The following is a 57,671-nucleotide window of genomic DNA, read 5'->3' as shown; positions in this document are numbered from 1 at the left end:
TCTTCACTTCCAGCGTCTTGGTTTCCTTCACCTTGCCCGCGCCGTGGCAGTGGCCGCACGGGTCGGGGATATAGGTGCCGGTGCCATGGCACTTCGGGCAGGTTTGCTGAATGCTGAAAAAGCCTTGCGACATCCGCACCGAACCCGAACCGCTACAGGTCGGGCAGGTTTCCGGCTTGGTGCCGGGCTTTGCGCCCGAGCCGTGACAGATTTCGCACGAGACCCAGCTCGGCACGCGAATCTGCGTGTCGTAGCCGTGAGCAGCCTGCTCCAGCGTGATTTCCATGCTGTAGCGCAGATCGGCGCCGCGATACACCTGCGGGCCGGCCCGGCCGCCCCCACGCGCGGCGCCACCGGCCGCCTGACCGAAGATGTCGCCGAAAATATCGCCGAACGCATCGGCGAAGCCGCCGAAGCCTTGCGCACCGCCTGCGCCCATGTTCGGATCGACGCCCGCGTGGCCGTACTGATCGTATGCGGCACGCTTTTGCGAGTCCGACAGCATTTCATAGGCTTCCTTCACCTCTTTGAAATGCTCTTCCGCATCCTTGTTGCCCGGATTGCGGTCGGGGTGATGCTTCATCGCGAGCTTGCGATAAGCCTTCTTGATTTCGTCGTCGCTCGCGTTCTTTGCGACGCCCAGAACCTCGTAGTAATCCCGTTTCGCCATATCGGTTCAACGCCACTCGCGCAATGCAACGCGGTGGCTCCTCTTGAATGCTGGAGTCTCACGACTCGTCCGGCCGCTGTTTTCACCCGCTTCGACACGGCACAAAACAACGCCCTCCATAAAACAAATGTGCCCGGAGAGCCCCAAAAGGCTCGCCAGGCGTGATAACCGCTCTTGCACGTCGGTCGTCCGGGTGGACGCAGCCTTGTGCAGCCGGGCCGCGCACATTGCTGTGCGCGGCTTTACGGTCGAAATGCGACCTGGCTTTAGTCCTTCTTCACTTCCTTGAACTCGGCGTCGACCACATCGTCCTGCTGCTGGCTCGCGCCACCAGCCGATGCACCCGCACCCGCCGCGCCTGCTGCCGCGGCTTCCGCACCTTGCGCAGCCTGCATGTCGGCGTACATCTTTTCGCCCATTTTCTGCGAGGCGGTTGCCACCACTTCGATCTTGGCTTCGATCGCGGCCTTGTCGCTCGAACTGCTCTTGAGCGTTTCTTCGAGGTCCTTCAGTGCGGCTTCGATCTTTTCCTTCTCGCCCGCTTCCAGCTTGTCGCCGTATTCGGTGAGCGCCTTCTTCGTGCTGTGGACCAGCGCGTCGCCCTGGTTGCGGGCATCGGCCAGCTCACGCAGCTTGTGATCTTCTTCCGCGTTCGCTTCGGCGTCCTTCACCATCTTCTCGATTTCGGCTTCGGACAGACCCGAGTTCGCCTTGATCGTGATGCGGTTTTCCTTGCCGGTCGCCTTGTCCTTCGCGCCGACGTGCAGAATGCCGTTCGCGTCGATGTCGAAGCTCACTTCGATCTGCGGCGTGCCGCGCGGTGACGGCGGAATGCCTTCGAGGTTGAACTCGCCGAGCAGCTTGTTGCCCGCTGCCATTTCGCGTTCGCCCTGGAACACCTTGATCGTCACGGCGCTCTGATTGTCATCAGCCGTCGAGTAGACCTGAGCGTGCTTGGTCGGAATCGTGGTGTTCTTGTTGATCATCTTCGTCATCACGCCGCCGAGCGTTTCAATGCCGAGCGACAGCGGGGTCACGTCGAGCAGCAGAACGTCCTTGCGGTCGCCCGACAGAACCTGGCCTTGAATCGCGGCGCCCACGGCCACGGCTTCGTCCGGGTTCACGTCACGGCGCGGATCCTTGCCGAAGAACTCCTTGACCTTTTCCTGCACCTTCGGCATACGGGTCATACCGCCGACCAGAATCACGTCGTCGATTTCGCCGACCTTCACGCCTGCGTCCTTGATGGCCACGCGGCACGGTTCGATCGTGCGTTCGATCAGCTCTTCAACCAGCGCTTCCAGCTTCGCACGCGTAATTTTCAGGTTCAAGTGCTTCGGACCCGATGCGTCGGCGGTGATGTACGGCAAGTTGATTTCGGTCTGCTGGCTCGACGACAGTTCGATCTTCGCCTTCTCAGCCGATTCCTTCAGGCGTTGCAGCGCGAGCACGTCTTTCGACAGATCGACGCCTTGCTCTTTCTTGAACTCGCCGATGATGTAATCGATGATGCGCTGGTCGAAGTCTTCGCCGCCGAGGAACGTATCGCCATTCGTGGACAGCACTTCGAACTGCATTTCACCGTCGACGTCAGCGATTTCGATGATCGACACGTCGAACGTACCGCCGCCCAGGTCATACACCGCGATCTTGCGGTCGCCCTTTTCGGCCTTGTCCAGACCGAATGCCAGCGCGGCTGCGGTCGGTTCGTTGATGATCCGCTTCACTTCCAGACCGGCGATGCGGCCTGCGTCCTTGGTTGCCTGACGCTGGCTGTCGTTGAAGTACGCGGGAACCGTAATCACGGCTTCGGTGACCGGCTCGCCGAGGTAGTCTTCAGCGGTCTTCTTCATCTTGCGCAGCACTTCCGCGGAGATTTGCGGCGGCGCCAGCTTCTGATCGCGCACTTCGACCCACGCGTCGCCGTTGTCGGCCTTCATGATCTTGTACGGCATCAGGCCGATGTCTTTCTGCACTTCTTTTTCTTCGAAGCGGCGGCCGATCAGGCGCTTGACCGCGTACAGCGTGTTCTTCGGGTTCGTGACCGACTGACGCTTCGCAGGCGCGCCGACCAGAATCTCGCCGTCTTCCATGTAAGCGATGATCGACGGCGTGGTGCGCGCACCTTCCGAGTTCTCGATCACCTTGACCGAATTGCCTTCCATGATCGCCACGCACGAGTTGGTCGTGCCGAGGTCGATGCCGATGATTTTGCCCATTTTTTCTAATCTCCTAACTTTGATCGCTGCGGGAATCGCCCTGTTTGCCCATCTGGCGGTCGGGCGATCCGCTCTCAATTCATACCTGCACTCAACATAAGTGCGTCCACATCGTTTTCAAGACCTCTTCTACGATGCGGTCTTTATTTTTTTTCAATCGGTCGAACTTTTGCCCGAATTCGTTCCATCAACTTGCCCGCTGCCTGCGGGAACGGCGGCCCGGATCGTTTCCCGGGCCGCCGCGACCGCTGCCTCGAATTGCCTGGCGTGTGCCGACCGGTTGCCCGGCCTGGCCGCTCACCGCGGTAAAAGAAAAACCACGTGGACACGCCATGAAGCATGGAGCGCCTGCCCAGCTCGCGATGCTCGTGGACCTTGCTGCAAAACCATTTGAGGCCGAGCGCGCGGATCGCGCCCGGCTGCGCCAGCATCGCTTTCCTGGCGATCTCGCAATTGAAACCGTCGAGACTCCAGAAAAACACCACGGCCAGTCACCCCGGCCTCGGCGGTCGCGCCGACGGGAATGCCGGTCATCGCGGCCGATGCCAGATAGAACGGCTTGCGATGCCTCGCGCCGCTTTACTTCGGCGCCGCAACCGTCACAAGTGCGGGACGCAGCACGCGATCGGCGATTACGAAGCCTTTTTGCAGCACGGCGACGACGGTGTTCGGCTCCTGATCGGCCGGCACCATCGAAATGGCCTGATGGCGATGCGGGTCGAACTTCTCGCCAACCGGATTCAAGGCGACGACGCGGCCCTTCTCCAGCGCACCGGTCAACTGGCGCAGCGTCAGTTCGACGCCCTCGCGCACCTTCTGCAGGTCATCGGACGAGTGAGCGACGGCCGCTTCGAGGCTGTCGACCACCGGCAGCAGATGCTCCGCGAAACTTTCGATCGCAAACTTATGCGCCTTGGCGACGTCTTCCTGCGCACGACGGCGCACGTTCTCGGTTTCGGCCTTCGCACGCAGGAAACTCTCCTGCAACTCGGTGATTTTCGCCTGTGCTTCGGCCAGCGCAGCCTGCTCGGCGCTTGCCGGCGCATCCGCTGCGGCGTTCACAGCCGGATCCTGGGGCGCTGCGGCCTCGGCGGCCTGGCGCGCGGTTTCGTCGGCGGGCGTGGGGTTCTGGCTCGTCGGGTTCTCTTGCGTGTTTTCCATGTCGCTGAAAGTCGTTAAAAAGTAAAAACCAACGGTAGCGCGTGCGCGTAAAAATATCGCGATTTGTGCGTTGCAAAATCGCGACAGGCGGCTCGTCTCACCACCGCATATCAAAAGGCCAGATGGGGCCGGAAGGCTCCCTTTCAAGCGGATTTGCGCGTTCTTTTCGCACCACCGGCGAGTGGTGGAAACGCACCGTAACAACCATTAATGCGACGCAATCAGATTGAGATTGAGTGCGGCCAACAAGTGGCCTATGCTCCAATAAACGATCGGAAAAGACACGTTAACCCTAATCTGACGTTAGCCTTACCGAATTTGCAATTTCAACCTGATTCGCCGTTCTAGTAACCGAATCGTCCTTGGGGGAGTACCGTGAAACTGACCTTGGCAATCGGGGTGGTCGCACTGGTACTGGTTGCGGGCACCACGACCATCTGCATGTCCGGAGCGGTCAACGACCACACGACCGAATATGGCGGCGTGCACCAACTGTTCAATTCCCACCTGAAAATTTGTCGATAATGCGCCGATCGCGCTTGGTCGGCCGGCCGTGCATTTCGGCGGCGGGTTCGCGGTACGTCTTGCGCCGCTCCTGCTCGACCTGCCGCTTCACCTTGCTCTGCGCGGTCTCGGCGTAGAGCGTCTGGGCGACGCTCGCGGGTCCACGCACGTCGCAGACGCCCAGCACTTCCACCTGCCACACGATCCGCTCGATCTCGATCTCGACCAGGTCGCCGACCCGCACGTCCTTGGCCGGCTTGACGCTGGCCCCGCCGATGCGCACATGCCCTTTGTCGACCGCGCCGGCCGCGAGCGAACGCGTCTTGAAAAAGCGTGCGGCCCACAGCCACTTGTCGATACGCAGCTTCGCGCCCGCTTCGGTGGAAATCCTGTAGTTCATGAACCTGCCTCTGTGGCGTGCGGCACCGGCACCGCCTGCACCGGCCAGCCTTGGAGATTCTGCGCGACGATCTCCCCTAGCGCCGCAATCCACGGTTGCGACGCGTTCACGCAGGCGATCCGGTGAAACTCCTTGCCGCCCGCATGCAGGAACTCGTCACGCACTTCCATGCCGATTTCCTCAATCGTTTCAAGGCAGTCGGCCGTAAAGCCCGGGCAGAACACGTCGGCGCGCCGCACACCCGCCGCGCCCAGTTCCTTCAGCGTAGGCGCCGTGTACGGTTGTAGCCATTCGGCCTTGCCGAAGCGCGACTGGAAGGTAATGCGGCATTCCACGGGCGTCAGCCCGAGCGCCTGCGTCAACAGCGCGCCGGTTTGCTGGCATTGCTCGTGGTACGGATCGCCCAGGTCCAGCGTGCGCTTGGGCACACCGTGAAAGCTCAGCACCAGCTTGTCGCCCGCCGTGAAGTCCGGCCGGCCGTGCTGATGCCAATAGTGATGCACCTGGGCGGCCAGCGCGGCAATATACGCGGGATGATCCGCATATTGGCGCAGCGTGCGGATTTCCGGCTGATTGCGCATACGCTTGAGGGCCGAAAACGCGTCGTCGAACGCCGTGGCCGTGGTCGACGACGAGTATTGCGGATACATGGGCACGAGCAGCACCCGCTCGGCGCCGGCCAGCTTCAACTGGTTCAGCATGGCCGGAATGCCCGGTGTGCCGTAGCGCATCGCGTAGTCGACCAGCACCGTGTAGTCGTTCAATTGCAGCAGATGGCGCAGACCTTCCACCTGCTTTTCCGTGTAGACGCGCAACGGCGAGCCTTCGGGCATCCATACCGCCGCATACTTCCTGGCGGAGCTGCGCCCGCGAAACGGCAAAATCAGCAAACGCAAAATGATCTGCCACAGCAGCGCCGGAATTTCGACCACCCGTGGATCGGACAGGAATTGCGCGAGATAACGGCGCACCGCGTGCGGCGTCGGCGCGTCGGGCGTGCCGAGATTGATCAGCAGCACGGCGACACGATGTGAGGTGGCGTTCTGTGAAGGCCGCTCGAGGTCGAAGCGCATAGGCAGCGGAAGTCACCGCTTTACGCGGAGAGTCGATTCAATGGAGATTCATTATAGCGGCGCGGTCCGTGGCCTGGTTCGCCGGACGCCCCTGGCCATTCGGCCGATAGGCAAGTCGCGCGCGCTCACGCATCATTCTCAGCACGGCTCGCCGCAGCGGGAATAGCAAGCCGTTACTGCTGGCTCAGAGTGAGCGAAAGCAGACGAGCGGTGATGTCGACAATCGGAATCACGCGGTTGTAAGCCATGCGGGTCGGCCCGATCACGCCGAGCGTGCCGACGATCTTGCCGTTCACCTCGTACGGCGCGGTGACGACGCTCATCTCTTCGATCGGCACCAGATTCGACTCGCCGCCGATGAAAATCTGCACCCCCGCCGCATGACTCGATACGTCGAGCAATTGAAGGAGACTGGTCTTTTGGTCGAAAACATCGAACAGCCTGCGCAGACGCGCCATGTCCGACGAGAGGTCGGCGACTTCGAGCAGATTGCGCTCGCCGGAAATAAGCACCGTCTCGCCGGTGTCGGATTCGTCTGTGCTCGCCGTGACGGCCGCATGCATCAGCGTGGTCATGTCGCCACGCAGCTCGTCGATTTCTTCGCGCAGGCGGCGGCGCACGTCGTCGAACGAAAGGCCCGCGAAGTGGGCGTTGATGTAATTGGAGGCTTCAACCAGCTGCGACGGCGAGAAGTCGCGCTGGGTCGCCATGATGCGGTTCTGCACGTCGCCTTCGGGCGTCACGATGATCAGCAGGATGCGTTTGTCCGACAAACGCATGAACTCGATCTGCTTGAACACGTGGCTGCGCCGCGGCGTGAGTACCACCCCGGCGAACTGCGACAGGTTAGACAGCACGCTGGCCGCCGCCGCGACGATCTTTTGCGGCTCGCCCGCCTGCAGCGTAGTCTTGACGGTGCGCATCACCGCCTCTTCGTCTGCGGCGGACTCCACCGTCAGCATCGTATCGACGAACAGACGGTAGCCGCGCGGCGTAGGAATGCGGCCCGCGGAAGTATGCGGACTGATCACGAGCCCCAGGTCCTCGAGATCGGACATCACGTTGCGGATCGTTGCCGGGCTCAGTTCGAGGCCCGAGTAACGAGACAGCGTGCGCGAGCCGACCGGCTGACCTTCGGCGATGTAGCGCTCGATCAGCGTTTTGAGGAGGGTTTGTGCGCGAGGATCTAGCATGAGGAAAAATTTTAGCTTAATGCCGGGACTACCGCGAGCGCTAACGGCGCCTGCCCGCGACGAATACGCCACTGCTTGCCGGGGCGCCGTCCGGCCGGCGCTCTGGCGCGACGCTGCACATCGCTCCGATCCCCTCTTGCGCCGACATTCGCAAGCTCCTTGCGGCCAGCGTCGGCGCAAGTTGATCGGCAGCCCGCCCTCACACTTTAATCGGCGCGCATGTCATCAAGGCTTCACCATTCTAACGATAATCGCGGCATGCGCCGGCGCCCCGCCATGCCGGCCCGCCACCGGGTCTGTCTGCGGTTCTTTTCAGGCCCCACCTATGGTGTAATGCCGGCATGCAAGTGACCAGCCAGTTCAAGACCGTCGCGCTCGTCGGGCGCAACAATACGCCAGGTATCGGCGAGCCGCTGACCGCGCTCGCCTCGTGCATCGCGAAACGCGGCTTCGAAGTCGTGTTCGAGGCCGACACCGCCGCGGAAATCGGCATCACCGACTATCCGGCGCTGCGTCCCGCCGAGATCGGCGCGCGCGCCGACGTCGCCGTGGTGCTGGGCGGCGACGGCACGATGCTCGGCATCGGCCGTCAGCTTGCGCCGTACCGCACGCCGCTCATCGGCATCAATCATGGGCGGCTCGGTTTCATCACGGACATCCCGATCTCCGACATGCGCGAGATCGTGCCGCAAATGCTGTCCGGCAATTTCGAGCGCGAAGAACGCCTGCTGCTCGAAGCGCGCATCATGCGCGACGGCAATCCGATCTATCACGCGCTGGCCTTCAACGACGTGGTGGTCAACCGCAGCGGCTTTTCGGGGATGGCGGAACTGCACGTCTCGGTCGACGGGCGCTTCATGTACAACCAGCGATCGGACGGCCTGATCGTCGCCACGCCGACCGGCTCGACCGCTTACGCGCTGTCGTCGCAGGGCCCCATTCTGCATCCGCAATTGCAGGGCATCGTGCTCGTGCCGATCGCGCCGCACGCGCTGTCGAACCGGCCGATCGTGCTGCCGGACGACTCGAAGGTGAGCATCCAGATCGTCTCCGGGCGTGAAGTGAACGTCAATTTCGACATGCAGTCGTTCACCTCGCTGGAGTTGAGCGACACGATCGAGGTGCGCCGCTCGCGTCATACGGTGCCGATGCTGCATCCGGTCGGCTACAGCCACTACGCCACGCTGCGCAAGAAGCTGCACTGGAACGAATACCCGTCGCACGAAGAAGATCCCAAGCCCTGAGCGGCGCAGTCACGCCGGAACGCCAAGGCCCAAGCTACCGCCGCTGCCGAAACCTGAATTTCAAGCTCATCAGACGACCTCCATGCTTCGCCACCTCTCGATACGCGACTTCGTCATCGTCGCCGCGCTCGACCTCGAATTCGACAGCGGGTTTACTGTTTTCTCGGGCGAAACCGGCGCCGGCAAGTCGATCCTGATCGACGCGCTGGCACTCGCGCTCGGCGCGCGCGCCGACGCGAGCGTCGTACGCACCGGCGAGAGCCGTGCCGACATCACCGCGGAGTTCGAGACCCATGCGCAGGTCGAGCAATGGCTCGACGAGCAGGCGCTCGGCGCCACCGCCGACAGCGACGAGCATGGCGGTACCGTGATGCTGCGGCGGGTAGTGGACGCCAACGGCCGCTCGCGCGCGTTCATCAACGGCACGGCCGCCACACTCGCACAGTTGCGCGAGGTGGGCGAGATGCTGGTGGACATTCACGGCCAGCACGCGCACCAGTTGCTGATGCGCCCCGACGCGCAACGCGAACTGTTCGATACCCACGCGGGTCTGTCCGACACCGCCGCCACCGTCACACGCGCGTGGCGCACGTGGCGCGAGAAGGTTCAGGCGGTCGAGCACGCGCAGACCCGCGACCGCGAGTTGCAACTGGAGCGCGAGCGCCTCGCCTGGCAACTCACCGAACTGGACAAGCTCGCGCCGCAACCGGGCGAATGGGAAGAGGTCAACGCCGAGCACCATCGTTTGTCCCATTCGGCCAATCTGATCGACGGCGTGCAAGGCGCGCTCGGCGCCCTGTCCGAGTCGGACGAGGCGATGATCACCCACCTCGCGTCGATCGTGTCGAAGGTGCGCAACCTGGCCGAGATCGATCCTGCGCTGAACGACGTCCTCGCCGCGCTCGAACCCGCCGAAATCCAGTTGCAGGAAGCGGCGTACTCGCTGAGTCATTACGCGCAAAAGCTCGAACTCGATCCGGACCGCCTCGCGCAAGTCGAAAAGCGCCTCGATGCGCTGCACTCGGCCGCGCGCAAGTTCCGCCTGCAGCCACAGACGCTCCCCGACGAACATCAGGCGCGGCGCGCGCAACTGGACGCGCTCGACGCCGCCGCGGATCTCGACAGCCTGCACGCCGCAGAGGCGAAGGCCAGGGAAGCGTACCTGGCCGAGGCGAAGAAACTCTCGAAGGCGCGTGCGAAAGCCGGCACCGCGTTGGGCGCGGCGGTCACCACCGGCATGCAGGAACTGTCGATGAAAGGCGGCAGCTTCGAAGTCGCGCTAGTGCCGCTGCCCGAGGGCGGCGCGCATGGTTTGGAGCAGGTCGAGTTCCGCGTCGCGGGTCACGCCGGCGTGCCGTTGCGACCGCTCGCCAAGGTCGCCTCGGGCGGCGAACTGGCACGTATCAGCCTCGCGCTCGCGGTCATCGCCAGCGCCGCCAGCCCGACACCCACGCTGATCTTCGACGAAGTGGATACCGGCATCGGCGGCGGCGTCGCCGAAGTGGTGGGGCGGCTGTTGCATCAGCTCGGGCAAGCACGCCAGGTGCTGTGCGTGACCCACTTGCCGCAAGTCGCCGCGCGCGGCGACCACCATTTCCAGGTGGCGAAAGCCGGCAACGGCAAGGGCGGCACGGTGAGCAGCGTCATCTCGCTCGACAAGACGAGCCGCGTCGAGGAAGTCGCGCGGATGCTCGGCGGGCTGGAAATCACCGCAACCACGCGCAAGCACGCGAAGGAAATGCTGGCCGCCTGAAACCGCGCGGCCGGGAGGCGCTCACCTCGGCCGCCGACCAGTACTTCGACGCCTCGTGAGCAAGGCGGGCATCGATTACGCCCGCCGCCCCACTCTCACGTCACGCAGCACACCCTCTCACCCGAACACCCGCTTCCACAACGCCAGCACCGCTGCGCGCTCGGTGCCGACCAGCGCCGGATCGACGCGCGCCTTCTCCATCCCGTCGAGCCGCAGCTTGTGCTGCAACTTGCGATACGTGCGATACGCCGCGCCGACCGTCTCGGCCTCTTCCTCGCTCATCAGGCCGAAGCGCGACACTTCGCGCAGCAACGCGATGTTGCCGGTATTGCGGATCAGTTCGGGATCGCGGGCCGCGTGCAGCAGCACCCAGTACTGCACGGTGAATTCGATATCGACCATCCCGCCACGGTCGTGCTTCAGATCGAACAGCGCCGGCGTGTGGTTCGGATGCCCCGCCCCAACGCGCTCGCGCATCTCGACGATCTCCTTCGCGAGCGGCGCCGCGTCGCGCGGCGTGGTCAACACCTGCTCGCGGATCGCCTCGAACTTCGCGCCGATCCCGGCATCGCCCGCGCAGTAGCGCGCCCGGCTCAGCGCCTGATGCTCCCAGACCCACGCGGTGTTGGCCGCGTCGCCTTCGCGCAACTGATAGCGGCGGAACGCGTCGAGGTCGGTGACGAGCAGGCCCGACTCGCCGTTCGGCCGCAAGCGCAGGTCGACATCGAACAACGTGCCGGCGCCGGTCGCGGTGGTCAGCCAGGTGATCAGGCGGCGGGTGTAGGTGGCGTAGACGTCGGCTGCGGCGTCGTCGGGATCGTCGTACAGGAAGATCACGTCGAGGTCGGACGCGTAACCCAACTCCTTGCCGCCCAGCTTGCCGTAGGCAATCACCGCGAAACGCGGCACCTCGCGGTGGCGCTTCGACAACTGTTTCCAGACCGCTTCGAGCGTGACGTCGAGCACGGCGTCGGCGAGTTCGGACAACCGGTCGCTCACGTGCTCGACGCTCAGCTTGCCGGCGAGATCGATCAGCAGAATGCGGAACACCTCGGCCTGGTGCGCGTGGCGCAGCAGATCCATCTGCTGCTCCACGCCGTCGGCGGCGGCCAGCCGCAAGCGCAGCGTGCGCTTGAATTCGGGCCAGTCGAACGGACTGTTGATCGCTTCGTCGTCGAGCAGTTCGTCGAGCAGTTGCGGATGGCGGATCAGATAACCGGCTGCCCAGCGCGAGCCGCCCAGCACCGACAGCACCTGGTGCAGCGCCTGCGGATACTCGGTCAACAGCGCGAGGTAAGCGCCGCGCCGGCTCACCGCTTCGAGCAGATCGAACAGGCGCGCGACCGTGTCGCCGCGCCGCTCGGGTGGCTCGAGCGTACGCGCGGCTTCCAGCGCTCGCTGCGCGACGATGTCGAAACGTTGCCGGCTGCGCTCGGCGAGCCCCGCGTAACGCGACGACTGCCACACCGCGCGCAAGCGCGCGAGCAGCTCGCCCGGCTCGGCCACACCGAGTTCGATGAGACGCGCGCGCAATGCTTCGTCGGCGCTGTCGTCGGCGAGCGCGCTGCTCCACACCCATGCGGCAGCGCCGTCTTCAGGCGCGCCGCAGCCGTCGCGGCCGCTCACCTTGTCGGCGAAAATCTGGTCGAACTGCTGTTCGACGAATTCGCGATGCGCATCGAGCTTCGCCATGAGTGCCGCGTAGTCGTCGCAACCCATCGTGCGCGCGAGCGCCGCGCGCTCTTCCGGGTCGACCGGCATCGCGTGGGTTTGCGCATCGTTGCGGTATTGCAGACGGTGCTCGAGTTCGCGCAGGAACCGGTAAGCGACTGACAGCTTCTCGCACACCGACGTATCCAGCAGCCCATGCGCGGCCGCGTGCCGCAACACGGCGAGCGTCGGCCGCACGCGAAAGCCCGCGTCCTGGCCGCCGCGAATCAGCTGGAACACCTGCGCGCTGAATTCGATTTCGCGGATGCCGCCGCGCCCGAGCTTGATGTCGTCGGCCTTGTCGGGCCGCATCGACGCGCGGCGCTGCGCCTCCTGGCGAATCTGCAGATGCAGCGCGCGAATCGCGCTGATCACGCCGAAATCGAGATAGCGGCGGTAGACGAACGGCGTGACGATCGCGTCGAGCTGCTTCTGCAGCCGCTGCGCCGCGTCGCTCGCGCCTTCCGATACGAGCCGGCCCTTGATCCACGCATAGCGCTCCCACTCGCGGCCCTGCACGTAGAAATACTCTTCGAGCATGCCGATGCTGCACACGAGCGGCCCGGAGTCGCCGTTCGGCCGCAGGCGCATGTCGACCCGGAACACGTAGCCGTCGGCGGTGACTTCGGCGAGCGCGCCAATCAGACGCTTGCCGAGGCGCGTGAAGAAGTCCTGCGTCGCGATCGGCGAACGCTGGCCGCCCGCCGTCTCACCGTCCTCTTCATAGACGAAGATCAGGTCGATGTCCGACGACACGTTCAACTCGCGTCCCCCCAGCTTGCCCATGCCCACCACGCCGAGCGCGAGCCGCTCGCCCTGCGGGCCGCGCGGTTCGCCATAGAGCGTTTCCAGCTCGGCGGACAGCACCGCAAGCGCGCGCTGGATCGTCGTTTCCGCCAGATCCGTCATCGCCCCAGTGACTTCGGCGATGTCCGCCTTACCCGTCAGATCGCGCTCCATCACCGCGCAAAACACCTCGGTACGCAGTTGGCGCAAGGCCCGTTTGAGTGCATCCTCGTTCAGCGGCGCGCCAGCTGCGCCGGCCGCTTCGGCGCACAACGCGTCGAGACGCGCGTCGATGCGTTCGCGGGTCAGCCGCGCGCTCGCCAGCGCCGCCACGTGCGCGACGAGTGCCGGACGGGCCGCCGCGGCACGCGCGGCATAGTGTGAATAGCTGGAACTCAGGAGTGTGGCGTCAGTCATCAAAGGTCTGGCTCGCTCGTTGCTTGGATAGCGTGGTTCAATCCGCTGTAACACCTCGGTCCGGCGCGCCGATGCAGGCCTTGAGGCGGCGCGCAGACAGGGTTTGCCGGAAGTCCGCTGACCCTTTGCCGTGTGTTACATTTCGTCGTTAATTCGCAAAACTACCATATCGCCCACCCGCCGCAGCATGTCCGAGCGAAACGAATCCGCCGAGCAGCACGAACCCGGGCAGGTCGGACCTGTGAGCGGACACGACCACATCGTGCTGCGTCGGACTTTGCGCGTCGTCCTCGTCATCGCGCTGGTCCTCTACTTCATCGCCACGGCCCTGTTTCTCGGCTTGCGCTACGTCGTGCTGCCGCGTATCGACTCGTTCCGCCCGCGCATCGAAGCGGTCGTTTCCGAGAAGCTGCGCACGCAGTTCACCATCGGCAAGCTGGCGCCGCATTGGAGCGGTTTTCAGCCGGGCGTCGACGTGACCAATCTCGTGATCCGCGATCACGAAGGCAAACCCGCGCTGACGATTCCGCACGCCACCGCCACGCTGTCGTGGCGATCGCTCTGGCAGTTTCATCCGGCGCTCTCCAGCCTGATCGTCGATCAACCCGACGTGCTGGTCTCGCGCAATGCCGACGGCGTGCTGTCGGTCGCGGGCGTGCCGGTGCCGACCCGTCATAGCGGCAACGACACGCTCTCCACCTGGCTGCTGCGCCAGCAGGCGATCGTGCTGCGCGGCGGCGTGCTGCGCTGGCGCGATGCGCAACACACCGCGCCGGAACTCGCGCTGCGCGACATCCGCATCGCGATTCTGAACGACGGCTACGGCCATCGGCTCGCGCTGCAGGCGCCCGCGGACGGCCAGGTGCTGCACGGCCCGATCGACTTCCGCACGCATTTCAGGCACGCGCCGCTCAGCGCGATGGGCAAGCCGATCAACTGGACCGGGCAGGTGTACATGTCGACGGGCCCGGTCGATCTGCCGACGCTCGCGCGCTACATCGATTTCCCGATCGAGACGTTCGCCGGCCGCATCGACAACGCGATCTGGGCCGACTTCTCCGAGGGCCGCATGAAGACGGCGAGCGGCAAGCTGACCGGCGCCGACGTCGCGCTGCGGGTGCGTCCGACGCAGCCCAAGCTGCTGCTGCCGGTCGCTCATTTCTCGTGGCGCCTCGACGTCGCCCAGCAGGGCGACTACCGGCTGCAACTCACCGACCTGCGCGCCGAGCTCGGTCAGCCGCCGCTCGACGACGGCACGCCGCTCACCCGCACGCTCCAGTTCGCGGCGCTCGACGGCCGCTACCGGACGGCGTCGCAGCAGCACGGGCAACTCGTGAGCGTCGCCGGCGACCGCGTCGACCTGGGCATCCTCGCGGAATTCAGCCGCGCGCTGCCGCTGCCGCAGCGTCTGCTGAACAACCTGGTGCGCTTCAATCCGCGCGGCCTGATGGCCAACTACGTGATCGAAGTCGAGCGCGGCAAGCCGGAGACGGGCGAAGTGGGCGGCGATCGGCACGCGACCGGTGCGGAGCCGATCGAGCGTTATCGCTTCAAGGGCGATCTGCAGGGCATCAGCGTGGCCGCCCAGGAACCGCCGCCGGGACTCACCGCGCGCAATCACCCGCGCGCGGGCATACCCGGCATCGAAAATCTGTGGGGCAGCGTCGACGCCGACGAAAACCACGGCACCGCGCGTCTCGACACGTCCAACGTGGCCATCACGCTGCCGGGCGTGTTCGACGATCCGCGCCTGAAGCTCGACCGTCTGCATGGCCGCGCCGACTGGACCATCACGCCGAAGGCGCCCGGCGAGAACCGCCCGGGATTCGCAGTGAAGGTGGCCGATTTCGCTGTCTCGAACGCAGACGTCGCGGCCACCGCGAGCGCCAGCTACAGCAACCCCGGTCACGGCCGCGGCTCGCTCGATCTGAAGGCCGACTTCCAGCGCGCCCAGGTGACGCGCATCACCCGCTATCTGCCGACCAGCATCAGCGAAAAGCTGCGCATCTATCTGGGCCACGGGCTGCAGGCGGGCATCTCGCAGGGCGCGACGATCGAAGTGCACGGCGACCTGACCAAGTTCCCGTACTCGCGGGATCCCGACGCCGGCATCTTCCATATCGTCGCGCCTTTCAAGGGCGGCAAGTTCGATCCTTCGCCCTACCCGCCGCGCAATATGCGCAACGGCACGCCGAACGTGTGGCCGCCGCTCGACGGCATCGACGGCGTGTTCGAACTCAAGCAGAACGTGATGCGCTTCGACATCGCCCGCGGGCGGTACAGGCGCGTTGCGCTGACCGGCGTCAACGGCAAGATCGACGACCTCGGCAACCGTGGCTCGAATCTCGTCATCCAGGGTAATGGGCGCGGGCCGCTCGCCGACATGCTCGACTACGTGAACGGCAGCTCGCTCGGCATCATGGCGCGGCACCAGACCGAAAAGATTCGCGCCGAAGGGCCCGCGTCGCTCGCACTCAAGCTGACGGTGCCGCGCACGCCGAAACCGCATATCGGCGTGGAAGGCGCGGTCGGCTTCCTGAACAACCGGCTGAGCGTGCCGCACGTACCGCCGTTGTCGCAACTGAACGGCCGGGTGCGTTTCACCGAGCGGACGGCCCAGGTCGACCGGCTCTCCGCACAGTTCCTCGGCGGCGATGTGCATGCCAACGGCGGGCTGCGGCAGAACGGCATGTACGCGCTGGCGCTCGACGGCCATATCGCCGTCGACGCGGCGCGCGGCCTCGATCTGCATGGTCCGGCCGCGCAGGTGCTGACGCGCCTGAGCGGCACGGCACCCTACGCGCTGAACGTGCGCGGCGCCAAGGGCAGCTTGCCGGAAGTGACCGCGAACTCCGATCTGACCGGGCTCGCGCTCGACTTCCCGGCGCCGTTCGACAAGCCGGCCGGCGCGCCGATGCCGCTGCACTTCGCCGTCAACCCGTCCGCGGCGCCGGGCGAAGCCGGTCTGGAACGCGCCGACCTGACCTTCGGCCCGATCGCCGCCGCGTATCTGCTGCGCTATCAACCGAAAGCGATGCCGACGGTCGTGCGCGGCGCGATCGGCGTGAACAAGCCCGCCGATCTGCCGTCCGAAGGCGTGGTTGCCGCCGTCGACCTGCCGGCGTTCGACGCCGACGCGTGGCGCGCGCTCGTCACGCAGATGCGCACCCAGAGCACCGCTTCGAACTCCCCGCCGGGGAACCCGCCCATTGCGCCCACTGCGCCCGCCCCTGTGGCGGCCACACCGCCCGCTGCGCCGAATCCGGCCGCCACGCAATTCCTGCCGAACCGCTTCGCGCTGCACATCGATACCCTGACGCTGCTCAAGCGCCACTGGGACGACGTGATCGTCGGCGCGTCGCATGCGGACGGCAAATGGCAGGCGAACATCGCGTCGAACCAGGTCTCCGGCCACGTGTCGTGGCTGCCGGGCGCCACTCGCGGATCGCCGGGCGCCCTGCAGGCGCGCTTTGCGCGCGTCGTGATTCCGTCGGTCGAGGACAAGGACCTGCTCGGCCCGGCGATGTCGGCGCCCGCGCAGAACATGCCGTCGATCGATCTGGTGGTCAACGAGCTGATCGTGCGCGAGCGCAACGTCGGCCGGCTCGAAGTCGACGCGCACAACTTCGAGGAAGACGGCGTGCCGGTCTGGCAGCTCGACAAGCTCGACATCACGAATCCCGCCGCCACGCTGACCGCCACCGCGAATTGGCGCACTTCGACGGAACTGGGCGCCGCCGCCGACGAAACCACGCCGCGCCGCACCGTGTTCGATTTCAAGCTCGACATCAAGGACGCCGGTGCGCTGATCGAGCGCTTCGGCCTGCCGCGCACCATCAAGGGCGGCACGGGCTCGCTGTCGGGCAAGCTGGCATGGCTCGGCGCCCCGGCCGTGATCGACTTTCCGACGCTCAACGGCAATCTGGCGGCAGACCTGCACCACGGCCAGATCCTCAAGATCGACCCGGGCGTCGCCACGCTGCTGGGCGTGCTCAGCCTGCAAAGCCTCGCGCGTATCGCGACGCTGGATTTCCGCGACGTGATCGGCGAAGGGCTGCCGTTTTCCAGCGTCACCGCTACCGCGCAGATTCACAACGGCATCGGCCGAACGGACAACTTCAGGATGGTGACCGCGCCGGCGCGCGTCGACATGACGGGCACAGTCGATCTCGCGCAGAAGTCCCAGGACATGCATCTCCACGTCACGCCGACCGTGAGCATGGGCGCCGGGGTGATCGCCGCGGCGGTCATTAATCCGTTCTTCGGGCTGGGCGCGCTAGTGGCCGATCTGGCGCTTACCCACTCGGTCTCGCACGTGTTCGCGCGCGAGTACGCGATCACCGGTTCGTGGTCGAAACCGCACGTCGAGCGGGTGACGGGCGATCGCGGTAATATGGACGTTCCGGCTTCGACCGTTGAAGCGCACTGAGTTTTATCCGGCCTCCGGTTGCTTTTATGGCCGGCCGAGCGCCCAGTGCCGCGGCGGCGGCCCCAGCCAGCCCTGAACGACGTAAGCGGCGCAGCAGTTCGCGCCGCCGCCTTGCCGGGAGTTTTTCGAAACGCTCATGAGCGAAACACACGTCTTTCCCCCCTCGTCCACCGCGGCGTCCAGCGGTTCCCCGCCAAGCACCTTCCGGATCTCCGCGCTGCAGATGGTGAGCACGCCGGATCGCGAACGCAATCTGGCCGAAGCGCAGCGCCTGATCGCCGAAGCCGCCGCCGACGGCGCGCAACTCGTGCTGCTGCCCGAATACTTCTGCTTCATGGGCTTCAAGGACACGGACAAACTGGCCGTGCGCGAGCCCTACAAGGACGGCCCGATCCAGCGTTTTCTCGCCGATGCCGCCTGCCGCCACCAGATCTGGCTGATCGGCGGTACGCTGCCGATTACCGCGCCGGAAGCATCGCGCGTACTGAACACCACGCTGGTGTTCGACCCGCAAGGCAACGAAGCCGCGCGCTATGACAAGATTCATCTGTTCAACTTCGAGAAGGGCGAAGAATCGTTCGACGAGGCGCGCACCATCTGCCCCGGCGACGAGGTCCGCAGCTTCGAGGCGCCGTTCGGCCGCGTGGGCCTGTCGGTCTGCTACGATCTGCGCTTTCCGGAGCTGTACCGGCGCATGGGCGATTGCGCGCTGATCGTGGTGCCGTCCGCCTTCACCTACACCACCGGCCGCGCGCATTGGGAAACGCTGCTGCGCGCCCGGGCGGTCGAAAACCAGTGTTACGTGCTGGCCGCGGCGCAAGGCGGTAAACATGAGAACGGCCGCCGTACCTGGGGCCACAGCATGCTGATCGACCCATGGGGCGACATCGTCGCAGTGCGCGACGAAGGGGCCGGCGTGGTCGCCGGCAATCTCGAGCGTGCTCGCATCGACGAAGTGCGACAGAGTTTGCCCGCCTGGCGTCATCGCGTGCTCAGCTGAAACGACATTGAAACTGCGGCGCCGGTCACGCATATAGTGGCTCCGGCGCTAACCGACTCCTATCGAGCAGAACATACTTCGCATGAACATCATCGAACCCGGTATCCGTAATCTCGCCACCGCCAAGGACATCCTCCTGACGCCCTACGGTCTCGACGAATCCCTGCTCACCCGCACGCTCGCCGAAATCTTCACGCACAAGATCGACTACGCGGATCTGTACTTCCAGTACACGCGCAGCGAAGCGTGGAGTCTCGAAGAAGGCATCGTGAAATCGGGCAGCTTCAGCATCGACCAGGGCGTCGGCGTGCGCGCCGTGTCGGGCGACCGCACCGCTTTCGCTTATTCGGACGATCTGTCGCCCGAAGCGATTCGTCAGGCGGCGCTCGCCACCCGTTCGATTGCCAAGGCGGGCGGCGGCAAGCAGAAGATCAAGGCAGCCACGTCGCTCACCGGCATCGCCGGGCGCGATCTGTACCTGCCGTCCGACCCGCTCCATTCGCTCGACGCGACCGCCAAGGTCAAGCTGCTCGAGCGCATCGAACAGATGGCGCGTGGCCGCGATCCGCGCATCCAGCAGGTGATGGCGGGCCTCGCCGGCGAATACGACGTGGTGCTGGTCGCGCGCAGCGACGGCGGCTTCGCGGCTGACATTCGCCCGCTCGTGCGCGTGTCGGTCACGGTGATCGCCGAGCAGAACGGCCGCCGCGAAATCGGCAGCGGCGGCGGCGGCGGCCGTTTCGATTACGGCTATTTCACCGACGAAGTGCTGACGCGCTATGTCGACGACGCGGTGCATGCGGCGCTCGTCAACCTCGACGCGCGTCCTGCGCCGGCCGGCGCGATGACCGTCGTGCTCGGACCGGGCTGGCCCGGCGTGCTGCTGCACGAAGCGATCGGCCACGGCCTCGAAGGCGACTTCAACCGCAAGGGTTCGTCGGCATTTGCAGGACGTATCGGCGAACAGGTTGCCGCCAAGGGCGTGACCGTGGTCGACGACGGCACGCTGCCGAACCGCCGCGGCTCGCTCAATATCGACGACGAAGGCAACCCGACCCAGTGCACGACGCTGATCGAGGACGGTATCCTGAAGGGCTACATCCAGGACACGCTGAACGCGCGTCTGATGAAGATGCCGGTCACCGGCAACGCGCGCCGCGAGTCGTACGCGGCGCTGCCGATGCCGCGCATGACCAACACGTACATGCTCAACGGCGACAAGGACCCGCAGGAAATTCTCGCGTCGGTGAAGAACGGCTTGTACGCGGTGAACTTCGGCGGTGGCCAGGTCGACATCACGAACGGCAAGTTTGTGTTCTCGGCCTCCGAGGCGTACATGATCGAAAACGGCAAGATCACGTACCCGGTCAAGGGCGCGACGCTGATCGGCAGCGGTCCGGAATCGCTGAAGTACGTCAGCATGATCGGCAACGACATGAAGCTCGATTCGGGCGTCGGCGTGTGCGGCAAGGAAGGCCAGAGCGTGCCGGTGGGCGTCGGCCAGCCGACGCTGCGCATCGACCGGATGACGGTGGGCGGCACGGCCTGACTCCCCAGCAAACGCATACTTCGTGCATGCAACGCGCGAAGTATGCGGGTTTTCCGCATTTTTATACCCTTATGCTTGTCATCCGAGCTTGAGCGGGTTATAAAGTCACTCACTCTTTTTGACCAGCGACCTCATTTCGCCATGTCCGCCAAGTTTTACTTTTACTTTTTTTGGTATCTCAGACCGCTGGCGGATCGAGAGGGGTGTTAGTGCACGCAGGACACCGAGAATTCCCGAAAAACCGCCAGCTAAGTCTGGCGGTTTTTTTTCGCCTCACAGATCTGCAACCGCAGTTCAAACCGCATCTAGAACTTTGTCGTTGAACATTTTTTGATTGTCGTCCGCTCTGGCATCGCTGCCTCATCACAGCCTTCGTTGCCCGCGCGAACACGCTACGAACCGATTCAGGAGAACAACATGCCCCCGCACAACACCGACGATGTCCGCATTCGCGAATTGAAAGAACTCACGCCGCCCGCTCACCTGATCCGCGAATTCGCCTGCGACGAAACGGTGTCCGACGTGATCTACAACTCGCGCAACGCGATGCACCGGATTCTGCATGGCATGGAAGACCGGCTGATCGTGATCATCGGGCCGTGTTCGATTCACGATCCGAAGGCGGCGATGGAATACGCCGGGCGCCTGATCGAGCAGCGCAAGCGCTTCGCCGGCGAACTCGAAATCGTGATGCGCGTGTACTTCGAAAAGCCGCGCACGACGGTCGGCTGGAAGGGTCTCATCAACGACCCGCACATGGACAACAGCTTCAAGATCAACGACGGCCTGCGCGCCGCGCGCGAACTGCTGTTGCGCATCAACGAACTGGGCCTGCCGGCCGGCACCGAATACCTCGACATGATCAGCCCGCAATACATCGCCGATCTGATCTCGTGGGGGGCGATCGGCGCACGCACCACCGAGTCGCAGGTGCATCGCGAACTGGCGTCGGGACTGTCGTGCCCGGTCGGCTTCAAGAACGGCACGGACGGCAACGTCAAGATCGCGGTCGACGCGATCAAGGCCGCGTCGCAGCCGCACCATTTCCTGTCGGTCACCAAGGGCGGTCACTCGGCGATCGTGTCGACGGCCGGCAATGAGGACTGCCACATCATCCTGCGCGGCGGCAAGACGCCGAATTACGACGCGGACAGCGTCAACGCCGCTTGCGCGGACATCGGCAAGGCCGGTCTCGCGGCGCGCCTGATGATCGATGCGAGCCACGCGAATAGCTCGAAGAAGCACGAGAACCAGATTCCGGTGTGCGCGGATATCGGCCGCCAGATTGCTTCGGGCGACGAACGGATTGTCGGCGTGATGGTGGAGTCGCACCTGGTGGCAGGCCGCCAGGATTTGCAGGAAGGCTGCGCGCTGACGTACGGCCAGAGCATCACCGATGCGTGCATCGGCTGGGACGAAAGCGTCACTGTACTCGAAGGTCTCGCCGAGGCGGTCAAGCAACGGCGCGTCGCGCGCGGCAGCGGCAACTAAAGCGCTGCCACGCTGCTTCAGGCAGATTCGTAGAAAGCCCGGCTCGTCGAGCCGGGCTTTTTTTTGGCCGAACGGCCGAATGGTGCTTCATATACCGCCTCTGTACCGTAACAGCTCATCGCCGGGTCGCGGACGACTTGACCGGGTGGAGCATTGAGTATAAAATTTTGTACATGAAAGGCGACTATGGAGCAGGAAAAAGAAATTCGCTGGTTAGGGTCCAGCTATCGCGATTTACTCGCCTTTCCCGAAGAACCACGTCGTCGCGCGGGATTTCAGCTCGGCAAGATCCAGGCGGGGCTCGACCCTGACGACTGGAAGCCGTTCGACTCGATCGGCGCCGGAACTCGCGAAATCCGCATCAGGGATCCTGACGGCATTTTTCGCGTGATGTATGTGACCAAGTACGTCGAAGCGCTGTATGTGCTGCATTGCTTCCAGAAGAAAACGCAGAAGCTGGAGCCGCATGACAGGAAGATTGCCGAAACGCGTTACCGCGCCATCATCAACAATAGGAAAACTTAGCAAATGACGATCGACACGAAAATTCGTCACGTGACCCGGCCCGGTGCGAATCTGTTCCTCGAACTGGGCTTTTCCGCCGACGAGGCGAAGCGCCTGCATGCCGCATCGCAAAAACAGATCAACGACACACGGTTGCTGAAAGAGCAATTGATGACCGAGCTCTCCAGCTGGATCGAACAACACCATCTGAAGCAGGCCGAGGCCGCCGAGATTCTCATGGTGTCGCGTCCGCGCGTCTCCGACGTGGTCAACAAGAAAACCGCCAAGTTCACCATCGACACGCTAGTCGAAATGATGAGCCGTATCGGCAAGCCGGTTACGCTGGCCGTCGGCTAACGCGCGCCGCTTGTCCGCCGGGCATAGCCGTTGCGGCGTCCAGGGAAGCACCTGTCCGCACGCTAGCTCGCGTTGCGATCGTGCTGCCACAGCACGTCCGTGCCACCGTCAGCGCGATTGAGCACGCGCGCGAGCACGAACAGCAGGTCCGATAGCCGGTTCACGTATTGACGCGGCGCAGCGTTGATCGGCTCGTGTTCTCCCAATGCCACGATCGCCCGCTCGGCACGGCGGCAAACGGTACGGCACACATGCGCAAGCGCCGCCGAGCGCGAGCCGCCCGGCAGAATGAACTCCTTCAGCGGCGGCAATGCCGCGTTGTAGTCGGCGAGCCAGTCGTCGAGTTGGGCGAGATGCCGGTCGGTGATTATCGTGTGACCGGGAATGCAGAGTTCGCCGCCGAGATCGAACAGATCATGCTGGATCGCGACCAGCGCCGCACGCACCCTGTCAGGCAGCGTTTCGCACAACAGCACGCCGAGGTTCGAATTGAGTTCGTCGAGGTCGCCAATCGCGGCAATGCGCGCGCTGTCCTTACGTACGCGGCGGCCGTCGCCCAGTCCGGTGGTGCCGTCGTCGCCCGTGCGGGTCGCGATCTTGCTCAAGCGGTTGCCCATGATGTCTCCCATCCTTTCAGTGGCGATGCGTCCATGCAAATGGCACGGCTCAACGCAAAACGGCCGGCTGGCCATCGCGTTTATCCATATTGCGCGCATCGTGAAGTCGCCGCCATTATAGGAGCGGTGGGCGTCCTGACGCCGCCCCGCGGACGATCGGCGTAAAATGAAGTACTTGCTGCAAACAGGCTGCGCCCGAAATATCGGCAGTCGTTTTTCATGGGAGCGGAGTTGGTGCTTTGCGCGAACGCCGGTCGACCGCGTTGCATGGGACTGGGGTAGGCGCTAAAGCGTTAGCGCCGGTCGACCGCATTGCATGGGGCCGGACTAAGCGCTAAAGCGCCAACTCCGGTCGACCGCTTTGCATGGGACCGGACTAAGCGCTAAAGCGCCAACTCCGGTCGACCGCTTTGCATGGGACCGGACTAAGCGCTAAAGCGCTAAGTCCGGTCGACCGCTTTTGCATGGGACCGGACTAAGCGCTAAAGCGCTAAGTCCGGTCGACTGCTTTTGCATGGGACCGGACTAAGCGCTAAAGCGCTAAGTCCGGTCGACACAGGAGACATGCGTGAATCATCCCGTACCGCCGGCACCGCTGCGCCGGCCTTTTCCCGCCGAGCTGCTCGATGCGCTCAAGGCGACCTTCGGCGAGCGCGTGTCGGTCGCCGAAGCCGTGCGTGCCCACCACGGCCGCGACGAATCGCCGTTCGACCCCCAACTGCCTGACGCCGTCGTCTTCGCGCGCACGACCGAAGACGTACAAGCCGCGGTCAAACTGTGCGGCCAGTACAACGTGCCGATCATTCCATACGGCAACGGTTCGTCGCTCGAAGGACATCTGCTCGCCGTACAAGGCGGCGTGTCGATCGATCTGTCGGAAATGAACCGCGTGCTGTCGATCAACGCCGAAGACCTCACCGTCACCGTCGAGCCCGGCATTTCGCGCAAGCAGTTGAACGAAGCGCTGCGCGACACCGGCCTCTTCTTTCCGATCGACCCGGGTGCGGACGCGAGCATCGGCGGCATGTCGGCCACGCGCGCGTCAGGCACCAACGCCGTGCGCTACGGCACGATGCGCGAGAACGTGCTCGGCCTGACCGTCGTGCTGGCCGATGGCCGCGTGATCAAGACCGGCACGCGGGCGCGCAAGTCGTCGGCGGGTTACGACCTGACGCGTCTGTTCGTCGGCTCGGAAGGCACGCTCGGCGTGATCACCGAAATCACCGTGCGTCTGTATCCGCAGCCGGAAGCGGTCTCGGCCGCGGTGTGCGCCTTTGCGTCGATGGGCGATGCGGTGCGCGCGGTCATCGAAACGATCCAGATCGGCGTGCCGATCGCGCGCGTCGAATTCGTCGACGCGCTCGCGATCCGCTCGATCAACCGCCATTCGAATCTGACGCTGCGCGAAGCGCCCACGCTGTTCTTCGAATTTCACGGCACCGAAGCCAGCGTGAAGGAGCAGGCCGAACTGGTCCAGGAGATCGCCGCGCAGAATGCCGGTGAAGGTTTCGAATGGGCGACACGCCCGGAAGACCGCAGCCGCCTGTGGAACGCGCGTCACAACGCCTATTTCGCGATGCTGCAACTGAAGCCCGGCTGCCGTGCCGTCACGACCGACGTCTGCGTGCCGATCTCGCGTCTCGCCGAATGCGTGATGGAAACGGAGCAGGACCTGAAAGCGTCGCCGCTGCCCTGCCCGATCGTCGGCCATGTCGGCGACGGCAACTTCCACGTCGCGATCCTGATCGATCCGAACAAGCCCGAAGAACTTGCGGAAGCCGAGCGTCTGAACCATCGCATCGTGCAACGCGCGCTGCGCATGGACGGCACCTGTACCGGCGAGCACGGCGTCGGCCTGCACAAGATGGGCTTTCTGCTCGAAGAACACGGCGACGTCGCCGTCGATACGATGCGCTCGATCAAGCACGCACTCGATCCGCACAACCTGATGAACCCGGGCAAGATCTTCTCCTGGGCAGCCTAGGCACGGCCTAGGCATTGTCGGGCGCGGCCGCATTGCATGAGCCGCTGCGCCGGCGTCGAAGCAAAGCAGCTCGAAGCAAGAGCAAGTTTGGCGAAAGGCACGAGGAGACAAGTCACATGAACGCACCCGCTGAACTGACGGCTGAAGTACTCGCCCAGCGCCAGCGCGAAGTCGTGCAGGCGCTGATGGCCGTGTTGCCGACCCACTGTCTGCTGTATCGCGAGGAAGACACCGTCGCCTACGAATGCGACGGCCTCGCCGCATACCGGCGTCTACCGCTCGCGGTCGCGTTGCCGGAGACGGAATCGCAGGTGCAGCGCATCGTGCAGATCTGCCACCGGCTCGACGTGCCGATCGTGCCGCGCGGCGCGGGCACCGGCCTGTCCGGCGGCGCAATGCCGATCCGTCACGGCGTCGTGGTGTCGCTTGCGCGCTTCAGAAAAATCGTCGAAGTCGATTCGTACGCGCGAACCGCCACCGTGCAACCGGGCGTGCGCAATCTGTCGATCTCCGAAGCCGCGGCGCCGTACGGCCTGTACTACGCGCCGGACCCGTCGTCGCAGATCGCCTGCACGATCGGCGGCAACGTTTCGGAAAATTCCGGCGGCGTGCATTGCCTCAAGTACGGCCTCACCGTGCACAACGTGCTGCGCGTGCGCGCGGTGACGATGGAAGGCGAGATCGTCGAATTCGGCTCGCTCGCACCGGACGCGCCTGGTCTCGATCTGCTCGCGGTACTGATCGGCAGCGAGGGCATGTTTGCGATCGTCACCGAAGTCACCGTCAAACTGATCCCGAAGCCGCAAATGGCACAGGTCATCATGGCCAGTTTCGACGACGTCGTGAAAGGCGGCGAAGCGGTCGCCTGCATCATCGCGGCGGGCATCATTCCGGCGGGCCTCGAGATGATGGACAAACCGGCCACGCGCGCCGTCGAGGAATTCGTCAAAGCGGGCTACGATCTCGACGCGGCGGCGATCCTGCTGTGCGAGTCGGACGGCACGCCCGAGGAGGTCGCCGACGAAATCGTGCGCATGACCGCGGTCCTGCGCGAACAGGGCGCGACGCGCATCCAGATTTCGCGGTCAGAGGCGGAGCGGCTGCGCTTCTGGTCCGGCCGCAAGAACGCGTTTCCGGCCGCCGGCCGCATCTCCCCGGACTACTACTGCATGGACGGCACCGTGCCGCGCCGCAGTATCGGACCGCTGCTCGCGCGCATCGAAGCGATGGAGCAGACCTACCGCCTGCGCTGCATCAACGTCTTCCATGCGGGCGACGGCAACATGCATCCGCTGATCCTCTTTAACGGCAACGACCAGGACGAGTGGCACCGCGCCGAGGCGTTCGGGTCCGATATCCTCGAAGCGTGCGTCGAACTGGGCGGCACGGTGACGGGCGAGCATGGCGTCGGCATCGAGAAGATCAACTCGATGTGCGTGCAGTTTTCGCCCGAAGAGCGCGACACGTTCCACGCGGTCAAGCGCGCCTTCGACGCGCCCGGCCTGCTCAATCCGGACAAGGGCATTCCCACGCGAGCGCGCTGCGCCGAATACGGCAAGATGCACGTGCGCGGCGGCTTGCTGCCTCACCCCGAGCTACCGCGCTTCTAGCGGTAAGCAAAGCGCATAGCCACGCCGCTGCGGCGGCGCTTCCCGGTCCCCGACCCAGATTACCCGATGCGGGTCCGCTCCTGGTTGCCAGCGAGCCCCCGCCCGGTACAATCAAACGAAACACAACGAAGCAGGACACCATGGAAGAGGACGACATCGTCGCCGTATGGTCGGAACGCGTGCGTTCGGCCAGCGCCGAGGGACGCGCGTTGCGCATCCGTGGCGGCGGCACCAAAGACTGGTATGGTCAGACGCTGGAAGGTGACATCCTCGACACGCGCGCTTATCGCGGCATCATCGCGTACGATCCGGCGGAGCTGGTCATCACCGCGCGCGCGGGCACGCCCCTGCTGGAGATCGAAGCCGCGCTCGCCGAACACGATCAGATGCTTGCCTTCGAGCCGCCGCACTTCGGCCCGCAGGCCACCTTCGGCGGCTGCATCGCGGCCGGCATCGCCGGGCCGCGCCGCCCTGCCGCAGGCGCGGCGCGTGACTTCGTGCTCGGTGCGGTCATCATGAACGGCCAAGGCCAGAAACTGCATTTCGGCGGCCAGGTGGTAAAAAACGTCGCCGGTTACGACGTTTCGCGTCTGATGGCCGGCTCGCTCGGCACGCTCGGCCTGATCCTCGAATTGTCGATCAAGGTGCTGCCGCTGCCGCAGGCCGAAGCCACGCTCAAGTTCGACATGAACGGCACTGACGCGGTCCGTAAGCTGAACGAATGGGGCGGCCGTCCGCTGCCGATCACCGCGAGCGCGTGGCGTCACGGCACGCTCGCCGTGCGCCTCGCGGGCGCCGAAGCGGCGGTCAAGTCGGCGCGCACGTCGCTCGGCGGCGAAGTCGTCGATGCGGTCGAAGCGGAGCGTTTCTGGGCCGGCCTGCGCGAGCAGACCGACTCGTTCTTCGCGGCCATTCCGCCGAAGGCCGCGCTCTGGCGTCTCGCGCTGCCGTCGATCACCGAACCTTTGCAACTGCCCGGCGCGCAACTGATGGAATGGGGCGGCGGCCAGCGCTGGTGGATCACCGACACCGACGCACAAACCGTGCGCATCAGCGCGAAACAGGCCGGCGGTCATGCCACGATCTTCCGCACTGGCCACGGTTACGACCGCAGCGCCGGCGTGTTCACACCGCTGCCCGCGCCGCTGATGAAAATCCATCGCGGCCTGAAAAGCGCTTTCGACCCGGCCCGCATCTTCAATCGCGGCCGTCTCTACCCCGACTTCTGAGCGACGCGATGCAAACCAACCTCGCGGACTTCATTCGCAATACGCCCGATGGCGACGAAGCCGACGCCATCCTGCGCAATTGCGTGCATTGCGGTTTCTGCACGGCCACCTGCCCGACCTACCAGTTGCTCGGCGACGAACTCGATGGCCCGCGCGGGCGCATCTACCTGATCAAGCAGATGGTCGAAGGCGCGCCGGTCACGCGCAGTACCCAGCTTCACCTCGACCGGTGCCTGACCTGCCGCAATTGCGAAACGACCTGCCCGTCCGGCGTGCAATACGGCCGGCTGGTGGAAATCGGCCGCAAGCTCACCGAAGAAAAAGTCACGCGCCCGCTCGGTCAGCGCCTGGTGCGGCGGCTGCTGGCGAGCGTCGTCCCGAACAGCGCGATCTTCACGCCGACCATGCGCCTGGGCCAGCACTTTCGCCGCGTGCTGCCGAAGAAACTGCGCGACAAGGTGCCCGCACGCCAGCGACCGCTCGAATGGCCCACCGCGAAACATGAGCGCAAGATGCTGATGCTCGCGGGTTGCGTGCAACCGTCGATGATGCCGAACGTGAACATCGCCACGGCGCGCGTGCTCGATGCGCTCGGCGTCGAAACGGTGATCGCGCCCGACGCCGGCTGCTGCGGCGCGATCCGCTTGCATCTGGGCTACAACGACGAAGCGCTCGACGACCTGCGCGCCAATATCGACGCATGGTGGCCGTACGTCGAACAGGGTGCGGAGGCGATCGTGATGAACGCGTCCGGCTGCGGCGCGACGGTCAAGGAATACGCGCACCTGCTGCGCCACGATCCGGCCTATGCGGAGAAGGCGCGCCGCATCGTCGAATTGACGCGCGACATTTCGGAGATCCTGCCCGAGTTCGAGGAAGCGCTCACCGCCGTCACGCGCCGCCGCTCGGTGCATACGGTGGCGTTCCATCCGCCCTGCACGCTGCAGCATGGCCAGCAGGTGCGCGGCAAGGTCGAGCATCTGCTCACCGCGCTCGGCGTCGAAGTGCGCCTGCCCGCCGATAGTCATCTTTGCTGCGGCTCGGCCGGCACCTACTCGCTGACGCAGCCGAAGCTGTCGTACGCACTGCGCGATCAGAAGCTCGAACGGCTGCAGGCGCAGGAGCCGCAGGTGATCGTATCGGCGAACGTCGGCTGCATCGCGCATCTGCAAAGCGGCACATCGACGCCGGTCGCGCATTGGATTGAATTGGTCGAGCACATGCTGTCCGTATAATCGGGTCATCGCTTTTCGCTGAACCACCGGTTACGTTCCATGCCCGATCTGATTCACAACCTCGAAGCGGTGCGGCAGCGCATCGCCGCGGCCACGCACTCGGCCGGACGCGATGCGCGTTCGGTGACGCTGCTCGCGGTCTCGAAGACCTTCCCCGCCGAAGACGTGCGCGCGGTTCACGCTGCCGGCCAGCGCGGGTTCGGCGAGAACTACGTGCAGGAGGCGCTCGCCAAGATCGAGTCGCTCGCCGATCTGCGCGCGTCGCTCGAATGGCATTTCATCGGCCCCTTGCAATCGAACAAGACGCGGCCGGTCGCCGAACATTTCGACTGGGTACATTCGGTCGATCGCCTGAAGATCGCGCAGCGTCTGTCCGAGCAGCGCCCTGACCATCTGCCGCCGCTGAACGTGTGCCTGCAGGTCAACGTCAGCGGCGAGGCATCCAAGAGCGGCGTCGGCATTGCCGAAGCGGTCGAAGTCGCGCAGGAAATCGCCGCGCTGCCCAAACTGAATTTGCGCGGGCTGATGTCGATTCCCGAACCAGCGGGCGATATCGATGCGCAACGCGCGCCCCATCGACAGCTGCGCGAGTTGTTCGAGCGTCTGCGCGACGACGGACTCGAACTCGACACGCTGTCGATGGGCATGTCGAGTGACCTCGAAGCAGCCGTGCTCGAAGGCGCGACAATCGTGCGAGTCGGCACCGCGATCTTCGGCGCGCGGGATTACGCTCACTGACCTTTCCGGGCCTGTCCAGGCTCTTCACCGAAACTCATTCGGACCATCATGAAAATTGCTTTTATCGGCGGCGGCAACATGGCTGCGGCGTTGATCGGCGGCCTCATCAAGCGCGGCGTCGCGCCTGCGGACCTCTACGCGATCGATCCCAACGAAGACGCGCGCAAGCGCAATGAGCAGCAGTTCGGCATCCGCACCGGTGCGGGCGCGGACGCCGCGCTCGCCGGGTACGACGCGGTCGTGCTGGCGGTGAAGCCGCAGATCCTGAAGAGCGTCGCTGAAGCGCTGGCGCCGCATCTGAAGGCGTCGCAACTGGCGATCAGCATCGTCGCGGGTATTCGCATGGGCGACATGTCGCGCTGGCTGAACGGCCACGGCCGCATCGTGCGCGTGATGCCGAATACGCCAGCGCTGATCGGCATGGGCGTGACGGGCCTCGTCGCGACCGGCAGCGTCGACGAAGCGGGCCGCGCGCTCGCGTCGCAGGTGCTCGGCGCGGTCGGCGAAACCGTCTGGTTCGACGACGAAGCGAAAATCGACGCCGTCACCGCGATCTCGGGCAGCGGTCCGGCCTACGTGTTCTATTTCATCGAAGCGCTGCAGGAAGCCGCGCGCCAGCTCGGCATGGATGAAGCGCAGGGCCGCGCGTTGGCCGTCGCGACCTTCACCGGCGCGGCGCAACTGGCGGCGAATTCGGACGAGCCGCCGAGCGTGCTGCGCGAGCGCGTGACTTCGAAGGGCGGTACGACCGCCGCAGCGCTGACGTCGTTCGACGCGAGCGGCATCAAGGACGCGATCGTGCGCGGCGCGCTCGCCGCCGATGCGCGTGCGAAGGAAATGGGCGAGGAGTTCGGCAAGCAGTAAGCGCGCTTGATGGTGGTGCGTTAGCGGCAGCCTGGTGGGCTGCCGCGTTTGACCAAGCTTTAGCGGCACCGCGGTTAGAGCCGCGATTGACCAGGCTTTAGCTGCACCGTGTTTGCCAACGCTTATGGCTGACGAGAAAGGAAGTACGCCGTCGGGCACCGCTCGCGAGTTGGCGAAGCGGCCGCGCTTACCTGCAGGAAGAGCGAGAACGAAGCACTGCGGAATTAAAAAGACGCAGCGCTTCGCTCCATCACGCAGCCCATTGCTGGCAGTCCGCTACAGTCCACTGGCGACTCCGCCGGAACTCTCTGCGGCGCACGCTACACGCGGAACCAAAATACTGCACTGCGGACGCGCGGCAAGAATCAAAACGAAGCCGCCGCGTAATGCGCGGCGATCCCGGCAAACAACGCGCCGCCTAGCCAGTTGTTATGCCGGAACGCGGCGAAGCACGCCATCCGCTCGCGGTTGCGGATCAGCGTGTAGTGATAGATCGCGCAGGCCGTCGCCGCGGCCCAACCCACCCAGTACAGCGCGCCGAAACCGTGCATCACACCGATGCCGACGTAAATCCCGAGCGTCACCGCATAGCACAGCATGATCGCGGCCACGTCGAAGCGGCCGAACGTGAGCGCCGACGTGCGGATGCCGATCTTGATGTCGTCGTCGCGATCGACCATCGCATATTCGGTGTCGTACGCGACCGACCAGAACACGTTGGCGAGCAGCATCACCCACGCGAGCATCGGCACGTGATCCTGAATCGCGGCGAACGCCATCGGAATGCCGAAGCCGAACGCGATGCCGAGATACGCCTGCGGAATCGCGAAGAACCGCTTGGTGAACGGATACGAACCGGCGACGAACAGCGCCGCCACCGAAAGCTCCTTGGTCAGCATGTTCAGCGGCAGGATCAACAGAAACGCGAGCAGCGACAACCCGGCCGCCAGCGCCACCGCTTCCCACGCCTTGATCTTGCCCGACGTGATCGGCCGATTTTCAGTGCGCTTCACATAGCGGTCGAAATCACGATCCGCATAGTCGTTGATCGCGCAGCCCGCCGAGCGCATCAGCACCGTGCCCACCGTGAAGATCACCAGCAGCGGCCAGGACGGATGTCCGTCGGACGCGATCCACAGCGCGTTGAGTGTCGGCCACAGCAGCAGCAGGCTGCCGATCGGCTTGTCCATGCGCACGAGGCGCAGATAGAGGGGAAGTCGGGCGAACATGGCGAAATCGGTGGAGTCGGTGAAGTGCGGAGACGTTGCGGCTATTTTACGGGATGCGCGCGAGTGACAGATTTCGCGCGGGCGCACGCGGAAAAGCCTGGCCATCCGTGCGGCTCGCTGAACGGTAGCGAAAAAAACAAAGCCTCCCGCGAAGGGAGGCTTTGTGCCATTTCAGTGCAAGCAGCGCAACGTCGGCGCCTGAGAGGAGCGGCTCGCTCGCGCGGCAGCCGCGACGCTCAAGCGAGCATCGAGCGCAGCATCCACGCGGTCTTTTCGTGCGTTTGCATGCGTTGCGTCAGCAGGTCGGCGGTCGGCTCGTCGTTGGCGGCTTCCGTCGACGGGAAAATCGCGCGTGCGGTGCGCACCACGGCTTCCTGGCCTTCCACCAGCTGGCGGATCATTTCTTCCGCGGCCGGCACGCCGTCCGCTTCCGGAATCGACGACAGCTTCGCGAAATCCTTGTAGCTGCCCGGCGCATGCACGCCCAGCGCGCGAATCCGTTCAGCGATCGAATCGACGGCCAGCGCCAGTTCGTTGTATTGCGTTTCGAACATCAGGTGCAGCGTGTTGAACATCGGACCCGTCACGTTCCAGTGGAAGTTGTGGGTCTTCAGGTACAACGTGTAGGTGTCGGCGAGCAAACGCGACAGACCTTCTGCAATCTTCTTGCGATCTTTATCGCTGATCCCGATATTGACATGCTGTACGGCTGCGGCTTCTTTCTTGGCCATGATGACTCCTTCGAAGAGTGATACGAACCGGTCGGCAAAGTGACGGTTTGCGCAAGGCAAACGCGAAACATCGAACGCTCGACAGTTTAGCCTGGAAATCTGCTGCGTTCGCGTGACACGTGGCCACTTGCCGCTTTGACGGGCTGACTGCGATCAACCGCCCAGCATGTGTTGCAGCGCCTGCGCGACGAGCACCGCCCAGCCGCTCGCCACGATCGCGAACCCGGTTGCCTTGCGCACGCTGGATGCCCGCGTAAGTGTCTGCTGCCGTTGTACGCCTCGTGCTGCCGGCGAACCGCCAGGCGTGGCCATCATCGTCTGAATCATGATCGAACTCCCGCGATTCGTATCGATACCGGCGGGACGCCGCTGCGCCCCGCTTTGCTGCCTTGCTTCAACTCACGTTGCTTATTTCTTGCCGCTTTCCGCCAGTTCGGCCAGCGCGGCGCTCACGCCTTCCGCATAGGCCGCGTCGGCGCGGCGGAAATGCTCGATCTGACGCGCGACGATATCCTGCGGCACACCGTTGATGTGACGCGCGATGTTGCCGAACAGACGCTGGCGCTGGGCCGCGTCGAACAGCGCGAACAGCATGCCCGGCTGCGTGTAGTAGTCGTCGTCCGCGCGATGATCGTAGCGATCCACGGCGCCCGCCGCGAGTGGCGGCTCGGACGCGTTCGCGTCCTGCGCGAAGTCGCCGAAACGGTTCGGCTCGTAGTTCACGTTGCCGCCGAGGTTGCCGTCCGTGCGCAGCGCGCCGTCGCGATGGAACGAATGCGGGCTCGGCACGCGCGGCGCATTCACCGGAATCTGATGGTGATTGACACCGAGGCGATAGCGCTGCGTGTCGCCGTACGAGAACAGGCGCCCTTGCAACAGACGGTCCGGCGAAAAGCCGATACCCGGCACCACATTCGCCGGCGTGAATGCGGCTTGCTCGACGTCCGCGAAATAGTTCGCCGCGTTGCGGTTCAGCTCGATCGTGCCCACGTCGATCAGTGGATAGTCCTTCTGCGACCACACCTTCGTGACGTCGAACGGATTGAAGCGATAGTTCGCCGCGTCCGCTTCCGGCATCACCTGAATCGCGAAGCGCCATGCTGGGAAGTTGCCCGCATCGATGTTGCCGACCAGATCGCGCTGCGCGCTTTCACGGTCCTGCGCGACCACCTGCGCCGCTTCGGCATCGGTGAAGTTCTCGACACCTTGCATCGACTTGAAGTGGAACTTGACCCAGAAGCGCTCGTTGTTCGCGTTGATGAACGAGTAAGTGTGCGATCCGAAGCCATGCATCTGCCGATAGCTCTTCGGAATGCCGCGGTCGCTCATCAGAATCGTCACCTGATGCAGCGACTCCGGATGACGCGACCAGAAGTCCCACGCGGCGACGTTGCTGCGCATGTTGGTGTACGGGTCACGCTTCTGCGTGTGGATGAAGTCCGGAAACTTCAGCGGATCACGGATGAAGAACACCGGCGTGTTATTGCCGACCACGTCCCAGTTGCCCTCTTCGGTGTAGAACTTGATCGAGAAACCGCGCACGTCCCGCTCGGCGTCGGCCGCGCCGCGCTCGCCCGCCACCGTCGAAAAGCGCATGAAAAGCGGCGTTTCCTTGCCGACTGCCGCGAACACGTTCGCCTTCGTGTAGCGCGAGATGTCGTGCGTGACCTTCAGCGTACCGAATGCGCCCGAACCCTTGGCGTGAACGCGGCGCTCGGGAATCACTTCGCGGTCGAAGTGAGCGAGCTTTTCGAGCAGCCAGACGTCTTGCAGCACGACCGGGCCGCGCGGGCCGGCGGTCATCGAATTCTGGTTGTCGGCGATCGGTGCGCCGGCAGCATTGGTGAGCTTGCGTTCGGACATGGGTAACTCCTGTGATTCTTATTGAAAGAGGGGGGACAGACGCGGCATGGATGCCGCAAGCCGCTGCGTCAAGCGGACAAGGCCCGATCGACCAGCAACGACAACGCGACGGTGCGCATGCTCGGCGCCGAAGTTGTCGCGCGGACGGCTGTCGCAGCCGGTTGGGCGACAAGCGCGTGAATTTGCTGCGGGTTCGGTTGCATCATGATTTCCTCCTGGGCCTTATCGAATAAGGGATCGGGCGATCCGTGGGGGAAACTATATCAACGCTATTAAATATTTGTGTTTGATTAATTTTATCTATTTAATAGGCGCAACGCAGGCCTGAGGCAGGCGCGGGATTGCGGCGCGCAAGATTGCCGCGCGCATGCGAGGCGTGCACCGTCCCGGCGGTCGGCCAGAAGCGCCGACCGGGTAAAGAGAGGAAAGAGATTGGAACCTTAGTTGACCGCGACCGGCAGATCGAGCTTCTTGACGCCCGGCAGGTCGCAGGCGCTGATCGCGTCGCAAATAGCGTCGATCGCGGGCATGCGCGTGAAGCTCTTGCGCCATGCGAGCACGACGCGGCGATCCGGCACGGGCTCGTCGAACGCGACATAGCTGAGCAGGCCCGCATCGATGCCGCCCGCGTGCGGCTTGACCTCATGCACCGACATGCGCGGCAGCACGGTGATCCCGACGCCGCTCGCGACCATATGGCGAATGGTCTCCAGCGACGACCCTTCGAAGGTCTTCTGGATACCGTCCGCGTTCTGCGAAAAACGCATCAGTTCCGGGCACACGCCCAGCACGTGATCGCGGAAGCAATGGCCGCTGCCGAGCAGCAGCATGGTTTCCTGCTTCAGGTCGTCGGCGTCGATTTTCTGACGGTTTTCCCACGCATGGCCCGACGGCAGCGCGACGACGAACGGCTCGTCGTACAGTGGGCGCAGCATCAAACCGGTTTCGGGAAACGGCAACGCCATGATGGCGACGTCGATTTCACCCTGTTTGAGCAGTTCGATCAGCTTGAGCGTGTAATTTTCCTGCAGCATCAAGGGCATTTGCGGGACGCGCTTGATCATCTGCTTGACGAGCGTGGGCAGCAGGTACGGTCCGATCGTATAGATCACGCCGAGCCGCAGCGGCCCGACCAGCGGGTCCTTGCCCTGCTTGGCGATTTCCTTGATGGCGAGCGTCTGTTCGAGCACACGTTGCGCCTGCGTGACGATCTGTTCGCCGATCGGCGTGACGCTGACCTCGCTGGTGCCGCGCTCGAAGATCTGCACATTCAGCTCGTCTTCGAGCTTCTTGATAGCGACCGACAACGTCGGCTGGCTGACGAAACACGCTTCGGCGGCCCGGCCGAAGTGCCGCTCGCGGGCAACCGCCACGATGTATTTCAATTCGGTGAGCGTCATTGGGGGACCAATCAGTGCAATGAATTCGATAGGTTCTAGTTATACACCCTATGGGGTCGGTTCGCCACCTCTTGTTTCGGGACCGGCGCGCGAGCCGTGCAGCAGCGGCTTTCCAATCGAAGTCAAAGCCGCTTCACGCTTTCAGATAGTGCTCACGCGCCCCGAGCCACCGCGCCAGATGCTGCAGCACCACGTCCGGATACTGTTCGAGCAACACCGCGGCCGCCTCGCGCGCGGGTTCGATCAGCCACTGGTCGTTTTCGAGATCGGCGAACCGCAGCATCGCCGCGCCCGACTGGCGCGCGCCCAGAAACTCCCCCGGCCCACGAATCTCGAGGTCGCGCCGCGCGATCTCGAAGCCGTCCGTCGTTTCGCGCATGGTCTGCAGGCGCGCGCGCGCGGTCATCGACAACGGCCCGGTATAAAGCAGGACGCACACCGACGCAGCACTGCCGCGCCCCACCCGTCCGCGTAGCTGGTGCAGTTGGGCGAGGCCGAAGCGCTCCGCATGCTCGATCACCATCAGCGACGCATTCGGCACGTCGACGCCCACTTCGATCACCGTCGTCGCGACCAGCAGCTGCACCTCGTTGCGGGTGAACGCGTCCATGACCGCGGCCTTCTCGGCGGGGGCGAGGCGTCCATGCACGAGGCCGACCTTCAGCTCGGGCAGCGCGGCCACCAGCGTCTCGTAGGTCTCCACCGCGGTCTGCAATTGCAAGGTCTCGCTTTCCTCGATCAGCGGACACACCCAGTACACCTGACGCCCGGTCAGCGCCGCCTCGCGCACCCGACCGATCACTTCCTCGCGCCGTGCGTCGGAAACCAGCTTGGTCAGGATCGGCGTGCGGCCCGGCGGCAATTCGTCGATGGTCGAGACGTCGAGGTCGGCGTAGTAGGTCATCGCGAGCGTGCGCGGAATCGGCGTCGCGGACATCATCAGCTGATGCGGCTGGAAGTCGCGCGCGCCGTCGGCGGCGTTGAGCGCCTTGGCGCGCAGCGCGAGCCGTTGCGCGACGCCGAAGCGGTGCTGCTCGTCGACGATCACGAGCCCGAGGCGAGCGAACTCCACCGCGTCCTGAATGATCGCGTGCGTGCCGATCACGAGTTGCGCGGTGCCGAGCGCGGCGGCTTCGATCGCGGCGCGCTTCTCTTTGGTCTTCAGACTGCCCGCCAGCCACGCGACGCTCACACCGAGCGGCTCCAGCCAGCCGCGCAATTTGCGCGCGTGCTGTTCGGCGAGGATTTCGGTCGGCGCCATCAGCGCGGCCTGATAGCCGGCGTCGATGGCCTGCGCGGCGGCCAGCGCGGCGACGATCGTCTTGCCGCTGCCGACGTCGCCCTGCAGCAGCCGCTGCATCGGATGCGGCTGGGTCAGATCGAGGGCGATCTCACCGCCGACGCGCTCCTGCGCCCTGGTCAGCGAAAACGGCAGCGCCTTCAGCAGACGCGCCACCAGGGCCGACTCGTCGCCCTGCTTGCGGCGCGGCATGGCGGGCGCGGCACGGGTGCGGCGCTCGTCGTGCGCGCGCTTGAGCGACATCTGTTGCGCGAGCAGCTCCTCGAACTTGATGCGCACCCACGCCGGATGCGTGCCGTCGATCAGCGCGGTCTCGTCGGACTGCACGCCGGGATGGTGCAGCGTGCGCACGGCATCCATCAGCGATGGCACGCCAAGCGGCTGGAGGTGCGCCCGCGCGACCGGCTCGGGCAGCAACTCCGGCAACGACGTGCGCGACAAGGCGTTGTCGATCGCCTTGCGCAGATAGGCCTGCGTAACGCCCGCAGTGCTCGGGTAGACGGGCGTCAGCGCCTGCGGCAGCGGCGTGTCCTCGTCGACCACGCGCACGGCCGGATGCACCATCTCCATGCCGAAGAAGCCGCCACGCACGTCGCCGCGCACCCGCAGCCGCGCGCCGATCGCCATCTGCTTGACCTGCGAGCCGTAGAAGTTCAGAAAGCGCAGGACGAGTTCGTCGCCGGCGTCGTCGTGCAGCTTCACCAGCAACTGACGGCGCGGGCGATAGGCGATCTCGTTGTCAAACACCACACCTTCGGTTTGCGCGATGCCGCCCGGCAGTAGATGGCCGATCGGCGTCAGCGAGGTTTCGTCTTCGTAGCGCATCGGCAGATGCAGCACAAGGTCGATGGCGCGCGTGAGGCCGAGTTTGGCGAGCTTGTCGGCGGTTTTGACGGGGGGCTTGGTTGCGCGTTTTTCCGTGCCTTCATCGGCGCCTTTCTCGGCGCCCCTCGCGGCGGCCTTGCCGGCGGGTTTAGCGGCAGGTTTAGCGGCGGACTTCGGCGTGGACGTGCCGGCGGGCTTGTCGCCGAAGGGGTCGGCCGCGCCGAACGGTGCTGTCGCGCCGGGTGATGCGGCTGGTTCGTCGCCGGCCTGGCCCTCTTGCGACACGACCTTTTCGCTCGCCAGCGTCCCGCCCGCCCCCACCTCGCTCACCCGCTCCGCCGCGTTGCCTCGCGCGACGCGGCGCTTCGGTTCGGCGCTCACTTCATCGGTAGCGGAGGGCAAACGGCGGTCGGACAAAGGCATGGGCTGCTTCGCAAGTACAATATCGGCTGTCAAAGGGTTCGCCGCCGACGGGTTCACCGCAGGCGCGTGGGCTAGCGGGCCGCTCTGGCGTCCCGCAATCATAGCCGCCCGGCTCCGGCTTCGGCTCAATTCAGTCTCAATTCGCTTCCAGTCGTTCGCATGTTTACGCTTTCCGATTTCGATTTCGATTTGCCGCCCGAGCTGATCGCGCAAGTCGCCCTGCCCGAGCGCAGCGCCAGCCGTCTGCTCGAGGTGAACAACACCGGCGGCGCCGACGCCGCGCGTCTGATCGACCGCCGCTTCGCCGAGCTGCCCGAGTGCATCGCGCCCGGCGATCTGCTGGTCTTCAACGATACCAAAGTCCTGAAGGCGCGCTTTCTCGGCCAGAAGGCCAGTGGCGGCAAGGTCGAGGTGCTGGTGGAACGCCTCACCGGCGAGCGCACGGCGCTCGCGCAGATTCGCGCGAGCAAGAGCCCGCAGCCGGGCACCACGATCCGTCTCGCGGACGCGTTCGACGTTACCCTCGGCGAGCGGGTCGAGCCGTTCTACACGCTGCACTTCCCCGACGACTGCCTGACGCTGATCGAGCAGTTCGGCCGCCTGCCGCTGCCGCCGTACATCGAGCACGATCCCGATTCGACCGACGAGACCCGTTATCAAACCGTGTTCGCGCAGAATCCCGGCGCGGTCGCGGCACCCACCGCCGGGCTGCATTTCGATGACGCGCTGCTCGCGCAACTCGACGCCCGCGGCGTGCAACGCGCGACGCTGACGCTGCACGTCGGCGCGGGCACGTTCCAGCCGGTGCGGGTTGAGAATCTCGCCGAGCACAAGATGCACAGCGAGTGGTATCACCTGCCGCAGTCGCTCGCCGACAGGATCGCGGCGACCAAGGCGCGCGGCAATCGCGTGATCGCGGTGGGCACGACCTCGATGCGCGCGCTCGAAGCCGCCGCGCGCGACGCCGAAGCCGCCGGCCGGCCGCTCGCTGCAGCCAGCACGGAAACCGACATTTTCATCACGCCAGGTTACAAATTCCGTGTGGTCGACCGGCTGGTGACGAATTTCCACTTGCCGAAGTCGACGTTGCTGATGCTGGTGTCGGCGTTCGCCGGCGTCGAGACGATTCGCGCGGCGTACCGTCATGCGATCGAAGAGCGTTACCGGTTCTTCAGCTACGGCGATGCGATGCTGCTGACGCGCCGCGACGTCTGAAAACAGCCTGGCCGTATTGAAGTTTTTGCAGTTCCCTCGCCGCCGTGAACATTCGCGGCGGCATTTCAACGTTTGGGGTTGTCGATCAGAGTCAGCGCTTTTAGCGCTTTCCCGGTCCGATGCAGAATCACCCATCCGAAGTCCGCTTCAACATTCGCGCCGGACTGTTTTCCGGTAGCCCAGGAGTTACTCAATGACCCTCGGTCATCAATCGCAAGAGACCACCACCGAGCGCCCCGCCAACGGCCTCAAATTCGAACTGCTCGGCACCGACGGTCAGGCGCGGCGCGGGCGCGTCACGCTGAATCACGGCGTGGTGGAAACGCCGATCTTCATGCCGGTCGGCACCTACGGTACGGTGAAGGCGGTCCAGCCGCGCGAACTGGAAGAAATGCACGCGCAGATCATTCTGGGCAACACCTTCCACCTGTGGCTGCGCCCCGGTCTGGAAACCATCGAAGCCCACGGCGGCCTGCACGGCTTCATGGGCTGGAAGAAGCCGATCCTGACGGACTCCGGCGGCTTCCAGGTGTTCTCGCTCGGCGACCTGCGCAAGATCACCGAAGACGGCGTCACGTTCGCGTCGCCGATCAACGGCGACAAGCTGTTCCTGTCGCCGGAAGTGTCGATGCAGGTTCAGAAGGTGCTCAACTCGGACATCGTCATGCAGTTCGACGAATGCACGCCGTACGCGACCAACAACGTGCCGACCTCGCACAAGGATGCAGCCGACTCGATGCGCATGTCGATGCGCTGGGCGCAGCGCTCGATCGACGAGTTCAGGCGGCTCGGCAATCCGAACGCGCTGTTCGGCATCGTCCAGGGCGGCATGTTCGAGGACCTGCGCGACGAGTCGCTCGCGGGTCTCGCGGAAATGGACTTCCACGGCCTCGCGATCGGCGGCCTGTCGGTCGGCGAGCCGAAGGAAGACATGATGCGCGTGCTGAACCACATCGGCCCGAAGCTGCCTGCCGACAAGCCGCACTATCTGATGGGCGTCGGCACGCCGGAAGATCTGGTGGCCGGGGTCGCTGCCGGCGTCGACATGTTCGATTGCGTGATGCCGACCCGCAACGCGCGCAACGGCTGGCTGTTCACGCGTTTCGGCGACATCAAGATCCGCAACGCCACGCACAGGAACTCGCTGCGCCCGCTCGACGAGCAATGCGGCTGCTACACCTGCCGCAATTTCACGCGCGGCTACCTGCACCACCTGCACCGTGTCGGCGAAATCCTCGGCGCGCAGCTGAATACGATCCACAACCTGCACTACTACCTCGAACTGATGCAGGAAATGCGCGACGCGATCGACGCGAAGATGTTCGAGCCGTTCCGCAAACGCTTCCACGAGAACCGCGCGCGCGGCGTCGAACAGGCGCCCTGACAGGGTCCGGCGCGCGGATTCAACCGAAGAATCCGCGCGCCGCGACCCGAAAACCTTACAATCCACTTTCGCGGACGGCGTAAAAAGGCTTTAAACGGTTGATCGCAAAGCCGATTCGCCGCGCCGACGCGCGTCAGGCCGGTGGTAGAATAATCGGCTGATTTTTTTGATCGTTTGACTGATAACGGAGAGACCAACGTGTCGTTCATTTCCAATGCCTTTGCCCAAGGCACAGCAACAGGTGGCATTGAATCGAACCTGATGAGCTTCCTGCCGCTGATCCTGATGTTCGGCGTGCTGTACTTCATCATGATTCGCCCGCAAATGAAGCGCCAGAAGGAGCATCGCAACATGCTCGCCGCCATGGCCAAGGGCGACGAAGTGGTGACGAACGGCGGCATCGTCGGCAAGGTGACCAAGGTGGGTGAGGCTTACGTCGGCGTCGAAATCTCGGAAGGCACGGAAATCACCGTGCAGAAAGCGTCGGTCACGACGATTCTCCCGAAGGGCACGATCAAGTCGCTGTAAGGCCTGCTCTCTCGCGTCCGGCGCGGCCTCGCCGGCGATTCACGCCAACCCGTGCTGAATCACCCGCGCTCATCGCCGGACGCATCGCTTCCAAGCCAACCTTCCCGTTGGACCACTCATGAATCGCTACCCCCTCTGGAAATACGCCGTGATGCTGGTGGCTCTGGTCATCGGCCTCGTGTACACGCTGCCCAACCTGTTCGGCGAAGCGCCGGCGGTGCAGGTGTCGAGCGGCAAGGCAACGGTCAGGCTCGACTCGACCACGCTGGCTGCAGTCGAAGCCGCGCTCGCCGCCAATCAGATCAAGCCGACCGCCGTCACGTTCGACAATTCGACGACCAACACGAACATTCGCGTGCGTCTGCCGGACACCGACACGCAATTGCGCGTCAAGGACCTGCTGCAGAAAACGCTGAACAGCGATCCGACCGATCCGCAGTTCATCGTCGCGCTGAACCTGCAAAGCGCATCGCCCACCTGGCTCTCGGCACTGCACGCGCTGCCGATGTACCTCGGTCTCGATCTGCGCGGCGGTGTGCACTTCCTGCTGCAAGTGGACATGGCCGGCGCGCTCAACAAGAAGCTCGACTCGGACGCCTCGGACGTGCGCACGCTGCTGCGCGACAACAACGTGCGCGACGGCGGCGTGAATCGCGTGGGCCAGTCGGTGGTGGTCAATCTGGCCGATCAGGCTACGGCGGACGCGGCGCTCAAGCTGCTCGGCCGCGGCATCAGCGAACTCCAGTGGGCCTCGCAGGCGGGCCAGGACGGCGGTGTGCAACTGGTCGGCACGTTCACGCCGGCGGTGCAACGCGCCGTGCAGGACGCCGCGCTCAAGCAGAACATCACCACGCTGCATAACCGCGTGAACGAACTCGGCGTGGCCGAGCCGGTGATCCAGCAGCAAGGCGCGGACCGCATCGTGGTCGAGCTGCCGGGCGTGCAGGACACGGCCAAGGCGAAGGACATCATCGGCCGCACGGCGACGCTCGAAGCGCGCCTCGCCGACCCGGTCAACACGCATCCGAATCCGTCCGACCCGGTGCCGCCGGGCGACGAACTGTTCACCCAGGGCAACCAGACGCCGGTGCTGCTGCGCAAGCAGGTCATCTTCACGGGCGACCGGATCATCGATGCGTCGGCGGGCTTCGACGAACATCAGCGTCCTTCCGTCAGTCTGCGCCTCGACTCGGCCGGCGGCCGCGCGCTGCGCAGCGTGTCGCGCGACAACATCGGCAAGCCGATGGCGATGGTGCTGTTCGAACGCGGCAAGGGCGAAGTGCTGACGGTGGCGACCATCCAGTCGGAACTGGGCGACCGCTTCCAGATCACCGGTCAGCCCACTCCGCAAGCCGCCGCCGACCTCGCGCTGCTGCTGCGCGCCGGTTCGCTCGCCGCGCCGATGGAAATCATCGAAGAACGCACGATCGGCCCGAGCCTCGGCGCCGACAACATCAAGAAGGGCTTCCACTCGGTGGTGTGGGGCTTCGCAGCGATCGCCGTGTTCATGATCGCGTACTACATGCTGTTCGGCGTAATCTCGATGATCGGTCTGTCGGTCAACCTGCTGCTGCTGATCGCGGTGCTGTCGATGTTGCAGGCCACGCTGACCTTGCCGGGTATCGCCGCTATTGCGCTCGCGCTCGGTATGGCGATCGACGCGAACGTGCTGATCAACGAACGCGTGCGTGAAGAACTGCGCAACGGCGCGCCGCCGCAACTGGCGATCCAGAACGGCTACGCGCATGCATGGGCGACGATTCTCGACTCGAACGTCACCACGCTGATCGCCGGTCTCGCATTGCTCGCCTTTGGCTCCGGCCCGGTGCGCGGCTTCGCGATGGTCCACTGTATCGGCATTCTGACGTCGATGTTCTCGGCGGTGTTCTTCTCGCGCGGTATCGTCAACCTCTGGTACGGCGGCAAGAAGAAGCTGAAGTCGCTGGCGATCGGCCAGGTGTGGCGTCCGGAAACGGCGCCCGCGGGCTCGGGCGCTTACCTCGGCAACAACGACGCCGACACCGACACCGCGAAAGCCGTCGCCAAGGCCGCAGCCAAGCCGAAGGCTCCGGCAGGCGCGCAGGCGCGCACCGGCAAGCCGACCGTGCGCCGCCGCGATGCGTCGGGTTCCTCGAACACGCCGCAGAAACCGGGTTCATCCCGCTGAGTCCCGGAGAACAAGACCATGGAATTTTTCCGTTTTCGCAAAGACATTCCGTTCATGCAGCGTGCGTTGATCTTCAACGCAATCTCGCTGCTGACGTTCCTTGCCGCTGTGTTCTTCCTCGTGCATCGCGGGCTGCATCTGTCGGTGGAGTTCACCGGCGGGACCGTGATCGAAGTGCAGTATCCGGGCGCCGCGCCGCTTGATCCGGTGCGCGGCACGCTGGCCAAACTCGGCTACGCGGACGCCCAGGTGCAAAACTTCGGCACCTCGCGCGACGTGCTGATCCGTCTGCCGCTCAAGCAGGGCTACACGTCGGCGCAACAGAGCGATCAGGTGATGACCGCGCTGAAGGCCGAGACGCCGCAGGTGCAATTGCAGCGCGTCGAGTTCGTCGGCCCGCAGGTCGGCAAGGAACTCGCCACCGACGGCCTGCTCGCACTCGCCTGCGTGGTGATCGGCATCGTGATCTACCTGTCGTTCCGCTTCGAATGGAAGTACGCGGTGGCCGGCGTGATCGCGAACTTGCACGATGTGGTGATCATTCTCGGCTTCTTCGCGTTCTTCCAGTGGGAGTTCTCGTTGTCGGTGCTGGCCGCGGTGCTTGCGGTGCTCGGCTATTCGGTGAACGAGTCGGTCGTTATCTTCGACCGGATTCGCGAGACCTTCCGCCGCGAACGCAAGCTGACCGTGATCGAGGTGATCAACCACGCGATCACCAGCACGATGTCGCGAACCATCATCACGCACGGCTGTACGCAGATGATGGTGCTGTCGATGTTCCTGTTCGGCGGCCCGACGCTGCACTACTTCGCGCTGGCGCTGACGGTCGGTATTCTGTTCGGTATCTATTCGTCGGTGTTCGTCGCCGCCGCGCTCGCGATGTGGCTCGGCGTGAAGCGCGAAGATCTGGTGAAGGACAAGAAGGAACGCACCGATCCGAACGACCCGAACGCGGGCGCCCAAGTCTGATCCTGTTGTAGAGGCGGACTTCGTCAACCATGCAAAAGGCCGGTTCTTCCTGAACCGGCCTTTTACGTTTACCGGCGCGTCGCCTCAGCGAAATCCAAGCTTGCGACGCGCTGCCATCAACGCGACGAGGCTCACCGCCGCGGCAAAAATCAGGTAGTAGCTCGGCGCCGCCTTCGACCCCGTGGCGCTGATCAGCCACGCGATGATGAACGGCCCGAAGCCGCCGAAGATCGTCACGGCGATGTTATACGCGAGCGACATGCCGGTCGTGCGCGTCTGCACCGGGAACATCTCCGACAGCAAACCCGGCAGCGCCGCGAAGTACCCCGTCATCAGGAAACCGAACACGATCTGCATCGCCATCAGCGTGCCGAACGTCGGGTGCGCGACCAGATACAGAAAGGCCGGATAGATCAGCACGAGCAGCAGCAGCGCCGGCACCAGCATGATCGTGGTGCGCCCATGCCGGTCCGACAGATGACCGATCAGCTGCGAGAACACCATCTGGATCACGCCGGTCAGCGCGATCGCCGAGAACGCGACCGACGGCGCCAGCCCAAGCTGCTTCACGCCATAGGTCGGCATGAACAGCACCAGATACGTCGACACGGTGCCGAGCACCACCACGCCGATCGCGATCACGAGCCGCAGCTTCTGGCTCGCGAAGGTGTCGCGCAGCGGCGTCGTGGTGGTTTCGGCCGCGAGGAATTCGGGGGTCTCGTCGAGCTTCGTGCGAATGTACCAGGCGACCGGCCCGATCAGCAGACCGAAGAAGAACGGCACGCGCCAGCCCCACGACGCCATCTGTTCCGGCGCCAGCGAACCGGTGAGCAGCACGCCGAAGCCGGCGGCCAGCAGCGTCGTGAGTCCCTGGCTCGCCACCTGCCAGCTGGCGAAGAAACCGCGCCGTCCCGGCACGTGCTCGGCGAGAAACGCGGTCGCGCTGCCGAATTCACCGCCCGCCGAGAAGCCCTGCATCAGACGCGCCATCACGAGAATCAGCGGCGCGGCGAGGCCGATGCTCTGATAGGTCGGCAGGATCGCGATGATCAGCGTGCCGCCCATCATCAGCAGGATCGACAGCGTGAGCGCGGCCTTGCGCCCGGCGCGATCCGCGTACGCGCCGATCACGATCGCCCCGAGCGGGCGCATGAAGAACGACACGCCGAAGGTGCCGAGCGTCAGCAGCAGCGAGACCGTGTCGTTGCCGGCCGGAAAAAACAGCTTCGCGATGGTCACCGCGAAAAAGCCGTACACCACCAGGTCGAACCATTCCAGCGCATTGCCGATCGAGGCGGCGATCACCGCGCGCCACGAACTCTGCCGGCTCCCCGCGAGGCTTGCTGCGGTCGTTGCATTCATCCAGATCTCCAGTTCGCGCGAAATATTGTTTGATGCGGGCGCGCTGCGCCCGATGCAGCCGAATCCGATGCGCGCCTCACCGGTTCGGTGCCAGCGCTCTATTTAACTGGAAAATAAATCCGGCGCGAGCGGCAAATTGGATGCAGCGCCGCATGAGGCCTCAGGGCGGATCGCGCAAAGCGCCGACGGATAACGGACACGCAAGAAAAAACCGCTTCGTCGCAAGGCGAACGAAGCGGCTTCCTGTGTTGCGGCGCAACGGCGACGCGGGTCAAGGCGCTTACTGCTTGATACCTTCCGACTGGATATGCAGCCGCGTCTCCATGCTGAAGCCGTACTTAGCGCCGGAATCCATGCCGAAATCGGCGCGGCTGAACTGGGCGCTCGCCTCCACGCCGCATACTTCACGTTTGAGCACCGGGTGCTGCATGCACTTGAACGAATCGATCTTCAGATTGAGCGGCTTGGTCACACCGCGCATCGTCAGATTGCCGACCACTTCGACCGGCTTGTCGCCGTCAAAGCGGATCGCGGTGCCCTTATAGGTCACCGCGGGGTACTTCGCGACGTCGAAAAAATCATCCGTTTTCAGATGTTCGTCCAGCTTGCTGTTGCCGGTCTGGATCGAAGCCGGATCGACCGTCACGTCCACCGTGCCGGTCTTCGCCGCGCGGTCGAGCGTCACCGTGCCGGCGCTCTTCGTGAACTTGCCGCGCCACACCGACAGCCCGCCGAAGTGATCCGCCTCGAAGCTCGGATACGTGTGGGTCGGGTCGAGCTGATAGGTATCGGCCGCAAACGCGCCGAACGAGATAGAAGAAGCAAGTGCGCCGACGGCGATCAACATGGATGTTTTCAATTCATGCTCCTCGATTCTGGGGAAAAAAGCGGTGAGAAAAACGGCCGCGCCCAACGAACGTCCAACGAGCGCAGCGGACATCACGCGCATCGCACGCTTCACTTATGCGCCGCGACGATATGAAACTTGATCACCACGTCATCGGCAACCACCGACGTGTCCTTCCACTCGCCGGTGCCGATGTCGAATTGCGAACGCTTGATCGGCAGCGAGCCGTCGAAGGTTTGCGTCGCGCCTTGCTGGCTCACCGTGACCGGCACCACCACGGTCTGCGACTTGCCCTTGATGGTCAGCTTGCCGGTCACCTTGAACTGATTGCCGCCGGCCGGCGCGATCGCACTCGACACGAAGGTGGCGCTCGGGTAGGTTTTCGCGTCGAACCACTCCTTGCCGCGCACCTGGTCGTTGTAGCTTTCGTCGCCGAGGTCATAGCTGCCCACGTCGATGGTGAGCTGCGCGCTGCCCTCGGCCGGTTTGGCCGGATCGAAGCTGACCTGCGCGGCGAACTTGTTGAACTTGCCCTCCACCGGCACGTTCATCTGCTTCGAGGTGGCCGTCACCGAACTCTTCGCGAGGTCCACCTGCGCGAGCGCGCTGCCGGCCGCGGTCAGCGAGGCCGCGGCGAACGCGGCGAGCATGTAGCGATAAAACGAGACCTTCATGGTTGTCCTTATTTGAGGAAAGGGAGCATGCGCGACAGCAGGCCGTCGCGATCCAGCCATTGATGCTTGAGCGCGGCCGCCACGTGCAGCGCGACCAGCACGAGCAACGTGTAATTCAGCGCGATATGCACGGCCTTGAGCAGTTCCTTCAGGTGCGGGTCCGGCGCGATCAGACGCGGCAGCGGGATCAGTCCGAGGTACACCACCGGCACGTTCGCCGCCAAGCTGTACAGGTAGCCGGAGGCGGGAATGGCGATCATCAGCACGTACAGCAGCACATGCACGAGATGCGCAGCGCCGCGCTGCCAGGCGGGCATGCGGCGCGGCATCGGCGGGGCCGCGTGAGTCGCGCGCCACAGGATGCGCAGGATCGCGAGAGCGAACACCGTCACGCCGATCCATTTGTGCCAGGAGAAATAACGCAGCTTGGTGGGCGTGAAGCCCGGGATGTCGGTCATCACCCAGCCGAGCGCGAAGCCGCACACGATCAGAAGCGCGATCAGCCAGTGAAAGGCGATGGCGGTCCGCGTGTACGACTCCCGGCTGCCGAATGAAGGATTGAGTGCCATGACAGGTCAACGCAAGCTAATAGAGGTTAACGGCGCAGCTTGCTCTGCTATTCCCTGCGTCGATGCGCATGGCATCGGAGTGTGCGGCCAGGGACTTGCCTGCTGCGATAGACGCCAAGGCCGCCATGCTACCCCATGCAAAAGAAGCTGGCAGGGGGATTCGGATCGGACTGGTTCGGATTTTGCTGCACAGCGATCCGTCGTTCGATAATCGGGGGGCCGAAAATGCCGAATCGATACCCAAGCGATACCTGAGCGCGCGCAACTGCCCGATGCCGGCCGCCGCCCGGCTCGCGATGCGCGCCCAAGGATGGGGTCGGGGCAGCGGCAAAAAAGCCACCTTTGGTACTATGGCTGCACTCTCGCCCGGCCTGCCAATAAGAACCGGCCTTGCACGCTGCCTTTCACGTCGTTAGCCCTTTTGCCGTATGGACCATGACAACCTGATCGCGTGCCATGAATGCGATACGCTTTTCCGCAAGCCACGGCTTGTGGGGCGCACGAGCGCACGCTGTCCGCGCTGCGGCGCGACGCTCTATCGCGGCGTCTCGCGCAAGCTGGACAGCATCTGTGCGATGACGCTGGCCGCGCTGATCACCTTCGTGATCGCGCAGGGCTTTCCGATCGTCGAACTCGAAACCAACGGTATCACCTCGCAAACTACACTGTTCGGCGCGCTCATCGCGCTGTGGGACGAGGACATGCAGATCGTCGCGGTGATGGTGTTCTGCTCGACCATCCTGTTTCCGCTGACCGAACTCGTCGCGCTGCTCTACGTGCTGGTGCCGCTGCGTGCCGGCTACGTGCCCTCCGCATTCAACCGCGTGCTGCGCGCGATCCAGTTCGTGCGCCCATGGGGGATGATCGAAGTGTTCATGCTCGGCGTGCTGATCACGATCGTGAAGATGGTCAGCCTCGCGCGCGTGATCCCCGAGGCCGCGCTGTTCGCGTTCGGCACCCTGACGCTGATGTTCGCGGTGGTCGTCACGTTCGATCCGCGCGTGCTGTGGGATCTCGCCGACGAACTCGGCGAGCGCAACCAGCGGCCGCTGCCGCGCACCGCCGCCGACAGCGCCGCCGCTGCCGTCGGCACGCAGGCCGGCCCGCCCGCACCGGCTGACTTGCCCGCCGCGCCCACCGCGCCGCCGGACGGTGCGTCTACCGCCGCGCAACCGCCGTTGCCACCCGGCGCGCCGCCCGCGCCGCATCAGGGATGAGCGCACGATGAAATACGTCACCGCGAAACGCGCGGGGCTCGTCTCCTGCCACGCATGCGGACGCGTCGAGCCGCGCATCCGCTCGGTCACGCCGCAGCACTGCGGACGCTGCGGCGCGCACCTGCACGTGCGCAACCCCGACAGCCTGATGCGCACCTGGGCGCTGCTGATCGCCGCGGCGCTGCTGTATATTCCGGCCAACCTGTTGCCGGTGATGCACACTGCGTCGCTGCTCGGCTCCGAAGACGACACCATCATGAGCGGCGTCGTGTATTTCTGGACCTCGGGCGACTGGCCGCTCGCGGTGATCGTGTTCATCGCCAGCATCATGGTGCCGATGCTCAAGCTGAGCGTGCTGGTGCTGCTCACCGTCACCGCGCAGCGCCGCTCGCGCTGGCGGCCGGAGCAGCGCACCACGCTGTACCGGATGGTCGAGCGGATCGGCCGCTGGTCGATGCTCGACGTGTTCGTCGTCACGCTCACCGTCGCGCTCGTGCGCTTCAAATCGCTTGCCGTGATCACGGCCGGACCGGGCGCGATCGCGTTCGGCTCGGTAGTGATCCTGACCATGATGGCGTCCATGCAATTCGATCCACGGCTCATCTGGGACCCCGTGGACGGTAATACTCAAAAACCTCAGGATCTCGACCATGACTAGCCCGCAAGGACCGACGCCCGCCTCCGGCGATTCGAACGGACCCAGGCTGCCGCCGCAACTCCCGGACCCCGACATCGAGCCGCGCAGCCGCTGGCTGCCGTCGCTCGTCTGGGTGATTCCGCTGATCGCCGCGCTGATCGGCATCGCGCTCGTGATCAAGTCGGTGACCGAAAAAGGTCCGGTCATCACGATCAGCTTCATCAGCGCCGAAGGCCTCGAGCCCGGCAAGACCAAGGTCAAGTACAAGGACGTCGACGTCGGGTCGGTGAAGACCATCACGCTCGCGCAGGATCTGTCGCACGTGCTGGTGCAGGTCCAGTTGACCAAGGAAGGCGAAAAATTCGCGGTCAAGGATTCGCGCTTCTGGGTGGTGCGCCCGCGCGTCGGCGCAAGTGGCGTATCGGGTCTCACCACGCTGCTCTCGGGTGCGTACATCGGCACGGATGCCGGCCGTTCGTCGGATACCGAGAAGAACTTCGTCGGCCTCGAAACGCCGCCACCGATCACCGGCGACCAGAAGGGTCACCAGTTCGTGCTGCACGGCGACTCGCTCGGCTCGATCGACATCGGCTCGCCGATCTTCTACCGGCGCGTGCAGGTCGGCCAGGTGGTCGGCTTCTCGCTCGACAAAGACGGCACCGGCGTGACCATGCAGGTATTCGTGTCCGCGCCGTTCGACCAGTACGTCGGCACCAACTCGCGCTGGTGGCATGCGAGCGGCGTCGACTTGCGGCTCGATTCGAGCGGCTTCAAGCTGAACACGCAGTCGCTCGCGACGGTGATCGTCGGCGGCCTGTCGTTCCAGTCGCCGCCCGGCCAGGGTGTGGGCGCGCAGGCGCCGAACAACATGACGTTCCGGCTCGCGTCGGATGAAGCGGACGCGATGCGCGACCCGGACGGCGTGCCGCTGCGCGTGGTGATGAACTTCAACCAGTCGCTGCGCGGGCTGTCGATCGGCGCGCCGATCGATTTCCGCGGCATCGTGCTGGGCCAGGTGACCAATATCGGCATCGACTACGATCCGAAGACGCGCAGCTTCACGATGCCGGTGACGATGAACATCTACCCCGACCGCCTCGGCAAGCGCTTCCGCGAGACCGCCCCGGCGCCGGGCAGCCTCGCCGGTCAGAACATGCTGCAGCAACTGGTCAAGCATGGACTGCGCGGCCAGTTGCGCACCGGCAATCTGATCACGAGCCAGCTGTACGTCGCGCTGGATATTTTCCCGAAGGCGGCGCCGGCCACCGTCGACGTCGCGAGCGATCCGCTCGAGCTGCCGACCATCCCGAACACGCTCGACGAGTTGCAGCTCCAGGTCGCCGACATCGCGAAGAAGCTCGACAAGGTGCCGTTCGACCAGATCGGCACCAACCTGAACAGCGCGCTGAAAAACGCCGATCAACTGTTCACGCGCCTCGACAAGGAAGTCGTGCCGCAAGCCCGCGACACGCTCGCGGCGGCGAAGCAGACCTTCGGCTCGGCGCAGGCGACGTTGCAGCAGGACTCGCCGTTGCAGTCGGATGTTCATCAGGCGTTGCAGGAACTGACGCGCACGTTGCAGTCGTTGAACGCGCTGTCGGACTATCTGGAGCGCCATCCCGAATCGCTGTTGCGCGGTAAATCAGGAGATAAACCATGATGTTTGCCCGGCTCCCCCGCCCATCGCGCGCGCTCGTGCGCGGCGCTGCGTACGCCGGCGCGCTGGCCGCGGCTGTGACTCTGGCGGCATGCGCGTCGCCGCCGAGCCGCTTTTACACGCTGGGCGCCGATGCCGCGGCCGGCTCCGCCGCGCCGGGCGGCACGCGGACGGCCGCCGCGCAGACCTGGCTGATCGAGGTCGCGCCGGTCGACGTGCCGCCGCAAGTGGCGAAAAATCAACTCGTCGTGCAGACCGCCCCGACCCAGGTCAAGGTGCTCGAAGAGGAGCGCTGGGCGTCGCTGCCCGGCGACGAAATCCGCCGCGCGCTGTCCACGAGTCTCACGCAGCAGCTCGGCACCATCGACGTCTATGGCACCGCGCATCCGGATGCGACGCCGGTGTATCGCGTCAGCATGAATGTGCAACGCTTCGAGTCGTGGCCCGGCTCGCATGCGTTGATCGATGCGGTGTGGAGCGTGCGGGCCGTGCGCAGCAACGCGGTGATGACGTGCCGCAGCGTGGTGAACGAGGCGGTTAGCGGCGGCTATGACGCGCTCGTCGAAGGACACCGTCGCGCGTTGCAGCAGATTAGCGGGCAGATCGCGTCGGCGGTGCAGGCGATGGCTGCGGCGGCTCCGCGTAGCGTGGCGAGTGGCTCGTCGGGCAAGGAGGCCGCGGTGGTCGTGCCGGCGTGTCCTGTCGCGGGTGCCACTACGGCGGCGGCGGCTGGCGGTTGAGGGAGGTTGGGTTTAAGCGTCTCTCGCGTCTGCGCGTTTTCGCTTTGGCCGCGTTGAATACGCTGGCGAGGTTCTGACCGACGTTATCAAGGATAGCCACGGAAAGTTCACCTATCCTTTAATACGCCGCACGCATCCCGCAGGCAATCTACATGTTCGACACGCTCAAACGACTCATCAAAAAATGGCGCGCGTCGCGTGACGGCGGCCATCAGCTCGACGCGCTGCTGGCGATCGCCGATCGCGCCGCCCCCTATCCCGAGCGCAGCGAATGGCTGATCGAACTCGCGCACTGGATTCGCCGCGGCCACGCCGTGCAGGCCGATGCACTCGAACCCGACGCCTCCCGCTCGGCCCCGGCGCATACGCGCATCCGCTATCTGCTTTACGTACTCGATCGCAACCCCGCGTGGAAGGCCAACGTCGCCGGCATTCTGCGCGCGCTGCTGCGCGAAAGCGACGGCCTCTCGCTGCTCTGCGACGCCGGCATGCCCGTGCACTCCGGATTCTTCGGCGCGCTGTTCGGGCGCTTCGAAGCGTCGTTGATCCCACCCGCGCCGAACCGCCGCGACCTCACCGCGATCGTCACGCTGATGTTCAGCTCCGAGCGCGACGCCGAATGGATCGCCACGCTGCCCGCCGACCTGCTGATTCGCATCCACGCGCTGTTCGACTACGCCGCGCAAGACGAACCGCCGCGCGACAACACGCCGTTCTCGCTCGACCTGCTGGCCGCCTTGCACAACCTCACCTGCCAGATCAGCTCCACGGGCCTGTCACAAACGGTGCGCAGCCGGCTCGTTGTCGTCGACCCTGCCGACCGCGATACGGACGACCGGCACGACACCAGCGACATGCGCGTTGCGATGGAAAAGCAGCCGTTCTACCGCCTCACGCGCGCGATGCTCGCTGTCGAAGCCGCGCACAATGCGGTCATGGCCGGCGAGCCGCAAGACCGGCTGCTGCGCGAAGTCAACTATCTGCGGCTGTTGCTCGACGACTGCCGCGCCGCCACCGACAACGTCTTCGCCCATCTCTATCACAACGGCGTGAGCGTCGACATCGTGTTTCAGGTCGAGCGCATGCGCATGCGCATCGTGCGCGCCGAACATCTGCTCAACGCCTGGATGGCGCATGACGATCCGCACGCGGGCGCCCGTCTGACTGCGGAACTCGTCGAAGCGAATCACGCGAGCCAGAGCATCGCGCACCTGATGCGCAGCAATTTCTCGCTGCTCGCGCGCAAGGTCGTCGAATACAGCGCGGATACCGGCGAGCACTACATCGCCCGCGACCGCGCCGAATATCTGAAGATGATGCGCATGGCGGCCGGTGGTGGGCTCGTCACCGTCGTCACGGTCTGCGTGAAGTTCGCGATCACCGGCGCGCATCTGCAAGCCATGCTCGAAGGCCTGCTGGCCGGCATCAACTACGCGGCCAGCTTTCTGCTGATGCACTTCCTGCACTTCTCGCTCGCCACCAAGCAGCCGGCCATGACCGCGCCCACCCTCGCGCGCGAACTCGACGGCGTCAGCACGCCCGCAGGCGTCGACAGTTTCGTGAGCTCGGTGACCGCGCTGATGCGCACCCAGGCCGCCGCGGTGCTCGGCAACGTGCTGCTGGTGTTTCCCGTGTGCCTCGTCGTGCAACTGCTGTGGCGCTGGCTGTTTCACGCCGACATCATCTCGACGGAGAAGGCGCTCGCCACCCTGCGCTCCTTTTCGCTGCTCGGGCCGACGCCGTTCTACGCCGCGCTGACCGGCGTGCTGCTGTGGTCGTCGAGCCTGCTCGCGGGCTGGGCCGACAACTGGTTCGTGCTGCATCGCGTCGCCGATGCGCTCGCCTACAACCGCCGCCTGCGCCTGACGCTCGGCGCGGCCAGCGCGGACCGTTTTGCGCACTGGTGCCGCGCGAACGTGGCCGGGGTCGTCGGCAATATCTCGCTCGGCCTGATGCTCGGACTCGTGCCGGCGATCGTCACCGCGCTCGCATTCAGTTTCGAGGTGCGCCACGTGACGCTCAGCGCCGGTTCGATCGGCGTCGCGCTCGGTGTGCTCGGCGAGCGCGCGTTGAAGCTGCCGGAGCTCTGGTGGGCGGTGGCGGGGGTCGGCAGCATGGCGATACTCAACGTGGCCGTGAGCTTCGCGCTCGCTTTCTACATGGCGGTGAAGTCGCGCGATCTGCGGCGCAGCGCGGTGCGCTCGCTGCGCGGCGCGATCTGGCAGAGGCTGCGCCGGCATCCGCTGGAACTGGTGTGGCCGGAGAGAGCGGCGCGCAAGGCGAACTAGGCTGCGCTTCGTGCGCTTCGTGCGCTTCGTGCACTTCCCGCTCTTCCCGCTCTTCCCGCTCTTCCCGCTCTTCCCGCGCCTCCCGCGCCGGCCCCGCCAGCCGCCGCGAGCGGCCCGTCCCGTAATCGCGCCGGGCGGGCCACCCCGACCGCGTACAATAGCGCCTTATCCAACGCCTTCCGGCAACCTCAATGTCCTTCGATTTCTTCCTCCCTTGCCCACGCGGCCTTGAAGCCTCGCTCGCGGCCGAACTCGCCGAAATTGCCGCGAAACACCTGAACGGCGCGCCGTTCACGGCCGGCGCACAAGTGCCCGGCGGCGTGCATTTCCGCGGCGGCTGGGCTGCCGGCATGGCCGCCAACCTGCATTCGCGCCTCGCGAGCCGCGTGCTGCTGAAGATCGCGCACCGCCCGTATCGCAGCGAACAGGACATTTACGCGCTCGCGGTCGAACAGCGTTGGGAGCAATGGTTCTCGGCCAAAGAAACGCTGCGGGTGGACGTCACCGCGATCAAATCGCCGCTGCGCAGCCTCGAATTCACGACGCTGCGCGTGAAGGACGCGATCTGCGACCGTCTGCGCGAAGTCAGCGGCGCGCGACCGAGCATCGACACCGCGATGCCCGACGTGCGCGTGTTCGCGTTTCTCACCGCCACCGATTGCACGCTCTACCTCGACACGTCCGGCGATCCGCTCTTCAAGCGCGGCTGGCGTCTCGACAAGGGCGCGGCGCCGCTGCGCGAGAATCTCGCGGCGGGCATTCTGCGCTTGACCGGCTGGAGCGCCGGCACGCCGCTGTACGACCCGATGTGCGGCAGCGGCACCTTCCTCGCGGAAGCCGCCCAGGTGGCGCTGAACATCGCGCCGGGGGCGGAGCGCCGCTTCGGCTTCGAGAAGCTCAAGCAATTCGACGCGAAGACCTGGCAAACGCTGAAGGCGGCCGCGCTCGACGCGAAGCACGCCGCGCGCAGCTCGCGCGCCGATCTGCAGATCTTTGGCAGCGATATTTCCGGCGACATGCTCGACAAGGCGCGCGCAAACTTCCAGCGCGCCGGCTTGCCGTCGATTCCGCTCAAGCAGGTCGATGCGCGCGGCATGACGCCGCCCTCGTCCGAAGCGGGCATCCTCGTCGCCAATCCGCCGTATGGCGAGCGGATCGAAGTGCGCGGCCGTAATGCGCGCGGCGAGTTGCGCGAAGGCCGCGGCAATCGCGAGAACCGCGACGACGATGGTTTCCGTCGTGTGCAGGAAGAAGCGCCGGACAGCGAATTTTTCCACTCGCTCGGCGATGCGTTGAAGCAGCGCTTCACCGGCTGGCATGCGTTCATTCTCACGTCGGATCGCAAATTGCCAGGGCAGTTGCGCTTGCGTGAGTCGACCAAGACGCCGCTCTTTAACGGTGCGCTCGAATGCCGGCTGTTCCGCTTCGATCTGATCGCGGGCAGCGTGCGTCAGCGGCCGCAGAGCGATGCGTCGGCGGCTGGAAGCGAAGGGGCTTAAGGGCATTACCGCTCAGGGCCACCGCCGCTTGAGGCGCGCTGCAATGCGGCTATGAAAACCGCGGACCTTTTGGGCTCCGCGGTTTTTTTTCGTCCGGCGCGCGGCGGCGGCGATGGCGGTTTTTTTCGGCGCTGCGGTTCGGCTTGCATCGCCTGCCTCCTGTCAGTGGCGGCTCAGCGTGCCTCTACTGCCATCCGTCACAGCGCCGCCGCCCGCACCAATCGCATGCGCCGCGCCTTTCCCGCGCCCGCCACATGCCGCAACGCCGCCGCTCACCACGCCCGACAATCCGCCTCCTGCCACACCCTACTGACACCACGCTGTCAGCAGCACCCCCGCACACTCCTTCTCACGCCATCCGGCGCTTTGCACGGCCTACCCGCCATCCACAGGAGAGTGTCATGTCCACGTCAGCCAAAGTTGTTGCATGGTTCGAGATTCCGTCCGTCGATTTCGATCGCGCCGTCCGCTTTTACGAAGCCGCGCTCGACGTCCAGCTCAATCGCCAGGAAATCGGCGGGCAGCCGATTGCGATATTCGGCTACGAAGAGCCGGCCACTGGAGGCGCGATCGTCCACAGCCCGTCGATGACGCCGACCGGCGACGGCGTGCTCGTCTATCTGAGTGCGCAGCCGACCGTGGACGCCACCCTCGCGCGCGTCGAACAGGCCGGCGGCAAGACCGATGGCCCGGTGATCAAGCTGCCTCAGGACATCGGCTACATCGCGTTCTTCACGGATACGGAAGGCAACCGCCTCGGCCTGCATTCGCGCACCAACGGCTGAACGGCAGCCCACTCAGCGAAGCGGCTTGAGGCGGTTTGAGGCGCAGCAGAGCGACGCGGCTTGAGGCGGCTCCTAGCGCATCAGAGCGACGCGGCAAAACGGAGCCACACTGCCACGCGAAGCCGCAAGCCGCGGCACGGAAGCACGAAGCAAACTCTGGCAGCACCTCGCCACGCGGCGCGCGTCCCAACAGCGCGCGCCGCAGCGAACCTCGAGCGGAGCGCGGCATGCGGCGCTATCATCGCGGGACCGTTCCCGTCCTCTTCTACAAGACGCCCACGATGACGCGCCGCGCCGACCGCCTGTTCCAGATTGCCGAACTGTTGCGCGGACGGCGTCTGACCACCGCGCAGCAACTCGCCGACTGGCTGAACATTTCGCTGCGCACGGTCTATCGCGATGTCCGCGATCTCCAATTGTCGGGCGTGCCGATCGAAGGCGAAGCCGGCATCGGCTACCGGCTGAGCCGCACCGCGAGCCTGCCGCCCCTCACCTTCACCGCCGACGAACTGGCCGCGCTCGCCGCCGGCGCGCGCATGCTCGAATCGTGGGGCGGCGCGGACTTCGCGAGCGGCGCGCGCGGGGCGCTCGCCAAGATCGCGTCGGCGATGCCTGCCGACAAACG

Annotated in this window: 46 protein-coding genes and 1 pseudogene (2 of these 47 only partly in view); 27 read left to right on the top strand and 20 right to left on the bottom strand. The window is 65.0% G+C overall.

The genetic code is table 11. The features are described 5' to 3' along the window. The 7 genes and pseudogenes from dnaJ to hrcA form a co-directional block, all read right to left on the bottom strand. Window positions 1-670: the 5' portion of a molecular chaperone DnaJ gene (gene dnaJ, locus ACZ9H4_RS05190; protein ID WP_408143581.1), read on the bottom strand. 470 nt of this gene lie to the left of the window's left edge; 670 of the gene's 1,140 nt are visible here — the first part of the coding sequence; it begins with the start codon at window positions 668-670; the stop codon falls past the left edge of the window. Window positions 671-936: 266 nt separating this feature from the next. Beyond that, a complete protein-coding gene (dnaK, locus tag ACZ9H4_RS05185) occupies window positions 937-2,889 on the bottom strand; it encodes a molecular chaperone DnaK (RefSeq protein ID WP_476118395.1) in 1,953 nt (650 codons plus the stop codon). A 153-nt stretch (window positions 2,890-3,042) separates the two neighbouring features. Then, a pseudogene (locus ACZ9H4_RS05180) lies at window positions 3,043-3,380 on the bottom strand (thioredoxin family protein); the annotation flags it as partial. Window positions 3,381-3,468: 88 nt separating this feature from the next. Further along, window positions 3,469-4,050 (bottom strand): nucleotide exchange factor GrpE, encoded by a 582-nt coding sequence (gene grpE / locus ACZ9H4_RS05175; RefSeq protein WP_408143577.1) that lies wholly within the window; start codon window positions 4,048-4,050, stop codon window positions 3,469-3,471. A gap of 496 nt (window positions 4,051-4,546) precedes the next feature. Further along, complete coding sequence (locus ACZ9H4_RS05170; RefSeq protein WP_408143575.1) at window positions 4,547-4,954, bottom strand: RNA-binding S4 domain-containing protein; 408 nt, start codon at window positions 4,952-4,954, stop codon at window positions 4,547-4,549. After that, window positions 4,951-6,027 carry a ferrochelatase gene (gene hemH / locus ACZ9H4_RS05165; RefSeq protein ID WP_476118394.1) on the bottom strand — a complete coding sequence of 359 codons (1,077 nt, stop codon included), beginning with the start codon at window positions 6,025-6,027 and terminating at the stop codon, window positions 4,951-4,953. Before hemH ends, ACZ9H4_RS05170 begins: the two co-directional genes overlap by 4 nt. Window positions 6,028-6,200: 173 nt before the next feature. Then, window positions 6,201-7,220, bottom strand: a complete 1,020-nt coding sequence (gene hrcA / locus ACZ9H4_RS05160; protein WP_408143571.1) for a heat-inducible transcriptional repressor HrcA — start codon at window positions 7,218-7,220, stop codon at window positions 6,201-6,203. Window positions 7,221-7,561: 341 nt separating this feature from the next. On the opposite strand from hrcA, the gene ACZ9H4_RS05155 reads away from it, so the two are divergent. Both ACZ9H4_RS05155 and recN read left to right on the top strand, forming a co-directional pair. After that, complete coding sequence (locus ACZ9H4_RS05155; protein WP_175158798.1) at window positions 7,562-8,464, top strand: NAD kinase; 903 nt, start codon at window positions 7,562-7,564, stop codon at window positions 8,462-8,464. A gap of 82 nt (window positions 8,465-8,546) precedes the next feature. Next, window positions 8,547-10,217 (top strand): DNA repair protein RecN, encoded by a 1,671-nt coding sequence (gene recN / locus ACZ9H4_RS05150; RefSeq protein ID WP_476118392.1) that lies wholly within the window; start codon window positions 8,547-8,549, stop codon window positions 10,215-10,217. A 117-nt stretch (window positions 10,218-10,334) separates the two neighbouring features. Here recN and glnE read toward each other — a convergent pair whose 3' ends face one another. Next, on the bottom strand, window positions 10,335-13,184 hold the full coding sequence (gene glnE / locus ACZ9H4_RS05145) for a bifunctional [glutamate--ammonia ligase]-adenylyl-L-tyrosine phosphorylase/[glutamate--ammonia-ligase] adenylyltransferase (protein WP_476118391.1): 2,850 nt from the start codon (window positions 13,182-13,184) through the stop codon (window positions 10,335-10,337). Between the two features lie 133 nt (window positions 13,185-13,317). Between glnE and ACZ9H4_RS05140 the strand changes: the two genes are divergently transcribed. The 6 genes from ACZ9H4_RS05140 to ACZ9H4_RS05115 all read left to right on the top strand — a co-directional run bounded on the left by ACZ9H4_RS05140 (window position 13,318) and on the right by ACZ9H4_RS05115 (window position 22,460). Next, window positions 13,318-17,559 carry a YhdP family protein gene (locus ACZ9H4_RS05140; RefSeq protein WP_476118389.1) on the top strand — a complete coding sequence of 1,414 codons (4,242 nt, stop codon included), beginning with the start codon at window positions 13,318-13,320 and terminating at the stop codon, window positions 17,557-17,559. Between the two features lie 136 nt (window positions 17,560-17,695). Next, window positions 17,696-18,559 carry a carbon-nitrogen hydrolase family protein gene (locus ACZ9H4_RS05135; protein ID WP_476118388.1) on the top strand — a complete coding sequence of 288 codons (864 nt, stop codon included), beginning with the start codon at window positions 17,696-17,698 and terminating at the stop codon, window positions 18,557-18,559. Between the two features lie 82 nt (window positions 18,560-18,641). Further along, window positions 18,642-20,108 carry a metalloprotease TldD gene (gene tldD, locus ACZ9H4_RS05130; protein WP_476118387.1) on the top strand — a complete coding sequence of 489 codons (1,467 nt, stop codon included), beginning with the start codon at window positions 18,642-18,644 and terminating at the stop codon, window positions 20,106-20,108. A gap of 417 nt (window positions 20,109-20,525) precedes the next feature. Further along, a complete protein-coding gene (gene aroG / locus ACZ9H4_RS05125; RefSeq protein WP_408143559.1) occupies window positions 20,526-21,599 on the top strand; it encodes a 3-deoxy-7-phosphoheptulonate synthase AroG in 1,074 nt (357 codons plus the stop codon). Window positions 21,600-21,785: 186 nt separating this feature from the next. Next, on the top strand, window positions 21,786-22,124 hold the full coding sequence (locus tag ACZ9H4_RS05120; RefSeq protein WP_121316577.1) for a type II toxin-antitoxin system RelE/ParE family toxin: 339 nt from the start codon (window positions 21,786-21,788) through the stop codon (window positions 22,122-22,124). 3 nt (window positions 22,125-22,127) lie between these two features. Beyond that, window positions 22,128-22,460 (top strand): helix-turn-helix domain-containing protein, encoded by a 333-nt coding sequence (locus tag ACZ9H4_RS05115; protein WP_408154724.1) that lies wholly within the window; start codon window positions 22,128-22,130, stop codon window positions 22,458-22,460. A 62-nt stretch (window positions 22,461-22,522) separates the two neighbouring features. On the opposite strand, the gene ACZ9H4_RS05110 is transcribed toward ACZ9H4_RS05115, so the two are convergent. Beyond that, window positions 22,523-23,077 carry a cob(I)yrinic acid a,c-diamide adenosyltransferase gene (locus ACZ9H4_RS05110; protein ID WP_408143553.1) on the bottom strand — a complete coding sequence of 185 codons (555 nt, stop codon included), beginning with the start codon at window positions 23,075-23,077 and terminating at the stop codon, window positions 22,523-22,525. Window positions 23,078-23,645: 568 nt separating this feature from the next. On the opposite strand from ACZ9H4_RS05110, the gene ACZ9H4_RS05105 reads away from it, so the two are divergent. From ACZ9H4_RS05105 to proC, 6 genes are all read left to right on the top strand, one after another. After that, window positions 23,646-25,061: an FAD-linked oxidase C-terminal domain-containing protein gene (locus ACZ9H4_RS05105; RefSeq protein ID WP_476118385.1), complete on the top strand. Its 1,416-nt coding sequence runs from the start codon at window positions 23,646-23,648 to the stop codon at window positions 25,059-25,061. A 116-nt stretch (window positions 25,062-25,177) separates the two neighbouring features. Next, window positions 25,178-26,671, top strand: coding sequence for an FAD-linked oxidase C-terminal domain-containing protein (locus tag ACZ9H4_RS05100; RefSeq protein WP_408325005.1), 1,494 nt, complete (start codon window positions 25,178-25,180; stop codon window positions 26,669-26,671). Between the two features lie 140 nt (window positions 26,672-26,811). After that, complete coding sequence (gene glcE, locus ACZ9H4_RS05095) at window positions 26,812-27,900, top strand: glycolate oxidase subunit GlcE (protein WP_408143547.1); 1,089 nt, start codon at window positions 26,812-26,814, stop codon at window positions 27,898-27,900. A gap of 8 nt (window positions 27,901-27,908) precedes the next feature. Further along, window positions 27,909-29,135, top strand: a complete 1,227-nt coding sequence (gene glcF, locus ACZ9H4_RS05090; protein ID WP_476118382.1) for a glycolate oxidase subunit GlcF — start codon at window positions 27,909-27,911, stop codon at window positions 29,133-29,135. A 39-nt stretch (window positions 29,136-29,174) separates the two neighbouring features. Beyond that, window positions 29,175-29,873 (top strand): YggS family pyridoxal phosphate-dependent enzyme, encoded by a 699-nt coding sequence (locus ACZ9H4_RS05085; protein ID WP_476118381.1) that lies wholly within the window; start codon window positions 29,175-29,177, stop codon window positions 29,871-29,873. Between the two features lie 48 nt (window positions 29,874-29,921). Beyond that, window positions 29,922-30,737 (top strand): pyrroline-5-carboxylate reductase, encoded by an 816-nt coding sequence (gene proC, locus ACZ9H4_RS05080; protein WP_476118380.1) that lies wholly within the window; start codon window positions 29,922-29,924, stop codon window positions 30,735-30,737. Between the two features lie 365 nt (window positions 30,738-31,102). On the opposite strand, the gene ubiA is transcribed toward proC, so the two are convergent. The 7 genes from ubiA to recG form a co-directional block, all read right to left on the bottom strand. After that, window positions 31,103-31,966: a 4-hydroxybenzoate octaprenyltransferase gene (gene ubiA, locus ACZ9H4_RS05075; protein ID WP_476118379.1), complete on the bottom strand. Its 864-nt coding sequence runs from the start codon at window positions 31,964-31,966 to the stop codon at window positions 31,103-31,105. A gap of 236 nt (window positions 31,967-32,202) precedes the next feature. After that, a complete protein-coding gene (locus tag ACZ9H4_RS05070) occupies window positions 32,203-32,697 on the bottom strand; it encodes a Dps family protein (protein ID WP_408143538.1) in 495 nt (164 codons plus the stop codon). Between the two features lie 153 nt (window positions 32,698-32,850). After that, window positions 32,851-33,024, bottom strand: a complete 174-nt coding sequence (locus ACZ9H4_RS05065; RefSeq protein ID WP_408143536.1) for a hypothetical protein — start codon at window positions 33,022-33,024, stop codon at window positions 32,851-32,853. Between the two features lie 81 nt (window positions 33,025-33,105). Next, window positions 33,106-34,560, bottom strand: a complete 1,455-nt coding sequence (locus ACZ9H4_RS05060; RefSeq protein ID WP_476118378.1) for a catalase — start codon at window positions 34,558-34,560, stop codon at window positions 33,106-33,108. A 68-nt stretch (window positions 34,561-34,628) separates the two neighbouring features. Then, complete coding sequence (locus ACZ9H4_RS05055; protein WP_408154713.1) at window positions 34,629-34,766, bottom strand: hypothetical protein; 138 nt, start codon at window positions 34,764-34,766, stop codon at window positions 34,629-34,631. Window positions 34,767-35,000: 234 nt separating this feature from the next. Further along, complete coding sequence (locus tag ACZ9H4_RS05050) at window positions 35,001-35,960, bottom strand: LysR substrate-binding domain-containing protein (protein WP_168669736.1); 960 nt, start codon at window positions 35,958-35,960, stop codon at window positions 35,001-35,003. A gap of 133 nt (window positions 35,961-36,093) precedes the next feature. Further along, window positions 36,094-38,508, bottom strand: coding sequence for an ATP-dependent DNA helicase RecG (gene recG / locus ACZ9H4_RS05045; protein WP_476118377.1), 2,415 nt, complete (start codon window positions 38,506-38,508; stop codon window positions 36,094-36,096). Between the two features lie 159 nt (window positions 38,509-38,667). Between recG and queA the strand changes: the two genes are divergently transcribed. The 5 genes from queA (at window position 38,668) to secF (ending at window position 44,771) form a co-directional block, all read left to right on the top strand. Beyond that, window positions 38,668-39,723, top strand: a complete 1,056-nt coding sequence (gene queA / locus ACZ9H4_RS05040) for a tRNA preQ1(34) S-adenosylmethionine ribosyltransferase-isomerase QueA (protein ID WP_476118376.1) — start codon at window positions 38,668-38,670, stop codon at window positions 39,721-39,723. Window positions 39,724-39,916: 193 nt separating this feature from the next. After that, entirely contained in the window at window positions 39,917-41,107 is a 1,191-nt protein-coding gene (gene tgt / locus ACZ9H4_RS05035) for a tRNA guanosine(34) transglycosylase Tgt (protein ID WP_408154708.1), read from the top strand. A 198-nt stretch (window positions 41,108-41,305) separates the two neighbouring features. After that, window positions 41,306-41,635 (top strand): preprotein translocase subunit YajC, encoded by a 330-nt coding sequence (yajC, locus tag ACZ9H4_RS05030; RefSeq protein WP_007179286.1) that lies wholly within the window; start codon window positions 41,306-41,308, stop codon window positions 41,633-41,635. Window positions 41,636-41,753: 118 nt separating this feature from the next. Further along, complete coding sequence (gene secD / locus ACZ9H4_RS05025) at window positions 41,754-43,802, top strand: protein translocase subunit SecD (protein ID WP_408328516.1); 2,049 nt, start codon at window positions 41,754-41,756, stop codon at window positions 43,800-43,802. Between the two features lie 18 nt (window positions 43,803-43,820). Continuing rightward, a complete protein-coding gene (gene secF / locus ACZ9H4_RS05020; protein WP_408143523.1) occupies window positions 43,821-44,771 on the top strand; it encodes a protein translocase subunit SecF in 951 nt (316 codons plus the stop codon). Between the two features lie 84 nt (window positions 44,772-44,855). Here secF and ACZ9H4_RS05015 read toward each other — a convergent pair whose 3' ends face one another. The 4 genes from ACZ9H4_RS05015 to ACZ9H4_RS05000 form a co-directional block, all read right to left on the bottom strand. After that, entirely contained in the window at window positions 44,856-46,133 is a 1,278-nt protein-coding gene (locus ACZ9H4_RS05015; RefSeq protein WP_476118375.1) for an MFS transporter, read from the bottom strand. A 280-nt stretch (window positions 46,134-46,413) separates the two neighbouring features. Further along, entirely contained in the window at window positions 46,414-46,980 is a 567-nt protein-coding gene (locus ACZ9H4_RS05010) for a YceI family protein (RefSeq protein WP_408143608.1), read from the bottom strand. A gap of 110 nt (window positions 46,981-47,090) precedes the next feature. Beyond that, window positions 47,091-47,654 carry a YceI family protein gene (locus ACZ9H4_RS05005; protein ID WP_408143519.1) on the bottom strand — a complete coding sequence of 188 codons (564 nt, stop codon included), beginning with the start codon at window positions 47,652-47,654 and terminating at the stop codon, window positions 47,091-47,093. An 8-nt stretch (window positions 47,655-47,662) separates the two neighbouring features. Next, a complete protein-coding gene (locus tag ACZ9H4_RS05000) occupies window positions 47,663-48,223 on the bottom strand; it encodes a cytochrome b (protein WP_408143517.1) in 561 nt (186 codons plus the stop codon). A 428-nt stretch (window positions 48,224-48,651) separates the two neighbouring features. Here ACZ9H4_RS05000 and ACZ9H4_RS04995 point away from each other — a divergent pair, with 428 nt between their 5' ends. From ACZ9H4_RS04995 to ACZ9H4_RS04960, 8 genes are all read left to right on the top strand, one after another. Further along, the gene (locus ACZ9H4_RS04995; RefSeq protein WP_408154704.1) at window positions 48,652-49,440 is read left to right on the top strand and encodes a paraquat-inducible protein A; all 789 of its coding nucleotides are present in this window, start codon (window positions 48,652-48,654) and stop codon (window positions 49,438-49,440) included. A gap of 7 nt (window positions 49,441-49,447) precedes the next feature. After that, a complete protein-coding gene (locus ACZ9H4_RS04990; RefSeq protein WP_408154702.1) occupies window positions 49,448-50,098 on the top strand; it encodes a paraquat-inducible protein A in 651 nt (216 codons plus the stop codon). Further along, window positions 50,091-51,737, top strand: coding sequence for a PqiB family protein (locus ACZ9H4_RS04985; RefSeq protein WP_408143512.1), 1,647 nt, complete (start codon window positions 50,091-50,093; stop codon window positions 51,735-51,737). The genes ACZ9H4_RS04990 and ACZ9H4_RS04985 overlap by 8 nt, the downstream gene beginning before the upstream one ends. Beyond that, window positions 51,734-52,474: a PqiC family protein gene (locus ACZ9H4_RS04980; RefSeq protein ID WP_476118373.1), complete on the top strand. Its 741-nt coding sequence runs from the start codon at window positions 51,734-51,736 to the stop codon at window positions 52,472-52,474. The genes ACZ9H4_RS04985 and ACZ9H4_RS04980 overlap by 4 nt, the downstream gene beginning before the upstream one ends. A 152-nt stretch (window positions 52,475-52,626) precedes the next feature. Next, window positions 52,627-54,762: a site-specific recombinase gene (locus ACZ9H4_RS04975; protein ID WP_476118372.1), complete on the top strand. Its 2,136-nt coding sequence runs from the start codon at window positions 52,627-52,629 to the stop codon at window positions 54,760-54,762. A 191-nt stretch (window positions 54,763-54,953) separates the two neighbouring features. Next, window positions 54,954-56,261 carry a THUMP domain-containing class I SAM-dependent RNA methyltransferase gene (locus tag ACZ9H4_RS04970; RefSeq protein WP_408143506.1) on the top strand — a complete coding sequence of 436 codons (1,308 nt, stop codon included), beginning with the start codon at window positions 54,954-54,956 and terminating at the stop codon, window positions 56,259-56,261. Window positions 56,262-56,662: 401 nt separating this feature from the next. Then, window positions 56,663-57,046, top strand: coding sequence for a VOC family protein (locus ACZ9H4_RS04965; protein WP_476118371.1), 384 nt, complete (start codon window positions 56,663-56,665; stop codon window positions 57,044-57,046). A gap of 227 nt (window positions 57,047-57,273) precedes the next feature. Beyond that, window positions 57,274-57,671: the 5' portion of a helix-turn-helix transcriptional regulator gene (locus ACZ9H4_RS04960; protein WP_408143503.1), read on the top strand. The gene runs 343 nt beyond the window's last position; the window shows 398 of its 741 coding nt (coding positions 1-398); its start codon is at window positions 57,274-57,276; its stop codon lies beyond the right edge, outside the window.

It is taken from the genome of Paraburkholderia sp. TE9906 (genome assembly GCF_056279605.1).
The sequence above is the reverse complement of the archived record's forward strand: the minus strand, read 5'-3'. Positions and strand labels throughout refer to the sequence as shown.

Bases quoted from the DNA above. Each gene is read 5' to 3' on its own strand.
- glcE (WP_408143547.1), top strand. From the start codon at position 26,812: ATGGAAGAGGACGACATCGTCGCCGTATGGTCGGAACGCGTGCGTTCG.
- ACZ9H4_RS04970 (WP_408143506.1), top strand. From the start codon at position 54,954: ATGTCCTTCGATTTCTTCCTCCCTTGCCCACGCGGCCTTGAAGCCTCG.
- ACZ9H4_RS05070 (WP_408143538.1), bottom strand. From the start codon at position 32,697: ATGGCCAAGAAAGAAGCCGCAGCCGTACAGCATGTCAATATCGGGATC.
- ACZ9H4_RS04980 (WP_476118373.1), top strand. From the start codon at position 51,734: ATGATGTTTGCCCGGCTCCCCCGCCCATCGCGCGCGCTCGTGCGCGGC.
- tldD (WP_476118387.1), top strand. From the start codon at position 18,642: ATGAACATCATCGAACCCGGTATCCGTAATCTCGCCACCGCCAAGGAC.
- ACZ9H4_RS05170 (WP_408143575.1), bottom strand. From the start codon at position 4,954: ATGAACTACAGGATTTCCACCGAAGCGGGCGCGAAGCTGCGTATCGAC.
- ACZ9H4_RS05135 (WP_476118388.1), top strand. From the start codon at position 17,696: ATGAGCGAAACACACGTCTTTCCCCCCTCGTCCACCGCGGCGTCCAGC.
- ACZ9H4_RS05115 (WP_408154724.1), top strand. From the start codon at position 22,128: ATGACGATCGACACGAAAATTCGTCACGTGACCCGGCCCGGTGCGAAT.
- ACZ9H4_RS04990 (WP_408154702.1), top strand. From the start codon at position 49,448: ATGAAATACGTCACCGCGAAACGCGCGGGGCTCGTCTCCTGCCACGCA.
- ACZ9H4_RS05140 (WP_476118389.1), top strand. From the start codon at position 13,318: ATGTCCGAGCGAAACGAATCCGCCGAGCAGCACGAACCCGGGCAGGTC.
- hemH (WP_476118394.1), bottom strand. From the start codon at position 6,027: ATGCGCTTCGACCTCGAGCGGCCTTCACAGAACGCCACCTCACATCGT.
- recN (WP_476118392.1), top strand. From the start codon at position 8,547: ATGCTTCGCCACCTCTCGATACGCGACTTCGTCATCGTCGCCGCGCTC.
- dnaK (WP_476118395.1), bottom strand. From the start codon at position 2,889: ATGGGCAAAATCATCGGCATCGACCTCGGCACGACCAACTCGTGCGTG.
- ACZ9H4_RS05155 (WP_175158798.1), top strand. From the start codon at position 7,562: ATGCAAGTGACCAGCCAGTTCAAGACCGTCGCGCTCGTCGGGCGCAAC.
- ACZ9H4_RS05050 (WP_168669736.1), bottom strand. From the start codon at position 35,960: ATGACGCTCACCGAATTGAAATACATCGTGGCGGTTGCCCGCGAGCGG.
- hrcA (WP_408143571.1), bottom strand. From the start codon at position 7,220: ATGCTAGATCCTCGCGCACAAACCCTCCTCAAAACGCTGATCGAGCGC.
- ACZ9H4_RS04975 (WP_476118372.1), top strand. From the start codon at position 52,627: ATGTTCGACACGCTCAAACGACTCATCAAAAAATGGCGCGCGTCGCGT.
- ACZ9H4_RS04965 (WP_476118371.1), top strand. From the start codon at position 56,663: ATGTCCACGTCAGCCAAAGTTGTTGCATGGTTCGAGATTCCGTCCGTC.
- secF (WP_408143523.1), top strand. From the start codon at position 43,821: ATGGAATTTTTCCGTTTTCGCAAAGACATTCCGTTCATGCAGCGTGCG.
- ACZ9H4_RS05055 (WP_408154713.1), bottom strand. From the start codon at position 34,766: ATGATGCAACCGAACCCGCAGCAAATTCACGCGCTTGTCGCCCAACCG.
- tgt (WP_408154708.1), top strand. From the start codon at position 39,917: ATGACCCTCGGTCATCAATCGCAAGAGACCACCACCGAGCGCCCCGCC.
- grpE (WP_408143577.1), bottom strand. From the start codon at position 4,050: ATGGAAAACACGCAAGAGAACCCGACGAGCCAGAACCCCACGCCCGCC.
- queA (WP_476118376.1), top strand. From the start codon at position 38,668: ATGTTTACGCTTTCCGATTTCGATTTCGATTTGCCGCCCGAGCTGATC.
- ACZ9H4_RS05000 (WP_408143517.1), bottom strand. From the start codon at position 48,223: ATGGCACTCAATCCTTCATTCGGCAGCCGGGAGTCGTACACGCGGACC.
- ACZ9H4_RS05110 (WP_408143553.1), bottom strand. From the start codon at position 23,077: ATGGGCAACCGCTTGAGCAAGATCGCGACCCGCACGGGCGACGACGGC.
- aroG (WP_408143559.1), top strand. From the start codon at position 20,526: ATGCCCCCGCACAACACCGACGATGTCCGCATTCGCGAATTGAAAGAA.
- proC (WP_476118380.1), top strand. From the start codon at position 29,922: ATGAAAATTGCTTTTATCGGCGGCGGCAACATGGCTGCGGCGTTGATC.
- ACZ9H4_RS05060 (WP_476118378.1), bottom strand. From the start codon at position 34,560: ATGTCCGAACGCAAGCTCACCAATGCTGCCGGCGCACCGATCGCCGAC.
- ACZ9H4_RS05085 (WP_476118381.1), top strand. From the start codon at position 29,175: ATGCCCGATCTGATTCACAACCTCGAAGCGGTGCGGCAGCGCATCGCC.
- ACZ9H4_RS05065 (WP_408143536.1), bottom strand. From the start codon at position 33,024: ATGATTCAGACGATGATGGCCACGCCTGGCGGTTCGCCGGCAGCACGA.
- secD (WP_408328516.1), top strand. From the start codon at position 41,754: ATGAATCGCTACCCCCTCTGGAAATACGCCGTGATGCTGGTGGCTCTG.
- ACZ9H4_RS05100 (WP_408325005.1), top strand. From the start codon at position 25,178: ATGAACGCACCCGCTGAACTGACGGCTGAAGTACTCGCCCAGCGCCAG.
- ACZ9H4_RS04985 (WP_408143512.1), top strand. From the start codon at position 50,091: ATGACTAGCCCGCAAGGACCGACGCCCGCCTCCGGCGATTCGAACGGA.
- ACZ9H4_RS05015 (WP_476118375.1), bottom strand. From the start codon at position 46,133: ATGAATGCAACGACCGCAGCAAGCCTCGCGGGGAGCCGGCAGAGTTCG.
- ACZ9H4_RS04995 (WP_408154704.1), top strand. From the start codon at position 48,652: ATGGACCATGACAACCTGATCGCGTGCCATGAATGCGATACGCTTTTC.
- ACZ9H4_RS05120 (WP_121316577.1), top strand. From the start codon at position 21,786: ATGGAGCAGGAAAAAGAAATTCGCTGGTTAGGGTCCAGCTATCGCGAT.
- ACZ9H4_RS05010 (WP_408143608.1), bottom strand. From the start codon at position 46,980: ATGTTGATCGCCGTCGGCGCACTTGCTTCTTCTATCTCGTTCGGCGCG.
- recG (WP_476118377.1), bottom strand. From the start codon at position 38,508: ATGCCTTTGTCCGACCGCCGTTTGCCCTCCGCTACCGATGAAGTGAGC.
- glcF (WP_476118382.1), top strand. From the start codon at position 27,909: ATGCAAACCAACCTCGCGGACTTCATTCGCAATACGCCCGATGGCGAC.
- ACZ9H4_RS05005 (WP_408143519.1), bottom strand. From the start codon at position 47,654: ATGAAGGTCTCGTTTTATCGCTACATGCTCGCCGCGTTCGCCGCGGCC.
- ubiA (WP_476118379.1), bottom strand. From the start codon at position 31,966: ATGTTCGCCCGACTTCCCCTCTATCTGCGCCTCGTGCGCATGGACAAG.